This window comes from Veillonella sp. (genome assembly GCF_018364065.1).
Classification (GTDB): domain Bacteria; phylum Bacillota; class Negativicutes; order Veillonellales; family Veillonellaceae; genus Veillonella_A.
This window is the reverse complement of record NZ_JAGZMO010000005.1, coordinates 115,344-173,014: the sequence shown is the minus strand read 5'-3', so window position 1 is coordinate 173,014 and position 57,671 is coordinate 115,344. Positions and strand designations below refer to the sequence as shown.

Genomic DNA, 57,671 nt, shown 5'->3' with positions numbered 1-57,671 from the left:
TAGGTGACCAGACTGTTGCTACATTAAACGACGGTATGGTATATACCGGTGATTCGGGCTCTGCAGCTGTTAAGTTAAATAAAACTGTAAACATTGTGGGCGGTCAAACAGATGCCTCCAAGTTATCTACAGATGCTAATATCGGTGTTGTAGCTTCTCAAGATGGTGACAATGCTAAATTAACTGTTCAATTGGCTAAAGATATTACAGGCTTGAACACAGTTGAAGCAGGTACTGCTGTAATAGGTGATCAAGGCGTTGTGACAGCCGGTGGTGTTGGCGAAGATGGTAGCTTTGTAACCGGTTTAGACAACACTGAATGGAATGTAGCGAACCCAGATATCGTAAGCGGTCGTGCAGCAACTGAAAATCAGCTCAAAACTGTAAGTGACGCAGTTAAAGCAGTTTCTGACGGCACCAGCGAAAACGCAACCGGTGGTTTCGGCTTAACTGATGACAACGGCAATGCTGTAAAACAAGACCTCGGTAAGACGATTCAAATCGCCGGCGACGGTCAGAATATTACAACAACTGCTGATGCTGAAAACGGTAAGATTACTGTAGGCTTAAGCAATAACTTGTCCATTGGTACAAAAGGCACTGATGGTACGCCGGGGGCTAACGGATCTATCGCCGTTAACGGTAGCGATGGCAATAGCGTAGCTATCGACGGCAACGACGGTATCTCCATTAAAGACGAAAATGGTAAAGATGGCGTAAGTATTACAGGTAAAGATGGTGTTGATGGCGTTGACGGCTTAGAAGGTCACATCGGCCTCAATGGCAAAGACGGCATGACTGACATCTACACAACTCCTGGTCAAGCCGGTGTAAATGGTCAACCTGGCGATACCATGACACGTATTATTTACACTGACCCTAGTGGTCAAAATCATCAGGTAGCAACCCTTGATGATGGCATGAAATACGGCGGCGACTTCGGTACTGTATCTGCGGTAAAACTTAACAATCAAGTTAATGTAAAAGGCAATGCAACTAACGAAGCGGACTTAACTGATGGCAACATCGGTGTCGTTTCCGGCCAGGATGGCGATAACAGTCTCTTAACAGTTAAGTTGAACAAAGACCTCAACCTTGGCTCCACAGGTTCCGTAACTATGGGTGACACCGTTATCAATAACGGCGGTGTAACTATAGGTAGCGGTACAAGTGCAGTAACACTTACTAATAATGGCTTGAACAACGGTGGTAACCAGATTGTTAATGTAGCCAGCGGTATTGACGGTACTATGTATGATACCTCTGTAAAAGGTCAGGAAAACTATAACAATGCAGCTAATATCGGCGATTTGAGCAAAGCTATCAGCAATGTTACAGATGCTGAAAGTGGTGGTGGCTTCGTTTTAGGTGCTGACGACAACAGCACTGTAAAACAGAACTTAGGTGGCACGATTAACATCACCGGCGACGGCAATACGGTAACATCTGTTAAAGATGGCAAGATTGAAGTTGGCTTAAATAAGGATGTTGACCTTGGTAGAGATGGTTCTATTACAGCCGGTAATACAACAATCAATGAAGGCGGCGTTTCGACTAATAAGTTTTCGATTAAGGACTCCGGTATTTCCATCGATAAAGATGGTATCAATGCAGGCGATACGCAAATCAAAAACGTAGCTAGTGGTGTTGACGGTATTGATGCTGACGGTAATCCAACATATGATACCGATACGAATGCAGCCAACATCGGTGATATTAAGAATATTGCCAATGCAGCAGCTGACTCTGTAAAAGCTCAGTCCGGTAAGAACATTACGGTTGATCCTGATACTAACAAAGTTAACTTGAACGATAATATCACTCTTGGTGACAATAGTGATGCATCCAAACAGGTTAACATTGACGGTAACGGTGCAACGGTAACAGCCGGCAGTGGTGATAACCAAGTTAAGATGGATGGTTCCAAAGGTCAGATTTCCGCAGGCGGCGCTGTTCTTGGCAATCAAGAAAACACAGCAGGCGACAGCAATCCGGCAACAGGTACTTACCTCACTGGTTTAAGCAACACTGCTTGGGATGGTGAAAATATCCAGTCCGGTCGTGCAGCAACTGAAGATCAATTGAAGGTTGTTGATGACAAAGTGAATAAAGGCCGTGTATTCCAGGGCGATGACGGAGCCGATAACAGCGTTACTGTAGGCCTCGGTGATACCTTGAAACTCAACGGCGGTGCAAATACCGCTAGATTATCCGATGGTAACATTGGCGTTGTAAGAAACAGTAGCGGTGATGGTCTTGACATTAAACTTGCGAAAGACTTAACAAATCTTGATAGCGTAACAACAGGCAATACGACTATGAATAGTAGTGGTATCACCATTAAGACAGTAGATGCCGATCGCAATATCACACTCCAGGATAGCAATATCAACATGGGTAACAACGTGGTAAGCGGTGTGGCTGATGGTGCAGTTGCTCCGGGCTCTACTGAAGCTATTAATGGTAGCCAATTGGCTCAACGTGACCAGGCTATCAACAGCCTCGGTGGTGCGGTTAACAAATTAGATAATCGTATTAATCGTGTTGGTGCCGGTGCGGCAGCTCTTGCAGCACTTCATCCACAGGACTTCGATCCGGATGATAAATGGGATTTCGCATTCGGTTACGGTCACTATAGCGGTGCTAATGCCGGTGCGTTAGGTGCCTTCTACAAACCAAATGAAGACACTACATTCTCCGTTGGTGGTACTATCGGTGGCGGTGAAAACATGTTCAACGCCGGTGTATCCTTCAAGATTGGTCAAGGCAACAACGTATCCAACTCTCGTGTTGGCATGGCTAAGGAAATCAGAAGTCTCCGTGAAGACGTAGCTAAACTTGAAGACTTAGTAAATCGTCAAAGTCAAATGATTAATCAGTTGACCGGCCAGAACCCTGGTACGATTGAGTCTAAGGGCAGTCAACTCTTCCCAGACGTTCCTTCCAACCACTGGGCTTATGAATATGAAAATAAACTTCATGATCTCGGAATCGTTGAAGGATATCCTGATGGCAACTTCGATGGTAACCGTATGATGACACGTTATGAATTTGCAGCAGTTGTTTATCGTGCAATCATGGCAGGTGCAGCATCCAATGCAGCCCTCCAAGGTGATGATACATTAGATCGCTTGGCGAACGAATTCTCCGACGAACTCAAGTACATCCGCATTGACACTGTGAAGAAGGATAAAGATGGTAACCCAACCATCCAACGTGTTCGTATCGTTCCTGAAAACAAGGATAAAGAATAATCTTATATTGCGCATATCTTTCAGAGATAAAGCTAACGTAATGTAAGCGTTACACAGAAACCGCGACTGTCGTGAGACAGTCGCGGTTTTTGCTTTTTATTTTAAAACTGATGCCCTGACTCTCATAAAATACAGATGATATATGTACATAAAAGCATATGTAATCAAAAATATGATTAAATTCTTCTTTCAATAGAATGTTCAATAGAAGGGTATGAGAGCTGTCGTTTTTAAAAGCAGGAAAATGAGCATATAATGAAGAATAAATAAAGTATAATATATTTTAATTAAATGATAATTAATAATATTTCAAATTTAATAGGGTGTAAAAAGCCGTTAAGAAGATAACATCACTTATGAATACTGGTAAAAATTACTGAAGCGACTAAGTTTTACGGTTGTAGCTTACCATTATATATAAGATTTATTTATTTTTATATTTAGTCATTATTTTATAAAAATAATGTTGTTTGTAATCAGTTTTAATGATATCATGAAATAAAGATGAAGTTAAATTCAAGGGAAAATTTTAATCTAAGTTAATTATAGAAAAATCAAACATTACGATTGGTAAAATTTGGAGACTATGGGGTATTTGTTCGGTCGTTTTTGATACGTTTCATTGTTCAATACGATCAATTGGTTTCCAATATTTTATAGATTTAAAGGCAGTAACATATGGAGGAGTGTGAATTAGGAAAAACATTAAATAGTTCATTTAGGTATAGGGAAGTGGGGGATGATACATATGAACAGAATCTATAAAGTCATTTGGAGTAAAGTTAGTAATCAATACGTTGTAGTGTCAGAACTGGCACGCAGATACACTAAACATTCCGGTAGCGCTACAGGCGCCGTTCGTAAAGCAGGCGTCTTGCTGGCGGCCTTAGCTTTGACCGTGGGAGTAAGCGGCATGACCGTTGATGCGGCAACTAATGGGAGCTGGACAACAGCTACTGATGCTAATGGTAACTTTACTGCGCATATTGATACGGCAAATACATTTGGACAGTACGCTAAAAATAATGAAGTTGTTGGTGATGGTAATACGGTAAATACCAGTAGTAATAAAGTTACTGGTGACAATAATACCGTAGGAACGTCTACCGGAAATGATACTATCATTGGTGATAGTAATGAACTTACCGGTTTAGATTCTTCATGGCTTATCGGTAGCAAAAATAAATTGGTAGGCGGAACCGAGTCTCTTATCTTCGGCAATAAAAATACTTCAGATCGAAGAGTATATAAATCAATTCTTATTGGCCATAATAGTAAAGTGACGAATGGTATTGATAATACTGTTGGTATCGGCAATAACATGGAGTTCGGTAAGAACTCCGATGATTCCGTCGTAATCGGCTATGGCGCTAAAAATGGGCCATTCCCAACTGAGACACCTAATTACTGGCCGGGCAGTAATGGTTCGGTTGTTATTGGTAAAGGCGCAATTAATGAATCCCCTTATAGTGTCGTCATTGGTAGCGGCGCTAAGATGGGGAATACTATAAACTCAAGTGGCCGAGGTATTGTTATCGGTACGAGCGTATCTATAGGTGATCAGGCAGAGAATTCAATTGCTATAGGGACCGATGGAACCAGAGTCGATGACGAGACCGACTGGACGGTTGCTATGGGGACTAATATTAAAGTAGGTAAGAGTTCTGACCACTCCATTGCCATCGGTGGGGTTTCTGCCAGTATTGGTAATGATGCACCGCACAGTGCTGCTATAGGCTCTTTTTCAAAAGTGTATGATGGCACCTGGTTTGGATCCGCTATTGGTTATTCCGCAAAAGTTAACGGACGATCCAGTATAGCCCTCGGTCATGAGGCAAGAATTGGTACGGACGAAAAAATCAGTCGGTATGCAGTGGCTCTCGGATATCAATCTAAAGTTGGCGGAAGTGCTGAAAATGGTATAGCTATTGGTAATGGCGCAACTGTTAAAGATGGTGCACAAAGTGGTCTTGCTATCGGAGTAGGTGCCAAAGCAAACTCTATGAGCTCACTCGCCATTGGATCCGGAGCAAATGCAACTGGATCAGATAACTTTGCTATTGGCACGGGTGCTAAGGTTAGCACAAAACCAGGGAACATAAGTTGGTCTGTAGCTATGGGGTATTACACTACTGTTGAGGGGGGATATAGTGTAGCATTGGGGAGTCAAGCGGTGATTGCTTCTGGTGCTGATCGGTCTGCTGTAGTAGGTCAGAGCTCTACTGTTAATAGTGAATCCGGCACCATTATAGGTGCAAATGCAACAATTGGTACTAGCTCTAGAAATTCATTTGTTGCTGGACGAGAGGCTTCTGTTGCAGATAATGCTATGTTTGGTACAGCTGTAGGTTCAAAGGCTAAGGTTGCATCCCAATTTGGCACAGCTATTGGTGGTAGTACTGAAATAGAAGCTAATACGAAACATAGTGTAGCTCTTGGTGGATACAGTAAGGTAAAGGTTACTAATTTATTTACAAGTAACGATTTAAAAACGTTTAAGATAAATCTTGGCACTTTTTACAATGATAAGTGGAATATTTCAAGCGGCGATGGTAATTATGGAGTCGTATCGGTTGGTCAAGATAGTCAGTATTACAAACGCCGTATCATCAACGTTGCTAAAGGCCGTATCTCCTCAGATTCCTACGACGCTATCAACGGCCAACAGATTTACCACTTAACCAATGATTTAACGGATCAAATTGCTGCGGCCGGTGGCAGTGTGTTAGCCGGGACTAATATTGCGTCGGTCGATTCAGGTACTGATGCGGACGGCAAGAAACAATATACTGTTAACGCAAAAGGTGCCAGTGTAAGTGCTGACGATAATTTCGTGTTAACATCAAAAGAAGATGCCACAACAAATGTAACTGACTACAATCTTAAGTTAAATGACATCGTTACTATCGGTGCCGGCACAGATGGCAACAATCCGATTAAAATCGACGGCACGAAAGGTCATATTACGGGCTTAACCAATAAGACACTTGATCTTGATGATTTTGCCAAAGTTGGTCGTGCCGCAACGGAAGAACAGCTAAGTGCGGCTATGTCGGATATTGAACAAAAATCTTACAAAGGTTGGAAAGTATCTGCCAATGGCAAAGATGGCGTTGCTGTAGCCAGCAATGATACAGTCGATTTTTCCGGTAAAGAGGTTGATGGTCATAAGAATATCGTAGTAGCTCAAGATGCAACGAATTTAACCTTTGACCTCAATACGAGTATTAATGTAGGTACCGGTGACAATAAGGTAACTATTGATGGTGATAACGCCAAGATTGCAGTAGGTACAGGCGATAATAAGGTCGCCATTGACGGTACCAAGGCAACTGTGAATGTAGGTGCTAACGTATCTATCGATGGACAGGCAGGTACTGCCAATATCGGTAAAGTTAATGTGGATGGTGCTACCGGTGAAATTAAGGGGTTAACGAATATAAAACTTGATGGTAAAGACTTTGCAACGGTAGGCCGTGCAGCTACGGAAGAACAGTTAAACGCAGCCATTACAGATATTAAAAACAGTGCTTATACGGGCTGGAACATATCTGCCAACGAAGAAAATGAGTCAAAAGTAGATAAGGATACTACGATCGACTTCGGCGGTCATATGGATGCGGAAGGCAACCAGAACGTTTTCGTAAGAAAAGACAATGCAAAATTAAAATTCGGCCTTAACAATAAGATTACGATTGGTGAAGGCAGTACGAAAGCTGTGATTAACGGTGAAGCAGGTACCTTCAATTTAGGCACTGAAGAAGGCAAGGCAGTCTCCCTTAACGGTACAACCGGTATGGGCGAAGTTGGTGTCATTGCTTTAAATGGTGCTGACGGTGAGGTTACGGGCTTAACGAATACTACTCTTGTAGCGGAAGATTTTGCAACTGTAGGCCGTGCGGCTACGGAAGAACAACTTCAAGGCGTTAATCAGCAGGTTGTAAATAACACCAATGCGATTATTAACGTAGGCAACAAAGTGAACGAACTAGACAACCGCATCGACAAAGTCGGGGCCGGTGCCGCCGCTTTGGCAGCCCTTCATCCGTTAGACTTTGATCCGGATGACAAATGGGATATTACAGCCGGTTACGGTAATTATCGTGGTGAAAACGCCATGGCCTTAGGTGCGTTCTATCGTCCGAACGAAGACACTATGTTCAGCGTAGGCAGCACAATGGGCAACGGCAACACTATGTTTAACGCCGGCGTATCCATTAAAGTGGGACAGGGCAACCATATTTCCACATCCCGCGTTGCTATGGCCAAAGAAATTAAAGATTTACGGACAGAGTTGGAAGCATTAAAATCGGCTATGTTGGACTCTAATGCAGGTCGCAAGGTTGATACCTCCAAACTTCAATTATTCCCTGATGTACCGCAAAATCATTGGGCCTATGAATACGTTTCCGTATTGGCCGGCAATGGTATGATTAAAGGCAATCCGGATGGTAACTTTGACGGAAATCGTCCGCTCACACGTTATGAATTTGCTCAAATGCTCTATGAAGCAATGGTCAACGGTGCCACCTTGTCGGATAAGATTCTTACAGAATTTGCGCCTGAATTGGAGCGCTTCACAGTAGATACAATTCGTACAGACAAGAACGGTAACCCTACGATTGAACGTGTACGCGTTAAAAAGCAGTAATATCTCCATGTAGTTGCAGCCTATTGTTACATAGGAATGTAGCTATGTGTTGATTTAGTTGCGGCAGAGAGAACAATAACATAGAGGAAAAGCCTGTATTGAAGGAGTATGCCTTTGGTACAGGCTTTTCCTTGTTTATGACTAATGTTCCCGTTTATAACTAAAGTTCCTGTTTATGACTAATGTTTCTTGTTTATGGCTAACTATATGTGCCTATATGCGTTATTCACTAACCACATTTAGTGACCATACAATCGATAAAATTATTTTATTAATAATTAAGCCTTTCGATTAGAAAATTTTTATAAAAGCAGGTATACTTAAATCATCGAAGAGATACAAAAATGAAAACTTTAAGAGTGTTAGATAGTGAAAACGTTGAAAGGAGACAAATTATGTCATTAGAAATTTTAGAAGCAAAAGAAGCGATTCGCGAGGTTATTGATGTATTTTCCAATTTAGAAATTGATGTGCCTGCACAAATGCAGCTTTTTACAGAGGATGCTCGTGTAAAGGTGTATATGGGCGGTAATTTGGCAATGGATATTACAGGCCGTGCTGAGTTGGAAAAACAGTTCGGCGCATTTACCGGCGGCATTAAAGCGGCTCATCATATGAACGGTCAGCAGGTTATTACTGTTGATGGCGATACAGCTGTAGATGTGCATTACTGCCGCGCTGCATTGGTTACCGAAGAAGACGGTCACGACGTAGTAACTGATCATTATATCCGTTACATCGACAAACTCGTTCGTCAAAATGGAGAATGGAAAATTTCCGAACGCGAACAGCACTTCGTTATTTCGAAGAAACAAACATTATAATCGTTGAGTAATATAACTCAATCTATTTAAAAGAAAAAATCAAGGGGAAAATAGCTCCGGGGACATCGTAGAGATGTGGGCTAAATGTAACTGACATATAAATATATAATTAATCAATTAACATAGATACAATTTAATAGAGAACACATACGAATGAGGTGATAGATTGAATCGTCACCTCATTTTTTATTGCCATTACGACTAATGAGCGACAGGTCAAAGTGGATGAAAGAGACATTTGGAAACAATGAAACAAATGCATACGTATCTTGTTTATTAGATATAACTGATGCCTTAAAAGCGAAATGAAAAACAATCTCATTAACTGAAGATAAATGTTTACCTAAAATCACACAGATAATAGCAGAACAGGACTTCTTTTTATACTATTTATTCGAGATATGTTTTTGAGAAATAAACTCAAATAAAAATGTATTATAATTTAATGCAAATTGATTGTACACACCGGATAGACAATATCCTATTGACAATGTATGAATTAAAAAGTAAAATTACAGACAACTTTACATTTCATGCACGTGGTGCGCCTTAAATACCTGTCAAAATTATAGGAATTACAAGCCTATTGTATGCAGGTTGGATTTGGGAAAAAGTAAAGGGGCGCAATCGAGTGGCGACAAAGAGAGAGTTTAACATAATAGAGAGAATTAAAAAGAAGGTTATATCTATGAAGCGAAAAGGTTGGTACACACTTCTTTCAATTGGCATAGTGGGGGCTATGCTATGGGGAGCGGGTCATTCATTTTCTGCGGAGAACGGCGCGCAAGTGACGACGTTGACGAACGTGTCGTATGATCCGACCCGAGAGTTTTACGAGGCATATAATGCCGATTTTTCAAAATATTATAAGGAACGAACCGGCAAAGACGTGGAAATCCATCAGTCTCACGGCGGCTCCGGTAACCAGGCACGAGCCGTGGTAGAAGGCTTTGATGCGGATGTGGTTACATTGGCCTTGGCACAGGATGTGAATTTGCTGAACAAGGTTCGTTTATTGGATCCCAACTGGGAAGCGGCATTGCCGAATTATTCCGCACCATATACATCGACGGTGGTGTTCTTAGTGCGCAAGGGGAATCCGCTGCAAGTTAAAGACTGGGCGGATTTAGTGAAGCCGGGAGTTCGTTTGATTGCACCGGATCCGAAGAGCAGCGGCGGTGCGTGCTGGATTTTCCTGGCAGCCTATGCGTACGGCGAAGGTCCGGAGCACGATACGGCGAAAGGCAACGAGTTTGTTAAAAAGCTGTATAACAATGTGACTGTTATGGATGCGGGAGCACGTGCGTCTACGACGACCTTTGTGGAAAACAAGCAGGGCGATGTGTTGCTGGCCTGGGAAAATGAAGCGAAGCAGATTATGGAGCATTATCCCGGCGAATATGAAATCATTACACCGTCTGTTTCCATCGTAGCGGAGCCGAGTGTGGCCGTTGTGGCTGAGATTGCGAAAAAACATGGCACTTATGAGGTGGCACATGAGTATTTGTCGCATCTTTATGAACCGGACAGTCAACGACTCATTGCCAAATATGGTTTTAGACCGACCAATCCGGACGTTATGAAGGAAGTGGCGGCGGAGTATCCTACACCGGCGCGCATGGTAACGATTCGTGACTTCGGCGGCTGGTCGGCCGCGTATGAGCGCTTTTTTGTAGATGGCGCCCTATTCGATACAATTCGAGATGAGTAGGGGGTGTCTATAAGAATGCAGAATCAAACAGTAAAAGTTGAAACAGCTGAAATATCTAAATCAGAAAACGCATCTAATTCGGTTAACGTATCTAGTTCAGTTAACGTATCTAATTCAGCTAATGTATCTAACTCAGCTAACATATCTAAGTCAGCTAACGTATCTAAATCGGCTAACGTATCTAAGTCAAATAAAAAAGTTAAAGCACCACGGTTGCTACCGGGTTTCGGTTTAACCATGGGCGTTACATTGACTATTTTATCGATCATCGTGATTTTGTCAATCGGCACGGTGTTGGGATTCGCGTTGCAGATTCCGCCGGCTGAGTTTTGGCAGGCCATTTCCAAACCCGTTGTGTGGCATGCATTTGCAACGAGCATTATGACCGCTTTTGCCGCAGCCTCTATCAATTTAGTGTTCGGCACGTTGCTGGCGTGGATTTTGGTTCGTTATACCTTTCCGGGGCGCCGCATCATTGACAGCCTCATTGAATTGCCCTTTGCATTGCCAACGGCGGTGGCAGGGATTACCTTGTCCAAGCTGTATTCGGAAACGGGGTTGTTGGGCAGTGAGCTGGTTAAGTTGGGCATATCCATTGTTTACACGAAAATCGGTATTATTATAGCCTTGGTTTTTGTGGGCATTCCTTTCGTAGTTCGCTCCGTGGAGCCTGTATTGGCAAAATTAGACGGGGCTTACGAAGAAGCGGGTGCCGTTTTGGGGGCCTCTAATTTTACGATTTTCAGACGTATTATTTTACCGGAAATTTTACCTGCCGGTCTGGCCGGTTTTGCCTTGGCTTTTGCCAGAGGGCTCGGTGAATACGGCAGCGTCATTTACATATCCGGAAACAGTGCGAAAGCGCAGACGCAGGTCGTATCCTACGTGATCATGCAAAAGCTCAATTATGTAGATTACGAAGGGGCTACGGCCATGGCGCTGGTACTGCTCGTGTTGGCTTTCTTAATTTTACTTACCGTGAATCTGATGCAGCTTCGTCAGGCGCGGCGGTTAGGAGGTCGATAGGATGAAGCAGTCTAACTGGGTAAAAAATACATTAATAGCCATTGGCTTTCTGTTCGTCATTTTGATGCTCGTATTTCCGTTGGTTACGGTCGTTATCAGCTCATTGGCGCAGGGCTGGGGCTTTTACTTCAAAGCAATTACGACGCCCTATGTGTTGTCGGCGCTGGGTTTAACACTGGTGGCAGCCTTGGTGGCAGTACTGGTAAGCGGTATTTTTGGCCTCTGTGCAGCCTATTGCATCGGTAAATTCGACTTTAAAGGGAAGCAGTTCCTCATGACCTTAATCGATGTACCGTTCTCCATTTCTCCGGTTATTGCCGGTCTTGCCTTCATAATGGTATTTGGCCGCATCGGCTGGGGCTATGGAATCCTGGACACAATCAACCAATGGCTGGGCACGAATTGGCGCGTTGTCTTTGCCTTGCCGGGCGTATTTTTGGCTACGATCTTCGTGACTTTGCCCTTTGTATTTCGCGAAGTAATCGCCATCATGCACACGAACGGACGGGAAGAAGAGGAAGCGGCGGTACTGATGGGGGCTTCGGGGCTGACCGTTTTTTGGAAAGTTACTTTCCCGCAAATAAAATGGGCCTTTTTATACGGCGTGTTACTGTGTGCGGCGCGAGCTCTTGGCGAATTCGGTGCCGTAGCGGCGTTGTCAAAATCCCGTGGCAGTACGTTTACATTACCCCTCGAAATTGACGCCTTGTACATGTCGGGCTCTGCCACCGGTGTGACGGCAGCCTTCGCGGCTTCGTCCTTATTGGTGCTCCTGTCCGTAGTTCTTCTTTTATTGCGGGCCTATGTGGAGCACCGTGTGGGTCATGGGAAATAAATTATAGGGAATATATAAAAAATTTGAGAAAACTTGAGAGAGAATTTGAGGTGATGAGATGGGTCTATTACCTTCAGAAATAGTGGCTGAACAGGCCGCCGATTATGTGGCTATGAACAGCATTTTTAAACAATATGGTAATTATGAAGCGTCGAAAGACGTGAATTTTCAGATTAAGGAAGGCAGTATTGTAGCGTTGCTTGGTCCCAGCGGGAGCGGCAAAACGACGATACTACGCATGTTGGCGGGCCTTGAGCATCCTGATAGGGGCGATATTTATATTGCAGGGCAGCGAGTGAATGAAATTGTACCGGCCAAGCGGGGCATCGGCTTTGTATTTCAGAATTACGCCTTGTTTCGTCATATGACGGTGTTTGATAATATTGCGTTTGGTTTGACGGTGCTAAATGAAGACAAGGGCAAAATTGAACGACGGGTCACTGAGCTGCTGGAGTTGGTTGGTCTCAGTAATTTGCGAAATCGCTATCCCGGCGAGTTGTCCGGCGGTCAGCGGCAACGTGTGGCCTTTGCCCGTGCGTTGGCACCGAGACCGCATGTACTGCTCTTGGATGAACCGTTTGCAGCCATTGATGCGAAGGTTAAGCATGAGTTGCGTCAATGGTTGAAAACGACCATTAAAAAATCCGGTATTACCAGCATTTTCGTGACTCATGATCAGGAAGAAGCGGTTGAACTGGCGGATGAAATCATTGTAACGAACAACGGCCGCATCGAGCAGATGGGCACACCGGAAGATGTATACGGTACGCCGGCAACGCCGTTTGTGGCGGGGTTCATGGGAAAAGCGAAAGGTATTGTGAACTATGAAACACTGACCGGATTTAAGAAAAAAGAGAGTTTCGATTGGGCCATTGTGAGACCGGAGTTTGTGGCGGTTTTCAAAAGAGACGCGGATCACGGTAATAAGAGTGCGGTGGAACAGGGCGTGGTTGAATCAGTTACCTTCCAGGGCACAAGGCTGAGCATGCAGATTCGCATTGGGGAGCATATCCTTGAAGCGGAGCAGCCTATCGAGGCGAATACGTTTACCGTGGGCGAAGAAGTGGATGTGCTGATTTATCGGCTATTTCTGTGCAGTAATACGGACGTTCACATTGCGAAGAATAAAGCGTTGGAAATCGGACCGATTTTCTATATTTAGAGTGATTTTGTGCATTCGGCAGTTAAGAATTAGGTGGGATAGATTTATGAAATTTGAGAAACGAGAGCGAATCGACACGGATGTTCTCATTATCGGGGGCGGCACGGCCGGCTGTTATGCGGCGCTGACCTTGCAAAAAGAGGGTAGTCCGAAAGTTCTTATTGTAGAGAAAGCGGCGATTCAGCGCAGCGGCTGTTTGGCGGCAGGCGTGAATGCGTTGAACGCATATATTGTAAAAGGTCGCAAACCGCAGGATTATGTGGATTATGCTACGAAGGACGCGGCCGGCATTGTACGTCATGACTTGCTGCTCACCATGAGTGAGCGTCTTAACGGCGTAACCAAGGTGTTGGAAGATTTGGGGCTTGTCATTTTAAAAGACGAATATGGCGAGTATATGGCGCGCGGTAATCGCAACATTAAGATTAACGGCGAAAACATTAAGCCTATCTTGGCTGATGCAGTGCGAGCTTTGCCGAACACGACGGTGTTGGAGCATGTAATCATGACCGACTATTTGGTGGAAAACGGCGAAATCAAGGGAGCCGTAGGTTTTTCATTGCGCAACAATGTGGCCTATGAAATCTATGCACCCTATGTGATTTGTGCCACCGGTGGCGCAGCGGGCCTTTATCGCCCGAACAATCCGGGATTTTCCCGTCATAAAATGTGGTATTCACCATTTAACACGGGCGCCGGCTATGCTATGGGGATTAAAGCGGGCGCTGAAATGACCACCTTTGAAATGCGTTTTATCGCTCTTCGCTGCAAAGATACGATTGCCCCGACCGGCACAATCGCCCAGGGCGTGGGCGCTAAGCAGGTCAATGCGGACGGCGAGGTGTATGAAACGAAATACGGTCTTACTACTTCGCAACGCGTATACGGCACGGTGAAGGAAACGTTGGACGGGCACGGCCCATGTTACCTGGCTACGGAAGGGATTACGAGCGAGCAGAATATGGATCTGTTGAAGGCGTATCTTAATATGGCACCCGGTCAGACATTGAAATGGCTTGAATCCGGTGTGGGTCCGGCGCAGCAGAATGTGGAAATTGAAGGGACTGAGCCATATATCGTGGGCGGCCATACAGCCAGCGGTTATTGGGTGGATACGAACCGTGAAACGACGATTCGCAATCTCTTTGCAGCAGGCGATGTGGCCGGCGGATGTCCGCAAAAATACGTAACCGGTGCGTTGGCGGAAGGTGAAATTGCAGCCCTTGCCATTGCGGAGCGTTGGCAAAAAGAAACGGCTCAAAGAGCTCATGAAGTCAATTCAGATGCTGTTTCCTCCACTGTAGCGGCCCAAGCGAAAGCGTATCTGGATGCTTACGATGCATTCCTTACAGGTGAAGCGCCGCTCTACACGACGGAGCAACTGGAAGAAGCGATGCAGCGTGCCATGGACAGCTATGCCGGAGGTATCGGCTCGTATTACCGTTTTAACAGCAAGCAGCTGGCGAAGGCGAAAGCGCGCATTGAAGAGTTAATCGGTATGGCGGAACAGTTAAAAGCGGACAATCTTCACGACTTACTGTTCATTTTCGAATTGAAGGAACGACTGGTTGTCTGCCTCACCTTGATCGCTCATTTGGGGGCGCGCAAAGAAACGCGTTGGCACAGTTTTGCGGAAAATTTGGATTATCCGGAAACGAGTGATGAATGGCTCTGCTATGTAAATTCCGTGGCTACGGAGAAGGGTATTGAGATTCGTCAGCGTCCGTTAGTAACGACGACTCATTATAAGCATCAAGACGGTACAGTTCTCAGCAAAGGAGGCGCATTATGAGCATCAAAATCGATCAGCAGACTTGTGTAGGTTGTCAGCGGTGCGTTAATGTTTGCCCCGGCAGCTTACCGGCTATGAGTGAACAGGGAAAAGCCTTCATGGCTTATCCGAAGGATTGTTGGGGGTGTATGGCCTGCATTAAAGAATGTCCGGTAGGAGCCATTGCCTATTTCTTGGGACCTGATATGGGCGGTCTGGGCGGCACTATGAAAGCCCGCCGCGACGGACAATACTGGAACTGGGAATACACGTCGCCAACCGGCGAAAGCCAAACCATTGTGGTAAATGCCCAGGAGTCAAATAAATACTAAGCTATACATAGTAAACATAATGCAGAGCAATGAGTAGAAAGCATATGACTAAGCAATAAAAGCTAAGTAATAAGCTAAGAAATAAACTGGAGAATGTTTTTACATCAAAAAGCATTTCAATGAATTAATAGATAAAGAGAGAGGGTTTAGCGAATGAGTGAATACAGCCATTTAGACGAATTGGAAGCGGAGGCCATATATATTATCCGCGAGGTTGCGGCGCAGTGTGAAAAGCCGGTTATGTTGTACTCCATCGGGAAGGACAGCTCGGTTATGCTTCACTTGGCGCGCAAGGCGTTTTATCCTGAAAAACCGCCATTTCCATTTTTACATGTAAATACGACGTGGAAATTTAAGGAAATGATCAAGTTCCGTGACGAAACAGCGAAGAAATTCGGTCTAGACATGATTGAGTACATCAATCAGGACGGCGTGGATCAGGGGATTAATCCATTTGACCACGGTTCGGCGTACACGGATATTATGAAAACACAGGCCTTAAAGCAGGCGCTTAACAAATACGGTTTCACGGCAGCGTTTGGGGGCGGTCGCCGTGACGAAGAAAAATCTCGTGCGAAGGAACGTATTTTCTCCTTCCGTAACGCATCCCACGGCTGGGATCCTAAGAATCAGCGTCCGGAAATGTGGAAATTGTATAACGCCAAAATCAATAAGGGCGAAAGCATCCGCGTGTTCCCTTTATCGAACTGGACTGAAAAAGATATTTGGCAATATATTAAACGTGAAAATATCGACATTGTGTCCTTGTACTTTGCGGCGGAACGTCCGGTTGTGTACCGCGACGGCAACATTATCATGGTAGATGATGAACGCTTTAAATTGCGTCCCGGCGAAAAAATCGAACAGAAAAAAGTTCGTTTCCGTACATTAGGTTGCTATCCGCTCACCGGCGGCAACGAATCTGATGCGACTACGCTTGATGAAATCATTGAAGAAACCTTATCGGCTGTATCGTCCGAACGTACGACCCGCGTGATTGACAGTGAAGCGGCAGGCAGTATGGAACGCCGCAAACGGGAAGGTTATTTCTAAAGAGATTAGAGAACAGAGAGGATACAACGATGAAGGGACTTTTGAAATTTATTACTTGTGGCAGTGTGGATGACGGTAAATCCACCTTGATTGGCCACATTTTATATGACGCAAAATTATTATATGCAGACCAGGCGAAAGCGCTGGAATTGGAAAGTAAGGTGGGCAGCCGCGGCGGCGCTATCGACTACTCCTTATTATTGGACGGACTCATGGCGGAACGGGAACAGGGGATTACTATTGACGTGGCGTACCGCTATTTTACGACCGATAACCGCAGCTTTATTGTGGCGGATACACCGGGCCATGAAGAATATACCCGTAACATGGCCGTTGGCGCTTCCTTTGCGGATTTGGCGATTATCCTCGTGGACGCGTCTCAGGGCATTTTAGTGCAGACTCGCCGTCACGCCCGCATTTGTGCGTTGATGGGGATTGAATCGTTCGTGTTTGCCGTGAATAAAATGGACCTTGTAGGCTATAAGGAAGATGTATTCCGGAACATCGAAGCGGACATTGCGGCTCTTGCAAAAGAAGTGGGCCTTAAACAGGTTCAGGTTATTCCTGTGTCGGCGACGGAAGGGGATAATATTACTGTAAAAGCTACCACTATGCCTTGGTATGAAGGACCGGCTTTGCTTCCATATTTAGAAACAGTGGACGCATCCGGTGCGCCGGAAGACGGCTTCTATATGCCGGTACAACGCGTTTGCCGTCCGAATCATACATTCCGCGGTTTCCAAGGCCAGGTGGAAGCAGGCTCTGTTGCATTGGGCGATACATTGACCGTCTTACCAAGTGGCGAATCGGCTAAGGTTAAGTCCTTAATGGTCGGTTTCAGCGAAGTGACGGAAGCGCACAACGGCCAGCCGTTAACGGTAGAATTGGACCGCGAAATCGACGTGTCCCGCGGCAGTGTGCTTGTAAAACAGACGGGCATTGAAATCGCACAGATTGCCAGCGTGAAACTGCTTTGGATGGACGACGAACCGCTTGAAGTGGGTAATGAATATTTGGTAAGTCTCGGCACAAAGCAGGTGGCTGCTACGGTGACAGACATTCAGTACCAGATCGACGTGAACTCCGGTGAACATTTACCGGCTGCAACGCTTGGTAAAAACAGCATTGCCCTTTGCACGCTTCATTTCCAAACGCCGGTGGTTATGGATGAGTTCCGCCATCACAAGACGTTGGGCGAGCTTATTTTAATCAACCGCGTAAGCAACATGACATCTGCTTGCGGCGTTGTGGAAGCCGTAGGTACCGTAGCTGAACAGCACAGCTTTGAACATAACGGCCTGACAGCGCGCGGCGACGTTTTTGACGAATTCTACTACAATGTGGAAGGCTTAAAAGTAGATAGAATCCGTCCTAACCGTGAAACCTATACAGTGGGGGATAACTTGCCGCTTGCCGGTGACAGCTATAACTATCCGGCCAACTTCGACATTTTAGTTGTTCGCGATAAAGTGGCTATTGAAGTACGAGGCGGTAAATTGGCGGCTATGGTGCCATTGGATGAGTATGTGTACAACGATGTGGCCGTGGTGAACGGTCGCGGTTTCGCTGTGCAGGTAAAATCCGCTGACGATGTAAAACAATTCATCGCCGAATCCTTTGACGATACCTTGCAACATGACGGCGCATGGCATGACAAATGGCTCCGCTTTGAAACATATCGTAAGATTATATTCCACGACTCTTTTTGGGCGATTTAAAAGATTTTATTTTACGTAATAGTTTTATCATGTAATATGATTTATAATAGACATTAAATAAGGGCTTAATGTGACTTATTTAATGTCTATTTTTTATTTTGCTTTGAAGTAGAATAGGGCATAGCTAAAGTAGGGGAGGTACTTTATGAAACAACTAATTCGAAGTATGGTGTTTTTCACGCTGTTGGTGATTTTTGGGATACCACAAATATTTGCAGCTGCGTACAGTTTGACCGATATTGATGCGGCAAAACAAAGCCGATTGTCATTCCTTATGCATAGTACTGATGGTAACGCATATAATGTGTATATAATCGGGGATGGTGAATCTTATGCAGGCCGTTCGGCCCCTTGGAGTTACAGTTCCAATGATATGATTTATAAGGCCAAAGCTTACTATGTATATATTTCTTCAGTAAAAGAAGACATAGTAGAGATGCAAGGTATTGAGTTGTTTGGAGATAATCCGACAGGTCATGCTGAATATATTAATATTATAAGACCATCATATACAGGTGGAGTTTACTTGATTAAGGGGGTAAACGGTCAGCCGGATATTTTAGTGTCAGCAAAGCAGATGACTGGAGGCGGGTTCGTTGATTACAGATATTTTGCGATTAAAGAGGGCCGGCTACAACAGATGAAACTGATGTCCTCGGATCAATCAACTAGACTGGTGTCTAAGGGAAGAATAAACTCTATGCCATATGCTGTTGCCGATGGAACTATCGCGGTACCTTGGTTCCGACAAAGACAGGGCGGGATTAAAGACTTCGGTAACTTTACATCCGTATATATGCCGGACTATCAGAATTTAATTCTCATTTTTGCTTATTCTTATAAAGAGTAATTCTCTTTAGAGATTTAGAAGTATAACATAATGTGTTATATAATTAAGTAAAAACTATTGACGACCTATTTGATATGTGGTAATATATCTTTGTTGCGGGAGTGGCGGAATTGGCAGACGCACCAGACTTAGGATCTGGCGCCTTACGGCGTGGGGGTTCAAGTCCCTTCTCCCGCACCAGTACAGTACATACGCACCTTGTGAGATTTCACAAGGTGCTTTTTTTATTGCCCCTCATCTCATACTGTGTTAAACTAAATAAGAACATGTATTATATGGGGCTTTGGCATAGCTAAAGCCCGTTTTGTCGTTGCAATTTTTAATGCTTAATTTTTATTTTCTGAACAGTAGGAAACGGCAATTTTAGATTTTAACGTAAAAAGAATCATGTTTTAAAGGTAAGAAGAATCATGGAAACATTGGAAGATTTACTATATAACTATCCTGCCTATAAGGAAGCGGAGGATGCGTTCAGTACGAAGGGCAAGCACATTTTGTACGGCCTGGGGAGTTCGCAGAAGGCGTTTGTTTATAGTCAGGCCATAAAGCGGAACGGTCCGAAGGCGACGATTGTGCTCGTGCACGACCGTGAGCACAAGGATCGATGGGAACGGGATTTAACGTTTTTCCTGCCCGAAATGGATGTCATACCTTTTCCAATTACTGAAAAGGTAGCCTTCATCACGGCGGCCCGCAGTTTGGAAAATCAGGCCCTGCAGATGGGTGCGTTGGGCAAGTTGTTGACCGGCAAGCCTGTCATCGTGGTGGCCACCATTGAAGAGGCGACGCAGTATATCCTGTCACCGGCCGACTTGAAAGAGCGTATCATCTCATTGAACGTGCATGAAGAAGTGGCGCGGGATCAATTATTGGAAAATTTAGTAGCTATCGGCTATGAACGAACAGACCAGGTGGAACAACGTGGTCATTTTAGTGTGCGCGGCGATATTTTAGATATATTCCCGGTGAACAGTGACAATCCGTACCGCATCGAGTTTTTCGATGATGAAATTGATACGATTCGCCTGTTCTCACGCGATACGCAGCGCTCCATTGAAACGGTGGACGACTGTACGATTATGCCGTTTAATTTGCATGGCGACAATCAGCTGCATGGGGGCGAAGTGCCGGACGAAAATGATTCCCTCCTTTCCTATGGTGGGAACGGTATTATTATTTACGATGAGCCGAACCGCTTACAGGAAACGTTACGAGGGTTCTTAAAAGAAGACGCCACGCACCGGTCACAGCACATGACCTGGTCGGAACTTCTTAATACATCGAAGGCCAAGGTGGAAATCGGATTTAACTTCATGCAGCAGCGCATCGCTTCCTTCGGCACGAGCCATACAGTGGGCCTGCAAGGGAAGTCCATGGTGTCCTTCGAGCGTCAGATTCCGCTTTTGACGGATGAAATCAAGGCTTGGCAGGAGCGAGGTCGTCAGGTTATTTTGGTTATGAACAACCGACAACGCTCGGAAGGGATTGAACGGGCTTTAGCAGAAGCTAATTTGGCTTATACCAAGGCGGATGAATTCATGGCCACTCCGGGGAAGGTGCTTATTGTTGAAGGGCTACTCACGGATGGTTTTGAATTACCACACTGTAACCTTGTTGTAGTTACGGAAGGTAATATTTACGGGCAGCAAAAGAAACGACTCCGTAAAAAAGCGGCCAAAGGGCAGGAAATTACGTATTTCTCCGATTTGACTATCGGGGACTATGTAGTTCACTCCGTTCACGGTATCGGTAAGTATGTGGGCCTGAAAACCATTGAAACGGAAGGGGTTCACAAGGACTACATTGAAATCGCCTATGCCGGTACGGACCGCCTTTATTTGCCGGCTGATAATCTGGATCAATTGCAGAAGTATATCGGCAATGAAGGCGATGTGCCGAAAATTCATAAAATGGGCGGTCGTGAATGGGGCAAGGTGCGTGAAAAGGCGCAGAAGTCCATTGATGACTTAGCGGAAAAGCTGGTTCAGCTCTACGCGGAACGAGAAGTGGTGGAAGGGTACGCCTTCTTACCGGATCAACCATGGCAGCAGGAGTTTGAAGAAGCCTTCCCGTATGAAGAAACGGAAGATCAGATTCAGGCGACGAAAGAGATTAAGGAGTCCATGGAAAAGCCTGTTCCTATGGATCGCCTCCTTTGCGGCGACGTAGGTTTCGGCAAGACGGAAGTGGCCATGCGCGCTATTTTCAAGGCCGTAATGAGCGGCAAGCAGGTAGCGGTGCTGGTGCCTACGACTGTGTTGGCGCAGCAGCATTACCAGACTTTCTTAGACCGTATTGGCTCCTTCGGCGTGCGCGTAGACGTGTTAAATCGTTTCCGCAGTGTGAAGGAGAAAAAAGATATTATTCAGCGTGCGTCCAATGGTGAATTGGATGTACTCATCGGTACGCATGCTTTGCTTAACAAGAAGGTTAAGTTTAGAGATTTAGGCCTTCTGGTTGTGGATGAAGAGCAGCGTTTCGGCGTGGCGCAGAAGGAAAAATGGAAGAGCTGGGCCAATAACATTGACGTACTTACATTGAGTGCCACTCCGATTCCGCGAACCTTGCACATGTCCTTGGTAGGGGTTCGTGAAATGAGTGTAATCAACACGCCGCCGGAAGATCGTTTACCGGTACAGACCTATGTGGTGGAATACGATATGAAGCTCATTGTGGACGCTATACGCCGTGAAATTCAGCGCGGCGGCCAGGTATACTTCGTGTATAACCGCGTAGCCTCTATCGAGCATATGGGCGAATTGTTGGAACAGGCTATGCCTGACTTGCGCTTCGCCATCGCACATGGTCAAATGACGGGCACGCAGATGGAATCCATCATGGTGGACTTCTATGAAGGACAGTACGACTTGCTCCTTTGTACCAGCATTATTGAAACGGGGCTGGATATTCCGAATGCAAACACCATCATCATTTATGATGCGGATCATTTGGGCTTGTCCCAGCTCTATCAGATGCGCGGCCGCGTAGGTCGTTCCCGTCGTCGTGCTTATGCGTATTTCATGTACCGTCCTGATAAAATGCTCAGTGAAACGGCGGAAAAACGCTTGAAAGCGATTGAAGAGTTTACTGAACTGGGGGCCGGTTTTAAACTGGCTATGCGCGACTTGGAAATTCGCGGTGCCGGCAACTTGCTGGGTTCTCAGCAACACGGCAACATTGCATCAGTCGGTTTTGCCCTGTACTGTTCCATGCTGGAAGAAGCCATCGCCAAAGCGCAGCATCGCACGGTGCGTCCGAAAGAATTGGCCGCGCCGACCCTCGACTTGGGTGTGGATGCGTTCATTGACGATGCTTATATTAAAGACAGCGCTCGTAAAATTCAGATTTACCAGCGCTTGTTACAGATTCACAATCTTACAGAATTACGTGATTTTACAGATGAATTGATTGACCGATTCGGTACACCTACGGAGCCGGTGAATCGTTTGCTGCAAATGGCCATGTTGAAGGAAAAAGCCCGTGCTATCGGCATTAAGAGCATCGTTAGACGCAATGATGTGTTGTCCGTTGTCTGGGCCGATGACAGTAAAATGGCCAACTGGGATATGGCATCCGTGCCGGCCAAAGAGTGGGATCGTATGAAAGTGTTAAATACGAAGCCGACCAGTCTTACGTATCGCTTAGAAGGGCTTACTATGCCGATTTCAGTGATTTGCGATACTTTGTTGAATGAGCTGAGTAAGCAGAACGAAGCGGTATCTAAGTAAGGGAGGAACCGATGAATCGATTTTTAAAAGGAGCCATGATTTTAACCATAGCCGGGGTTATCGTTAAAATCATCGGCGCTTTCAGTAAAGTCCTGATTGCCCGTATCTTGGGCGGCGAAGGGATTGGCCTGTATCAGATGGCCTACCTGCTGTACCAGATTATTGTCAGTTTGGCGACAGCAGGCCTTCCTGTGGCCATCTCCATCATGGTGGCCGATAAACTGGCACACAAAGACATGCGGGGCGCTCATAAAATTTTCAAAGTGTCAGGCCTCGTGCTTTTCTTGCTGGGTACATTCTTCAGTTTAGCCCTATTCTTAAGTACGCCTTGGCTCATTGAAGAAGGATGGCTGGCGGATCCTCGCAGCCGTTACGCTTTGATGACGTTGACGCCGGCTATTATTATCGTAACCTTGTTGGGCGCGTTCCGCGGTTATTTCCAAGGTTTCCAGGACATGTTGCCTACGGGGGCATCTCAAGTGGTGGAACAGACCTTGCGCGTTACCTGTATGGTAGGCTTCGCCTTGTTCCTCTTGCCTTATGGACTGCCTATGGCGGCGGCCGGGGCGACCTTGGCGACATTTCCGGGCGTAGTGGGCGGCCTGTTGGTACTCATTTATTTTTACTATCGTCAACGCCACGAGCGCGCTTCGCTGTTGGCGGCGCAAGATGAGCTGCAGGTGGCCGAGTCGGCTTGGCAGATTATGAAACGCCTCTTTATTTTGGCCATTCCTGTATCGATGGCGAATATTATGATGCCTATCGTGTCCGGAATCGACTTAAAGGTTGTGCCGGGACGTCTCATCGAAGTGGGCTACACCATGCGTGAGGCGACCACTTTATTCGGTTATTTGACCGGTATGGCTACGTCCTTGGTAAATTTGCCGATTATTCTGACTACATCCTTGGCGGCCAGCCTTGTGCCGGCTATTTCCGAGGCTTATGCGAAAAAGGATATGAAGGAAATTCAGGGGCGCAGCTATGTGGCCTTGAAGATTACGAGCCTCATTACGGTGCCGGCTTTCGTAGGGCTCTGTGTGTTGGCTACGCCCATTTCACAACTTTTATACGCAACGCCCAATGCGGGCGGTCCGATTGCCGTTATGAGTCTCAGTATTTTTCTCCTCGGCATGCAGCAGGTGACGACGGGGATTTTACAGGGCTTGGGACATACGTCGATACCGATGATTAACCTGTTCATCAGTACGATTATTAAAATTCCCCTCAGCTGGTATTTAACCGGTCTGCCTGAATGGGGCATCAACGGTGCGGCCTGGTCCACCAATATCGACTTTGGTCTGGCGGCCTTGTTAAACATGATCTTTGTAAATCGCTACATAAAATACCGCATCCCATGGGGCGAAACGGTGAAAATTTTCTTCTCCGCTTTGGCTATGGGCGGCGCCACTGTGGTGGTGTATTATTTCCTCAGCTCGCTCGTAGGCAACAGCATCGGCGTATTGGGGGCTATTATCGTGGCGGTCATCGTTTACAGCGCCGGCCTTCTCATTACGAAGACCATTAAGCCCGATGAATGGGCTTCCATGCCTGTTATCGGCAAGCGCATTGCGGCTTATCGGGACAGAAAAACGGCGAATGGCGATGAGCAGTAGATATAAGAGATAAGAGAAAATGAATTCGTATCGAGTACGAAGTAATAAAGGAAACTACTAATGAATGATGAATTAAAGAAAACTGACGGCTGCTCGCTGGAGCCGTTGCGCCGGGTGGTGAGCGCTCTGCGCAATCCGGAAGGGGGCTGTCCGTGGGATTTGCTTCAAACGCACAGTACACTGCGCCGCTATTTGCTGGAAGAAGTGTATGAAACGCTGGAAGCTATCGACAACCGTGACACGGCTAATTTGCGTGAAGAACTGGGCGATGTGTTATTGCAGATCGTATTTCACGCACAAATTGCGGAAGAGAACGGACTTTTTACTATCCAAGACGTGATTGACGACATTTCCCATAAAATGATTCGCCGTCATCCTCATGTGTTCAATACGAAAGACGGGGCTGACGGGGACAAAAAAGGCGAACAGCCTCGATTATCCTGGGAGGCCATGAAAGCCCAAGAACAGGGGCATCAAAGGGAAAGTATCCTCGATTCCGTGTCAAAGGGCTTACCGGCCCTTCTAGGGGCTCAGAAACTGCAGGAAAAGGCCGCGAAGGTAGGCTTTGACTGGGATTCTGTGGAGCCGATGTGGTCTAAACTCAGTGAAGAAGTGGCCGAATTTAAGGAAGCCGCCGCCCAAAAAGACGAAGAAAATATGGAATTAGAGGCGGGAGATGTACTTTTCTCCTTGATTAATCTTTTCAGATGGTATAAAATAGGCGGTGAAAATGCTCTAAACCGCACTAATAACAAGTTCAGACGGCGCTTTTCATACGTGGAGAAGTGCGTTAGGGAAAGTGGAAAATCCTGGAATGATTTTTCATTGGACGAATTGGATTGTTTTTGGACCGCGGCGAAGGTAGCAGAGAAAGAACATTCATTGTAATGGGACGGCAAGTCACATTGTAGCGAATGAAATACATTCTATTTTTTAAGGAGGTTCTGTCATGAATAAAACAGAATTAATCACAGTTGTTGCACAAAAAACTGAACTTAGCAAGAAAGAAGCTGAAAAAGCCGTTAAAGCCGTATTTGAAACTGTAGCTGACGAATTAGCAAAAGGCGAAAAAGTTCAAGTAATCGGTTTCGGTACTTTCGAAGTACGCGATCGTGCAGCACGTGAAGGCCGCAATCCTTTGACTAACGAAGTTATCAAAATTGCTGCTTCCAAATCCCCAGCTTTCAAAGCAGGCAAACAGTTAAAAGAATTAGTAAACGCTACTAAAGCAACAAAAGTTAAGCCTCGTAAAAAATAATTACGATGTGGCAATGAAAAGAGATCGTAGGCATCATCCAAACTTGCTTGCAAGTTCGCCTATTGATCTCTTTTTTTATTGCTTTTTTGAATAACCTGTGATTATTTACTATACTTTTACTTCAAGTTTACCGGAATAAAGGTATTTTATGATATAAACAAAGTAAGTTTTCAGATAAAAAAGAATCGAACATTTCCGATGAAAGAAAGACTTATTTCTCCTATGATTTATGTTATAATAAATTATAGGGAAGGAGAGCGTGAATGGAGAATAAGAAAGAACGAATACTTATTGTATCAGCTTCGATTGGTACGGGCCATACGCAGGCAGCGAAGGCCATTGAAGAGTGCTGGGCGGCGAAGTATCCGGATGCTCAGATTACTCATGTTGACTTTTTAGATACCAATACTTTTTCTTTCGACAATTTATTAAAAGAAACTTACATTAAAGTGATTGATGTGTTCCCTATGCTCTATGACGTGATTTATCGTCTGTCGCAGGGGAATCGAAAAGGCAGTGCCATGCAGACCGCATTGGCTTGGCTTTTAAAACGTCGTATGTTGAAGTTGATTAAGCGTGAAGAACCTGATGTTGTTATTTTTACGCATCCATTCCCATGCGGGGCAGCCTGTATTTTAAAACGACAAAATCTAATTGATGTGCCTTTAATTGCAGCCATCACGGATTTTGAAGCGCACCAGTTCTGGGTGTATGAACAGGTTGATGCTTACTTTGTCGGATGTGATCGCATGGTAGGCGAGCTCTATGATGCGGGGATTCCAACCAGCAAAATTACGGTGACCGGTATTCCTGTGCGCAGAAGCTTCTTTGAACCTCGTGTGACCCCGTATAAGGCGGAGGACGATGTAACGGCGCTCATCATGGGCGGCGGTCTCGGTTTAGGCTGTGTGGAAACGGCATTGCGCCGTTTGGACGAAGTGCGCGGCATTGACCAGATTGTAGTCGTTACAGGACGCAATTCCGAATTGTACGAAGGTCTGGTAGCTATGCAGAAGCGAATGCATAAGCCGACCACTGTTTACGGCTATACGCTGGATATTCCTAAGCTCATGCAGGAAGCGACCGTGCTGGTAACGAAACCGGGCGGATTGACCTGTATGGAGGCGATTACTGTAGGTTTGCCTATGGTATTTTTCAGCGCCATTCCGGGGCAGGAAGAAAGCAATGCAGCCTATCTGGAAGAGCAGGGATTTGCCTGCTGGGCCAGAGATGTTTACAGTTTGGAGGATGTGGTGACGGATTTGATTGACCATCCGGAACGCCTTCATAAAATGGCTGAATTGGAGCGTAAGTGGCACATTGACGGCGCTTCCAACATCGTAGATGCGGCACATCGGTTGTTACGTGAAAGAGAATCAGTTGAGTTTGTGGGACCGCAGGCAACTGTATCCCCAAGCGGCGGTATTGTGTAATCGTATATGTAGCAGTATAATATTTTCATTGCATTACAGTATATTTTCCTGTAAAATATACATAATTTAACGAGTTTTATGTAATGTTAGAGGAGGATTCAAATGGACAGTGACACGTTGGAGTCATTTTATGAAAATTTAGGGTTTGAGTTGGCGGAAATTGATGATCGGGACACATTGTTCTATCAAATTACCGATGATGGCGATTATGCCACAATTACCGATGAAGAAGGTGCGTTGCCTGAATCATTGGAAGAACCGATTATTTTTACCCTTTATGATGAAAATGATTCATTCCAGTGGAGTGTAACTATCGAAGACTCGCATTATTTTGGCGAATTGTTTACTCGTGTAGAAGATACAGAAGAGCTCTTGTCTCATCTGCAGGGCATTCGACAAGAAAATATTGCTCGTTACGGCGAAGAACTGTAACCTGATTCGCCTTCAGGTTGATGCACAAGGTGCGACTGACAGCGCGAATTATGATTGAAAATATAAAAGTCCACCTCTTTTAGAGGGGACTTTTTTTCGTAGAGGTGATTTTAGTTTATGAATATATTAACCTTGCAGGATGTAGGACATTCTTACGGCACGCGGCGCCTGTTTGAACATGCGGATATGACGTTTACGGACAATAAGCGCATCGGCTTAATCGGTGTTAACGGCACGGGGAAGTCTACCTTTCTGAAGATTGTAGCCGGTCTGGTGGAGCCGGATAAAGGCAACATATTGCGCAACGGCAAAGCGTCTATTTATTATTTGCCACAGGCACCGACCTTCGATGAGGAAGCGTCCATTTTGGAAAATATTTTCCTGGCTCAGCATCCGGTGCTGGCTTTAGTGCGCGAATATGAACGAATCAGTCGTGAAGCGCCGGGCGGCGAGGCTCATCTGCGCCTCTTGCAGCGCATGGATACGGATGGCGGCTGGGATGTGGAGCAGCAGGGCCGTACGATTTTGTCTAAGTTGGGCTTTGATGATGTAACGCGGCCGGTAAAACTCTTATCCGGCGGTCAGCGCCGTCGTCTTGCTTTGGGACAGGCTTTGTTATATCCGTCCGACTTACTCCTTTTGGACGAACCGACAAACCATTTAGATGAAGCCAGCATTGATTGGCTGGAAAATTATTTGCTGGCACGCAAGGGCGGTCTCCTCATCAGTACTCATGACCGCTATTTCCTTGATGCGTTAAGTGATGAAATTCTGGAGCTGTCTAATCACCAGTTCTACACCTATGAAGGGAACTATGAGACTTTTTTGGAACTAAAGGCGGATCGGGAAGAGCGTGAAGCGGCTACGGCGGAAAAGCGACGCCAATTTTTGAAGCGGGAGCTCGCCTGGGTACGTCGTGGTGCCAAAGCTCGTTCCACTAAGCAAAAGGCCCGTTTACAGCGTTATGAAGCGTTGAAGAAGCAGGACGTACAGCGACGCGCAGATACAATGGATCCGATTGCGTTGAAGAGCCGCTTAGGGAAAACGGTCTTCGATATTGAAGACTTGAGCTTTTCTTTTGATGATACGACCATTGTGAAGGATTTTACGTACCATATGGATCGTCATGACCGTATCGGCATCGTGGGACCGAACGGTATCGGTAAATCGTCGTTTATGCGCCTCCTGGACGGCACATACACACCGCAGGCAGGAACGGTAGGGCGCGGCGAAACCGTCCGTATAGCGCATTTTAAGCAAGAATTACCACCGTTCGATGAAGATCAGCGCGTGCTCGATTATATTCGTGAGGACCATCATTACATTGTGCTTGCCGATGGCAGCAGTTTAAGTGCCGGTCAGGCCTTGGAACGTTTCCTCTTCACACCGGAATTGCACGGCGTGCCGATTCGCAAGTTGTCCGGCGGTGAAAAACGTCGACTCTACCTTTTAAAATTGCTCATGAGTGCACCGAATGTGCTGCTCCTGGACGAACCGACCAATGACTTGGATATTCCTACCTTAGAAGTGCTGGAAGACTTCCTGGACACATTTGGGGGCGTCGTTATTACCGTTTGCCATGATCGTTACTTCCTGGACCGCGTAGTGGACAAATTATTCGTCTTTACCGGCGACGGTGCCATCTCCATCGTACATGGCGCTTATTCCGAATATAAAGAAGCTATGGAAGCAGATGGAGAAACCTTGAGCCTTTCCCGCGTGGGACATAAAAATGCTGAAAAAGGAAACGGCAAGAATAACCGGAATACGCAGGATGGCGAGAGTGAGGCTGTCGGAAGTGGCAGTAATCGGAACGGACAGGCAGATTCCGCTGCTACAGGTTCAGCTACTGCAGGTTCAACTACTGTAGGTTCTGCTGCAAAAGAAGCACAATCCATTAAACCACTTACTAAATCGGAATTGGCCGAGTTGGAAAAACTGGAAACGGAAATTTCTGAATTGGAAGGCCTTTTAAAGGCTTACGATGCCATGCTCAGTCAAAATACGGCGGATTATGCAGAATTGGAGAATATCATGGCGGAGCGAGCCGGTACGGATAAGAAGCTGGAAGAAAAAACGGAACGGTGGATGGCGTTGTCCGAGCGACTATAAGCCGGTCGAAACGAAATTCGCTTGATACTATATTAGATTGAAACGAATTTAGGTCAAAATGAATTAGATTGAAGCGGAATCAGGTCGAAACAAACATGAAATCTTCATGAAGATTAAATATGTTCGAAACGTTGAAAAACGTAAGTTTGTTAATAAAATTATAAGTAAATCAAACTAATTCATAAGAAATGGCTCTAAAATATACAGAATGTATAGTTTTGTAATATTAATACACTCATATCGATTTTTAGATGATTTTTCTTAAATCGTCAGATTTATGTAAAAAAATGAGTGACTTATAAGCAGTTGTTAATTGGTTGTACGATTAATTAACTTCTGCTTAATTTTTTTATTATATAATCTTCATTAATAAACTTATAATCTTGATAAATTATGTTTATTAACAAGATAATCGGCGGAAAATCTTGATAAATAAAGTAATTTTACAAAAATTTGGTCATTTGATTCATATTTATGAAATAACATATTGAATTTGGTTGTATAATTGGTATATACTGTAGTTAGACCCGAGTATGTGATTTTTGTTTTGGAACGACAGAGGTACTCATTTCCCAAACTGGAGGGATGTTATGAAGAATAACAAATGGGGTGGCAAACGCGTCGGAGCAGGCCGCAAAAAATCATTGTTCGATCGGAAGGGTCGTACGTTCCGATTAACTGATGCGGAATTTTTAGAAGTTAAACCGCTAATTGACGCTATTCGCAAAAGAACTGAAGCAGCGGCCCTGGCTGCTAAAGACAAAGTTAAGTAGTCGTTAATTTTCACATGTGGTACAATAAAGTCGGCAATCCTTTTTGGATTGCCGACTTTTCATGTTTATAGTAGATTTTATACAGTTTTATAGTAAGCAAGTACAACAAGTATATCAAGAACAAACAGTTTCAATACAGGCAAGTACAAACAGTTTCTATGCAGGTAAGTACAAACAATTTTATGCAGGAGCGTGTAAATGATTTCTTGGCGTACATAGGGGATTTTATAAAAAGGAGTTAAGCAATGAAGGACGAAATGATGAATAATGGTCGCCTCGTGTCCGAAGTGGCAGTGGAAGACAATGTAAAAGACACGATTATCGACGTATCCTAGCGTTTAAAGCAAGTTGACTATAATCCTATGATTCTTCATGGTGAAGCGGCTCATACGGCGAAATTCTTAACTGAATTGGGTGCTTATGAAGCGGAAGAGACCGCAAACTGGAATATTCGTGAAGTGACCGGCGAACAATTGGTGAAAGACTACACCGACAGCGTGACTTACGGCCATGTGGCAGACTACATGGAGTCCTTTGTAAAATTGGATCGCTTAGTGGTAACCAACTTCGACTATGTATTGGAAAAAGCCGACGTGTTGGAGCAGCGCTTTGTGGTTCGTCTCTTTGACGGTCTTATTTTCAAAATGCGTCAAGTCATCGTAACCATCGAAGACGATGTAATTGCGTACGAAGCCAATGCCATTCCGGAACTGATCGACCTCTTGTCTAAAGCGACTGAAGTAGGCGTTAAATAAGCTAGTTCGAAATAAATTGGCATAAGACAGCGAAACCGGAGCAATCATGTCGGAAGCGGAAGTAATGTAATTATACCGAAATACAACTGAAAACAGCCAGTAAAACGTTAAATACAATTTAATAAAAGGAAAAAGCAACAAGCGAATCTTCCTGATTGTCATGGAGGAGTGAAAGATTCAGCTTGTTGCTTTTTTGTACTTCGCTTGGGGATTAGTGTGTGAAGCAAAGTACCGGGTATAAAGGTGTATAGGGATCTTATGTATGGTGAGTACATAAGCGAATCACATATAACTATGTGGGTTCATACGATCTTTACACGCTATGGGGTGAGCATAGGCGGTGTAAAGCTGTATGTGGAGCTCATGCAGGGTTTAATACATGGAGCTCAGTAACGAGTCTATGCGACGCTGTAAAATGTACAGTGGAATCAGGCTTGCCAGGAACCCTGCCAATATAATGATGCCGAGTAGCGCATAGGGAATTAGGGTAATGCTGCTCGGTACGTGAATTGCTGAGGTGGAGGTCACGTAATTGGCAATGGCCGCGTAGGCGCTGAATCCGCCGATGGTGCCGATAACTACACCGAGGAGGATAATAGTCAGTGACTGACTGCACAGAATCGCGTACAGTTGTTTGGAAGAGGCACCTAAGGTTTTTAAAATCGCATAGTCTTTAATGCGTCCCATTGTGGCCAGATAAATCGTTACGATCATAACGATTAACGAAAGGGAAATTATCAGATAGCCCACAGGACGCCAGATTTGTTCGCCGCGCCCCATTAAGTTGAAAAGCTGTACAATGATTTGTGCGGGGAATACGAGTTGCACATCTTTTCGACTGCTGTAAGTGGAGGCGAGCATGTAGGCCTGGTTATAGCCCATCGGCTCTACGAGAATCGTCGTAACAGCTCCTTTTTTATCGGTATGTTCGCCCGTTTTATTAATGGAGCTGTGAAGATCCCAAATGCTTTCGATAGAGGTTAATACCGCCTGATCGTATGGTCCGTTTGTCGTATCTAAAATACCCACAACTGTAAACGGATGTTCCGCATGGGCTTTGCCCTTGCTCACATTGCCGTGCGTGGAGTTGAAAGTATCGCCTACTTTAAGACCTGTACGTTCGGCTACGGCACTGCCGATAACCGCTTCAAAAGGCTTTTTAAATTGTTCCCCTTTGTCGATGCGCAACCATTCCGGTGCATTGCGCTTAGGACGAAGGGTGAAGATTTCAGGTTCCGTCCCGATAATGCGGAAGCCCTGCACATTGTCGCCCATAGCGAGCGGTACTGCTGCCAGTACGAGCTTAGGCTGACTGCGCAATTTATCTACTTCCGCATAGGGAATATTACCTAACGGACGGTCCTGTAAGAATACAGTGTTCATTACTAACTGCTGACTGCTGCCCGTGGACCCTACCAATAAGGTGAAAGGTTCCGTAGCGGTTGTCAGGCCCTGTTGGAAACCGACGCCCAAAGTGCCTACTAATACGCTCAAGCCGATGGAGGTAGCCAGAACGAGGAGAAGCAAAAAGGTTGTAAGCGGCTTCGACCACAACTGTTTCCATGCAATTCTATAAATCATAGGACACCTGACTTTCTGCGTCCCTATGCAGGGACGCGGTTACGTTGGAATCAGCTTTGCCGGGGTGAACGGCATCAGCGGCGGACTTGGCGTGGCTGTCGCTGACGGTTATGCTTGCGGCTTTCTGATTGTCAGAGTCCCCGGTAACAGGTTGTGAAGGGGCATTCTTTTCTAAATGCAACCGATTTTCGAAGGCCTCGATAACAGTGCTGTCATGAGAGGCTACGATTAAGGTTGCCTGTTGATCTTTACAGTAATTACGCAATAAATTCAGTACAATCGTACTGTTATGCGCATCCAAATTGGCAGTCGGTTCATCTGCCAAGAGGAGTGACGGCTGTTTAATAAGCGCACGTGCAATGGCCACGCGCTGCTGCTCGCCCTTACTGAGTTGCGCCGGTTTTTTGTGCGCAATGGCGGCAATATCCATGGAGACCATGAGTTGTTCTAAATCATTGAGAAAGGTTAATTTGTCAGTTTTATGGCTGAAATAAGCTCCTGTACAAATGTTATCTTTGGCCGACAGGAAGGGGAGCAGGTTGAAGTCCTGGAAAACATAACCTACGTGATTGCTGCGCCACTTGGTAATGGCTGAGGTGTTGCCGTCGGTAATAACCATATCGTCAATGGCGACGCGCCCTTCAGAAGGAATAATCAGGCCTGACAGACAATGCAATAAGGTGGATTTGCCACTACCGCTGACGCCGGTGAGGCACCACTGACTTCCTGTTTCAGCAGTGAATTCCGGTACGGACAGAGCTTGGATATATTGATTGCCGTCCTTATAACGATGAACTAAATTTTTAATTTCAATCATAAAAGCACCTCATCAGTCAACGGTTGCGTTGCGAATTCTCACGAGGCTGACAAAACCTGTTTCTGAATCAACATAACTGCCAATTTCCAAACGACCGGTAACGGTAATGTCCTGGTCATAAGGCAAGGCGATGAACGGATCATCTAAGTACACGACAACGATGTTGCTTGGCCAATCCGCATCAGAGGAGCAGAATGGGCAAATAGACATTGGCACTTCAGTGAGCACGAAGAAATTGATGCTCGGTTTTAACGGAGGCGCCATGAAGCCTTCCATCGTTACGGTTTGACCGTTCATAGATTGGAGTGTATCGGACATGATGAGCCCCTGAGAAGAGGCGCCCGCATACATCTCATCAAAACTTAACCATTGAGCATGCACTGAAGGGGCAGTGCCGGCTGCCCCTTGCAATACAAACAGTAGTAACAAAAATCGTAATGCTGTTTTAATATACTTCATAGATAACACAATCCTTATTTGTTGTTAGGGTTTTTAGTGGCATCTACGCCTAAGGCACGCATAATACCGAAGAATACTTCAGTGTTGTCCATTACGCCATGGAAGTATTCGGAGCCAGGGCCTTGAGCCATAAGAACTACGTCGTCAGCGGAGTGAACTTCGCTAGTTTCGCCGGTAGTAGTAGGTAAGTTACCTTCTACAAGACGTGCGCCTTGAGGTGCACGGTTAGGGTTGGCGATTACATGACCGTCTTTGCCGGCAGTAGCTGGATCATGTGGAGTAGTTTGGAAACGATAGTTTTCGTAGTGATCAGGAGCGTTAGCGTATTGAACTGCTAATGTTACGTCTGCATCAGGGTTATCAGGGAAGCCGTCGTTGTTAGCGTCAACGAATGTTGGCCATTTAGCGTCGCCGTAAACGCGTACAGCTTCACGACCTACTTTGCCTTCAGCTTCGCTGTAAGTACCGGTGATACTTACGCCGTGAGCATGGTCAGCTACTACGATGATCAATGTGTTGTCGCCATGAGCTTTGGAGTATTCCTGAGCGTACTTAACAGCTTGGTCGAGTTCGATAGCATCATAAGTAGCACGCTGCCAATCCATAGCATGTAATTGTTTGTCGATGGAAGCGCCTTCGGACATTAAGAAGAAGCCGTTAGGGTTCTTTTCCAATACTTCGATGGCTTTCTTAGTCATTTCAACAAGACCAGGTTGGTCAGTGAAACCTTTTAATACTTTTTCGTTAGTAGGTAAGAATGCGCGGTCCATGTAAACGTTCATTGTGTTTAATTGGAATAAACCAAGGATTGGTTTGTCGCTGCTAAGAGCTTCCAATTCAGTTTTTGTACCGGCAAATTGGTAACCTTTGTCTTTGAATTCCTGAATAACGTTGATGTTGTCTTTACGTTTGGAACCAGGAGTGTCTAAAGGTAAGAAGAATTGAGCACCGCCGCCCATTACTACAGCCGGAGGATTTGTACGGTTGATGAAGTCGTTAGCGATGTAGTTTTGTTCAGCGCGACGACGAGTGTGAGCTGTTACAGCGGCTGGAGTAGCGTCAGTAACGGCTGCTGTAGTAACCATACCGTAGGACATGCCTTTGGAACGGGATACCATTTCAGCGATAGTTTCTACTTTTGGATCGTCCAATGGGTCCGGAGTGCTGTTTTCGTAAACGCCCATAGCGTTAACAACGGATTTGTTACCGGTGTTGTAAGCGGAAGCACTGTTTGCGGAGTCAGTTACAATGGAGTCGTAACCGGAAGTTGTGATCAATGCCATGTTAGGCATTTTTTCCATGTTGAGGACATCGTTGAATTTACCGTCGGATAAGCCTTTGGAAAGGATACGAGCCATTTCCTTAGCTTGTAAGCTCATGCCGTCACCTACGAAAAGGATAACGTTTTTAGCTTTTTTCTGAGCTACTTCATTTACTACTTCGTAGTTAACTGTACGAGTGTAAGTGTTAGTGCCGTCGGAAGCCAATACTTTTACAGCTTTAGGACCTACAGCTGTGAAAGCGGCGTCATCGATACGATAGGAAAGATGAGTGCCTTTGTCAGTTACAGTTGCTTTGTCGTTTAAAGCTTTTGCAGCATCTTCACCATTGATGGTTACAGATACTTCTTTAATGTTGGATGGTAATTCTACTTCCAAATCAAAATGTTGACCGCGCCATAATTTTGCCTGGTTAATAGGTAAAATTTTGATGTCCTGGCTCATCATAGGTAATTGATTTGCAGTTAAGGACTGAGCGGCTACCACTTTAGCCGGCGCTGCCAATGCGTCTGTTTCATTAGCTGCCTGGCTGATCATTGGTGAAGTGAAAGCCAAGGTACTTGCTAAACTTAACATAATGGTTAAACGAAGACGCTGTTTCTGATTCATTTTTATTCCTCCTAAACAATAGATACAATAGAATCTTCATTACATTTATGCTAGCATTGATAAAGTAAAAGATACAGAAAAAAGACTGTAAAGTATTTGTAATGAAACTGTAATGAAAATATAGGCTTTTTTGGTATGAAATAGGGGGAATCAAGCATTTATAGGGATTTTTACAATTTTACAAAAGATTAGAAAAAGTAAAAATGCGCTATACGAATAGTTGAATTGTAAAATAACCATGAAAGCTGTTGCCCCTTTTCAATATCGAAAAAATTCGCTATACTAATAATAATAAATAAACCAAAATGGAGTATGGGAGGCGCTCAATTCATAACACAGACGAATCGATATATAATACCTTATAAGTGATTCGACACATTATATTACTTTTAACTATTAACAGGATTAAAACTAACAGTGAAATCTGTGGAAGCAACAGATTAGAAATGGAGCTATGAACTAATGGAATATACAGGCATTTTATACAACGTAGAAAATCATGTAGCCACAATTACCTTTAATCGTCCGGAGGTACAGAACGGATTTAATGTACCGATGTGTAAGGAAATCTTGGATGCCATCGAACGCAGTGAGGCAAATCCGGATGTAAAGGTACTTCTGTTCAATGCGGTTGGTAAAGTATTCTCTGTAGGCGGCGACTTGGCGGAAATGAAGCGCGCCGTGGAAAATGACGATCAGCAGGCATTAGTAGCCATTGCGGAATTAGTCATGCAGATTTCCTTTGCCATGAAAAAAATGAGCAAACCTGTAGTAATGAGCACGGACGGTGCCGTAGCAGGTGCCGCATTCAACATGGTATTGGCAGCCGATATGTGTATCGCCTCTACCAACAGCCGTTTTATTCAGGCGTTCGTAAACGTAGGCCTCGCTCCTGATGCGGGCGGTATGTTCCTCCTCACACGTGCGGTGGGCATGAATCGGGCCATGCAGCTCGCTATGACCGGTGAAGCGGTTACAGCGGACAAGGCGAAAGAATACGGATTTGTATATAAAGTGTGTGAACCGGAACTATTAGTGAAAACAACGGACCGCATCTGCAGCCGTTTAGTGAAGGGCCCTGAATTGTCCTACAAGGCGATGAAGGAACAAATGTGGGCGGCCTTCTTCAGTAATTGGGATGAATATGCTAAACTTGAAGTGGAATTGCAGACCACATTGGGCTTTTCCGAAGACTTCAAGGAAGGTGTTCGCGCCTATGCGGAACGTCGTCGTCCGAAGTTTACCGGTCAATAAGACATATCATTGTGGCCTGGCCGATTTATCGGCTTGGCCACATTTTTACTATACGTACCATGTTATAATGTGCCTTTAATTGGCGATATTATAATGTGCTTTTAATTCACCATATTATAATGTGCCTTTAAATCACCATATTATAATGTGCTATTAATTATAGTTTTAATTTAATTATAATTAGGCAGTACCGAGCGAGTTGAAGGTATATATGACGGAATGATTGAGACCGGTTTATTATGTTGAGGTTATCTAAGAAAAAGAAGGAAGTGGGCTTATGGGTAGCTATCAAAATGAAAAAGAAGTAGTACTTAATAATGGCGTAAAAATGCCGATTCTTGCGTTTGGTGTGTATTTGATTCCGAATGAAGATACTAAACAGGCTGTACTTGATGCGTTAGAAGTAGGCTATCGCCACATCGATACGGCGCAAATGTATGGCAATGAAAAAGAAGTAGGGGAAGCAGTCAATGCCACATCCGTTCCGCGCGATGAAATTTTCGTAACAACGAAGATTTGGTTCAATCACTACGGCTATGAAAAAGCGAAAGCCGCTGTGGATGATGCGTTGAAGCGCATGAACTTGGACTACATCGACCTCATGCTGTTACATCAGCCATATAATGATTATTATGGTGCGTACCGTGCTTTGGAAGAAGCGTATAAAGAAGGCAAGGTTCGCTCTATCGGTGTAAGTAACTTCTATCCGGACCGCTTGAACGACCTTATTGAATTCAACGACATTGTGCCACAGGTAAACCAGGTGGAAACGCATCCGTACTTCCAGCAGGAAGAAGCGCAGAAAAATATGAAAGCCCATGGCGTACAGATGGAATCTTGGGCTGCTTTCGCTCGCGGATATGATAATATCTTTACCAATCCTGTATTGGAAGAAATCGGTAAAAAATATGGTAAAACAACGGCGCAGGTTATGATTCGTTGGCAATTGGAACGCGGTATTGTATGCCTTGCGAAGAGTGCCAGTGAAAAACGTATGTTGCAGAACTTCGACGTATTCGACTTTGCCCTCACTGAAGAAGATATGGCGGCAATTAAAACCATTGACCGCGACATGAGCGTATTCATGAGCCATCGCGATACACGCATGTTGGATAACTTGCTGAAAAAAAGCCGTGACTAATGCGGGATACTCATTAAATAGGCCGGCGAGATGTAATGAATAAAACCGGTGAGTTGAATAGGACCGGCGAGAGTTATTGAATTGACCAGGATCGGCAAAAAGTATGGAATGGGATTTGAGTGAGTATGCCAATCATGTGTTTATGACCTGATTTATGACCAGTATAACGAAAGTGTATACTGCTATGGAAATGTGATATTGTACTAAAACGATAAACTTCTATATACTCATACTTGTAAGTGATGAGGCTTCAGATTAGGAGCTTCAATAGCATAAGTGCTTACATAATCAACGTTACAGAATGAACGTAAAGATTTGAGTAAAAGGAGTGATTATATGTCTACATATAATAACAATTCAAAAGAAGTCGTTTTAAATAATGGTGTTAAAATGCCGATTCTCGGATTCGGTGTTTTCCAAATTCCTAATGAAAATACAAAACAGGCCGTGCTTGACGCTTTGAAGGTAGGTTACCGTCACATTGATACAGCGCAATCCTATGGCAATGAAAAAGAAGTGGGCGAAGCCATTAAGGAATCCGGTATTCCAAGAGAAGAACTCTTCATTACTACGAAGGTTTGGCTCAGCAACTATGGTTATGAAAATGCGAAAGCATCCATTGATCGTTCTTTGAAACGTATGCAGCTGGATTATTTAGATTTAGTTTTATTACATCAGCCATTCAGTGACTATTACGGTGCTTATCGTGCGTTGGAAGATGCGTACGATGAAGGCAAAGTTCGTGACATCGGCGTAAGTAACTTCTATCCTGACCGCTTGAGCGATTTGGTGGCATTTAACCGCATTACCCCTCAAGTTAACCAGGTGGAAACACATCCGTTCAACCAGCAGGTGGACGCACAGGAAAATATGGTAAAACATAATGTGCAGATTGAATCCTGGGGCAGCTTTGCTGAAGGCCGTGACAATATCTTCACTAATCCTGTTTTGACTGAAATCGGCAAACAATACGGTAAGAGTGCGGCACAAGTTATGATTCGTTGGCAAGTACAGCGCGGTATTGTATGCTTGTCCAAGAGCGTAAGAGCAGACCGCATGGCGGAAAACTTCAACGTATTCGACTTTGAACTTTCTAAAGACGATATGAATCGCATCCAGTCCTTGGATCGCAAAGAAAGCTTATTCTTCAGCCATCAAGATCCAAGCACAGTAGATTTGTTCTTGAAACTCTTAAAAGAACGCGAAGGTATGGATATCTGATTGTAGGACTGTGAGAACTGCTTAAAAGAGAAGTGCGAAAGTAAGTCTATATTGGAAAAGTAACACTATATAATACAATGAAGAAATAAAAAACTACCTCTAATAGCTCAAGTGCTGTTAGAGGTAGTTTTTATTATATATTAAGTTTTAAGTTTTTCTTACAGATTAACGGTCGCCGTTGAAAATGGAGTTTTTAACGATTACATAGTCAACTTTGCGGATTGCGTTAAGGCTGTTGCCGCCTGCATAGGAGATGGAGGACTGTAAGTCTTGTTCCATTTCAGTTAATGTATCGAACAGGCTGCCTTTGGAAGGAATGTACATTTTCTTGCCTTCCACGTTTTTACGTTCGCCTTTTTGGGATTCCGATGCACTGCCGAAGTATTCTTTGTAAGGTTTACCTTCGATTTCAACAGTTTTGCCCGGAGATTCTACGTGACCTGCAAAGAGGGAACCGATCATAACCATAGTTGCGCCGAAACGGATGGATTTTGCAATGTCGCCGTGGTCGCGAATACCGCCGTCAGCGATGATAGGCTTAGTAGCGGCTTTACTGCACCAACGAACAGCAGATAACTGCCAACCGCCTGTACCAAAACCGGTTTTTAATTTAGTAATACAAACTTTACCAGGTCCAATACCGATCTTAGTTGCATCGGCACCGGCATTTTCAAGTTCACGAACAGCTTCAGGAGTACCAACGTTACCGGCAATTACGAAGCTGGAAGGTAATTCTTTTTTAATGTGCTGAATCATTTTAATGACAGAGTTGGAATGACCGTGTGCAATGTCGATAGTAATGAATTCAGGAGCCAAGCCGGCTTCTTTAATCTGGTGAACGAAGTCGAACTCTTCTTCTTTAACACCGATACTGATGGAAGCGTAAAGTCCTTTCGCTTTCATGTCTTTGATGAAGTCCAAACGAGTGTTTGGAGTGAAGCGGTGCATAATGTAGAAATAGTTTTCGCGAGCTAATTTTTCAGCCAATTCTTCGTCGATGATTGTCTGCATGTTTGCAGGAACAACCGGCAGACGGAATGTATGGGAACCTAATTTTACTGTTGTATCACATTCGCTGCGGCTGTTTACGATACACTTATTAGGGATGAGTTGAATATCTTCATAGTCAAAAATGTTAGTTGTGTTTATCATGTAAATCCTCCTGTATAAATATCAATTACATAATAATCCATTAAATATTATACATAAAAAGTCCGAATAAAACAACCGATGTTCCGAATAACGTTCTGATTTTTTCAAAAAGATGTGGTGGCAGACTGCAAATTTGGCAAAAAATATTGCTAATTCAGCAAGGCCATGAGCCCAAATAGAAACGATAGATGTGTTATAATTAATTTGCTATTTGTAATAGTAAATTGGGTAAATATATTGCTTAAGGAGTCAAAGTGAATAGTGGAAATACGCTCTTGGCGTTTCCGTGGTAATTGTGTTTGCAGAATATGCGCCGAAGGGGCAAAGTCCGTGGATCTATTCCATGATTTACAACGCGAGCTACATGGTGCCGGAGCTTATTATTAACTTAATTGTAATATTACTGTTCTATGAGCGCATAATGAGGGGCATTTCGTCGGTGACGCGGCGACCTTAATGCGTGGAACAAAACTGTTAGCCGTCCGGTTACTCTTTGAAGGCGTACTCTTTGAAGGATTACTCTGTAGAAAGAGGGTAACAGAAACTTTGTTCCGTAGGACGATTTTTAGAAGGTGATTGAATGAAACGACTTATGCTGGAACGCACAGACGGTCATCATGCATATAAACGGGGAATTTTAATTTTAAATGGCGGGAAGAGCTCCCGCATGGGGCAAAATAAATCGAATCTGCCTTGGGGGGAAGGCACGCTGCTGACGGAATTGTTGCGGAGAGCACGGGCCGCTAAGCCGGCAGATATTATTATCTCGTCCAATGAGCCAATTAATTTGGAACAGTTGCCGGGGACGATTTATGCGTCTCATCCTATGAGCGATTATTCAGGTCATGCGGCGCTTTGTGAAGACGAATTGCGGGCTATTCAACCAGATATGAGTATTTCACTGCGCTGGGTTATTTCCGACGATGAATGTATTACTATGTGGGTTATACCCGATGAAGGAGAAAGTAAGGGGCCTCTGAGCGGGTTATTGGCTGGCTTGCGCAAAGGGAACAGCGAAGTCTATTTGGCTGTATCTGTGGATATGCCGTTCTTTGATCATTTCGACTTTGCCACTACTTGCGACATGCTCACGTCTCCGGGGCAACGAGCCGTTGATTGCGTAGTACCGATGTTGCACGGCCACGTGGAACCGATGGGGGCATTGTACAGCCGTCGTTGTGTGGATGCGATTAAGACCTTATTACAACGGGGCGAATATCGCGTGCAGGCTCTGTTTGAAACGGTAAATACAGAGTATTTCAACGTTGATGAAGAGGCGTTGCAGTACCGCAATGTAAACACGGTGCTCGATTATAAATTGGCTCGTTCGTTCAATGAAAACTTATTCCGTCAGGTACCGATTATTTCCGTGTCCGCCGAACATTCCGGCTGCGGTAAAACGACGGTAGCAACGGAACTGATTAAAGAGTTTTCTGCCCTAGGTTATGAAGTGGGCTATGTAAAAAGTGATCGTCATGGTTTCATGATGGACAAAGAGGGAAGCGACACCTGGCGTGCCTCTCAGGCGGGGGCCAAGTCCGTTGTAATTAGCGGTCCCGACAGCTATGCCATGATTTCCAAACAGGAACGAAAGATAAATCCGGCTCAATTGGCGGAGCAATTATTGGATCACAATGTGGATCTGGTGGTATTGGAAACACGAAGCCAAGGCGTTATGCCAATCGTTAAGGTGGAAAGCGTGCGTGAACATGCTGAAGAAACCGGCGAAGTTGAAAAGACTGGAAGTACCCTAGAAAATGTGGTGGATGCAAGATCTGTCATTGCCGTTGTATCGGCTGAAAAGGTATTGGAAGAATCGGTGGAAACGACCGTTGAAGATTCCGGCGCTCCTGCTGTTGTGGCTACTGATAACTTCGGTGGCACTGTGGGACGCTTCGGCCCTCAACAAATGGAAGAATTGGCGAAATGGTTGCTTGAGTGGGTTATTCCAAAGAAATAGACAGGGTAGGAAGTTTTTAGCTTATTTTTAAGCTTTAGGTTTAGTCTTGTCTTTATTTTGGGCTTAGCTTTAGGTGTAATTTTAGGTTTTTTTTGAGTTTTAGGTTTGGGTGTTATGAATTTAGGGAGTTCTTATGGCTTCGGTTACAGTGGCGGCGAGTCGTGCGTTATGGCTCGACGCATTAAAGGAACGAAATAAGCAGTCAGTGGAATATGTGGCGCTTCAAGAGGCGGCAGGTCGCGTGTTGGCGGAAGATTTAAAGGCCCGGAGCGATATACCGGCCTTTAGAAAGTCTCCGTACGATGGCTTTGTAATTTCATATGGCGCTGAGGATGAATTAAGTCGGCGTTTTCGTGTCATCGGCTGTATCGGCGCAGGCGAAGTGTTCGCCGGTCATGTAGGCTCCGGTGAAGCAGTGCGCATCATGACGGGCGCGCCCATCCCTGAAGATTGCGATACTATGATTATGCAGGAGCGCTGTCAGTTCGACGGTCAGTACATTACTGTGCAGGGCGAAATTCATCGTGGCGAAAATATTGTGCCACGTGGTGAGGAATGCCGACAGGGCGATACGATTCTCGAGGCGGGAATTTTGATGGATGGATCTGCTATCGCCGTGGCGGCCGGACTGGGCTATGACCGCGTGCCTGTGTATAAACGGTTAAACATCGTGCTACTCACATCGGGGCGCGAAGTGATATTTCCCGGTCAGCCTTTGCAGGCAGGTCAGATTTATAACTCCAATTTCTTTATGCTTTCAAACTTGCTCCGTGAACAGGGCTTTGCGGTGATGGAAACATATCACGTCAGTGATGATCCTGAAATGCTGAGCCACGAAATTGAAGTGGTGAAACGGATGGCCGTTGATGCGGATGTAATTATCAGCACCGGCGGCGTGTCTGTGGGTGAATATGATTGCATGCCGGAGATTTATCGTTCCCTTGGTGCGAAGGATTTGTACACGCGCATTCATATGCGGCCCGGTGCGGCGTCCTACGGGGGAGTTATTGTAAAAACTGCAGACCGTGATAATACAGTATCTCCAACAGAATTTAAAACAGAAACTATAGCGGAAGCTACAACTGACGATTTCTACACGCTTTGTTTCGGATTGTCAGGCAACCCGGCGGCCGCATTTAACGGATTTTATTTATTGGCATTGCCTATACTTAAGCATTGTCAGGGGTTGAAGACGATTGAAGCCATGACGATGACCTTGCCTTTGGAAACAGATATTAATAAGCATAATCCCTTTGCTCGCTATGTACAGGGGCAGATTTGTGCAGGGCCTGAAGGCCTTGTGTTCAGACCGAACAGCCTGCTCACATCGAGTGCTTTATTGGGCTTGGCTCATGTGAACGGCTTGGCGAAGCTTGAACAGGGGCAGCATTCGTATAAAGCAGGCCAAATGGTGCAGGTTATGCTGTTGAAAATGCCTAAATAAATTTTAGTGGTATTGCCTCATAATCATGATTTATGATTATGGGGCATATTTTTATGCGCAAATTATATGTTACGTCGCATTGAAATGGATGAATGTACAGTAGAGGAATATAGATAAATATAGTAAAATAGATAGAGATATGGTTTTTTAGTAGTTTACGCCGTATTACATGTAAATAAGCAATGCTTATTTATGAAACTAAATTAATAAGCGGAGATTTAAAATAAAGGTTGAAAATCTCTACTGATTGTTGTAAATTTAATATTATAGATTTATAGTAAACAGAGCCTATAGGAGGTATACTCATGTACAGTGATATTGAAATTGCACAAGCGAATCAGATGGCCCCAATTACAGAAATAGCTGATAAATGCGGGATTTTACCGGAAGAACTGGAACAATACGGACATTATAAGGCTAAAGTATCGCTGTCTACGTTGAAACGTTTGGAAAATAAACCGAACGGCAAATTAGTGTTGGTTACAGCTATCACACCTACACCGGCAGGGGAAGGTAAATCTACCACTTCTATCGGTTTGGCACAGGCCCTCAATAAAATTGGTAAAAATACGATTGTAGCTTTGCGTGAACCTTCTTTAGGTCCTGTATTCGGTATTAAAGGCGGCGCTGCCGGCGGCGGTTACGCACAAGTTGTACCAATGGATGACATCAACCTTCATTTTACAGGCGATATGCATGCCATCACTTCGGCTAACAATCTGTTATCCGCTATGATTGATAACCATGTACATCAGGGCAATGAATTGAACATTGATATTCGCCAAATCTCCTGGCGCCGCGTTATGGACATGAACGATCGTGCCCTTCGCAACGTAGTTGTAGGTTTGGGCGGCAAAGTGTGCGGCTTCCCTCGTGAAGACGGCTTTATGATCACTGTTGCCTCTGAAATTATGGCTGCTTTATGCTTGGCAACAAGTCTTGAAGACTTAAAAGCACGTTTCGGCCGCATCGTAATCGGTTCCAACATGAAGGGCGAACCTGTTTACGTACATCAGTTAGGCTGCGAAGGAGCTATGGCTCTTCTTATGAAAGATGCAATTAAACCTAACTTGGTACAAACATTGGAACATACACCGGCTCTTGTTCATGGCGGTCCTTTCGCTAATATTGCGCACGGTTGTAACTCCATCTTGGCTACTAAATTGGCTCTAAAACTTGGCGATATCGTTGTTACGGAAGCCGGTTTCGGTGCTGACTTGGGCGCTGAAAAATTCTTAGATATTAAATGTCACTATGGCGACATTTTCCCTAACGCAGTAGTTGTTGTTGCTACCATTCGTGCGTTGAAAATGCATGGTGGCGTGAAGAAACAGGACTTGAACACTGAAAACGTGGCGGCTGTAGATGCGGGCTTTGTTAACTTGGCAAAACAGATCGAAAACATGCGCGGTTTCGGTATTCCTGTACTCGTAGCAATTAATAAATTCTCTTCCGACACAGATGCGGAAATTAAGAAATTATTGGAAAAATGCGAAGCTTACGGCGTAGATGTAAGCCTTAACGAATGTTGGGAAAAAGGCGGCGAAGGCGGTATCGACATGGCTAAACAAGTAGCGGCTATTGTTGAAAAATCCAATCCGGCTCCAACCATGATGTACGACGTAAACGAAACAATTCCTGAAAAAATTACTCATATTGTTCAGAAAATTTACGGCGGTAATGGCGTAGAATTTACAGCTAATGCGAAAAAACAAATTGCACAGTTGGAAGACTGGGGCTTAGATAAATTACCAATTTGTATCGCTAAGACACAGTACTCCTTGAGCGATAATCCTGAATTATTGGGCGCACCTTCCGATTTCACTATCAACGTACAGGACGTGCGTATTGCCAATGGTGCAGGCTTCATTGTTTGCCGCACAAGCAATATCATGGTTATGCCTGGCCTTCCTAAAGCACCGGCTGCCCTTAAAATGGATATTGATGCGGACGGAAAAATTACAGGCTTGTTCTAATTGTATAGTTGAGGACATTATAGGCATTTCAGCTTAGCCTTTGTTTTATGACTGATTCATTGGTTTAAAACTTACAGCAGATTGTAACTGCTCTTAATTTTCAGCATATAGTATTGTTATTTCATGGTATAAGCATTGATTAACTTTAGCCGTTAATTGATGCTTATACGTTTATATAAGGAGATTGTATGGCTATTAAAGACTTAACATTACAGGCATTTATAGAAGAAACAGGTTCTTCCGCACCCACACCGGGTGGCGGTAGCGTGGCGGCATTAACCGCATCTTCCGGGGCGGCGCTTATCGAAATGGTGGCAAACCTGACGATCGGAAAGGAAAAGTATAAAGATGTGGGGCCGGAAATGCAGGTCATTCAGACAAAAACTGCAGCAATGAAGCGTCAATTTTTAGATATGATTGACGAAGACTGTGCAGCTTTCAATGAAATCATGGCGGCGTACAAATTGCCGAAGAATACGGACGAAGAGAAAGCCATTCGCATAGCACATATTCAGGCAGCCTCTCAAAAAGCCGCGTTAGTGCCATTTAAAATCGGCGAAACAGCTATGCATCTTTTTGCTTTGGCAGAAGCCGTTATTGAGCGTGGCAACACAAACCTCGTGACCGATGGTGCTGTGGCTGTTCATAATGCTCGTGCTGCTGTAAAGTCTGCATTCCTAAATGTGAAAATCAATTTGGGAAGCATCAAAGATCAGGCCTTTGTGGAAGACCTGCAGAAGAAAATGGCGGACATGGAAGCGATGGCGGATGAGCGTGAAAAAACTATACTCTCAAAAGTAAATTTATAAAAAATATCCTCCCTCGTAAACCCTTCGTCAAGCTCAGAAGGTATTACTCCGGGAGGATATTTTTTATTGGAAGAGTCTTATTCAGAGTATTTGGCTATAGTGTGATTTATTTGGTGCTTCGGGGGTATATTTTTTATTGGGGAAATATTTTTACACTTTTTTATGTGCATTTGAAGGTAGTTGATAAGAGTGGACAAAAAGGGCTTGACTTGGAGTCGACTTCAACTGTTACACTACATATATAGGGATGGTTCTTTTTAAAGAGGCTATCCAATGATTGAATTAAAATGTTTTCAATAAATTTTTCTATATATTACTGAAAGGTATGAAAGGTGGAGCAGAAATGTCACAGAGACCGTTTATTTTTTGTCACATGGAAACTAGTTTAGATGGTAAGATTATGGGGAAATATCTTTGGCGTCCGTCAGCAGCGGATGTAGGGGATTCGTTTGATATGGTTCAGCATCAGAAGTATTCGTATCAGGCGCTGTTGTTAGGTCGTACGACGATTGATGATAATTACACGATGTACGCAACTCCTGAGGTTAATGAAAATGCCGCTCCTGTACCGGCTGGTGATTTCCTTGCTGAAGGTGTGAGCATGGGTCAATTTATGATTGCTATCGACAGTAAGGGGAAATTGGCTTGGCAGGAAAATACGACAGAAGATGGCGATTATAAAGCTCATATTGTTTCTATTGTAACGGAACAGACTCCAAACAGTTACAAAGATTTCCTTCGTCAAAAAGGTATCAGCTATTTAGTTTGCGGTAATGACCATGTAGATTTGGCTTTGGCTTGTGAAAAGATTAAAACTGTTTTGAAGGTTGAAAAGATGATGCTTGGTGGCGGCGCTGTAATTAACTGGAGTTTCTTGCAGGCCGGTCTTGTAGATGAAGTGAGCCAGGTTATTGCACCGGCAGCTGACGGCAGCACGTCTACACAGACTCTTTTCATGGCAAAAGAAGGTATTACTAAAGACCAACCAATTTTATTTAAACCATTAAGTGTTGAAATTATGCCTGACGATGCAGTTTGGATTCGTTGGCAGGTTGGCGAAAAAGTTGACTTTGACTTCGATAATGATCCGGAATTCAAAGAAGTTATGGGCATGATTGAAGCACATAAATAGAAGTCTATTGAAGCAGATAAATAAGAAGTCTTCGCATAGAATTTAACACAACAAAAATAAAACTCCTTTCAGGGATATTCGATTTGAAAGTCTCCGAAAGGAGTTTTTTATTTTAAATGTGTTGGTCTGAAGTAGGTTTATTTTACTACAGGATGTGTTTGTTGGTATGTATCGTTTTGCGCAATAATGTCGAGGAATACTAATGGTTCGTCTTGTTCGTTGCGAAGGGCATGGCCTTGGCCCGGACGAGCGATTGTAATATCGCCGGCTCTTACGATTGTTTCAGTGCCGCTGCCGTCAGTGAAAACGCCTTCGCCGGATACGATAATGTATGTATCTTCGTTAACACCATGTGTATGAAGACCGATAGATGCACCTTTTTCCAAAGTCATCCAACCGATTTCTTTAATAGCTTGATCAGCAGTAGCCTGGTCGCGTGTAAATGAGAATTTACCGTATAAAGTGCCTACGCCTTTAGCCACATTTTGCTTGTCTAATGTAATGAGTTCTGCACGAGGGTAAACCTGAGTGTCAGGGGCAAATGGTGTAGGTGTTTTGTCAGCAGCTAATGCGGTACCGGTGGCAAGAACGCCGGCCAATGCCAATAGAGCGGTCAATCTTCTTAACTTCATAATAATCCTCCTTACAAATAGTATAAAATAATTCCCTCGCATAATTGTCTGCCTTCTATGTGTAATAGCAATGGACGATTATGCTTTTTATAGTTATAAGTATACATCTATGTATTGAAAATACGCAAGAAGTAGTTGATAAAAATGCATTTTATGTATGAGTTTAGGGCTGATAAGCAATTGCAGGTTATTTAACCTGTTTATGTTGATAGATATGAACGTAGTTTTGGATCATTTTCCCCTGACTTTTTAGAAAAATTCTATAGACTCACTCTATTGGTGTCAATTTGAAGGAGTTTTTGAAAAAGAAACGAAATTTTGCGGTAGTGGGTGTGGTGGACATTTTGTGAAATTAGAAGGAGCAAGTATGACAATTTTTCAAGTGGAAGCGGAGTTGGATCGCATTGTAAATGAGGCGATTCTGGCAAAGGCCAGTGACATACATTTTGATGCCGTGGAGAATGGCGTATTGGTTAGGCTGCGCATTCATGGGCAGCTTGTTATAAAAGAGCGAATCATAAAAGGTGGAGCGGATCAACTCATTAATCGCATAAAAATAGTAAGTGGCATGGATATAGGCGAAAAGCGGTTGCCACAGGACGGGCGTTGGAGTTGGACGCGGTCGGGCAAGAAGTTACCGGATCCTTTAAGAACCATATCGACTATATCTCAAAAAGGAAAAAATCACACTTTTTTATGGCATGAAACAGAAAGTTTAGAGTATCAGAAGGGCGGACAAAGTAAAATTCGATTAGAAGAATCGCAGCTAATCAATCAAGCGGACTCAAGGAATCAAGCAGACTCACGGAATCAAGCAGACTCACGGTACCAAGCAGATTCGTACATGTTACGCGTATCGTCATTGCCGTCAATTCATGGTGAAACAGTGGTTTGTCGCCTTGTAGGTAATGAGAATTGTTATAAAACCTTAGAAGAGCTTGGCATGGACAGGAATTTGTATGAACGAGTGTGTCACATGTTGAAACGACCGCACGGTTTGTATTTAATCAGCGGACCTACAGGGTCAGGCAAAACATCTACTTTATACGCCATGCTGCGTCTTATTAATGGTGTTGAGGAGAATGTAATTTCCTTGGAAAATCCTGTAGAAGCTGAGATCCCCGGGGCCATCCAGGTACAGATAAATCCCAAAATAGGATTTACTTTTTCAAAGGCGTTACGAGCCGTGCTTCGCCAAGATCCGGACACCATCATGATTGGCGAGATTCGCGATGTGGAAACGGCGGAGCTGGCTGTGCAGGCGGCTCTTACGGGACATCGCGTGCTGGCTACGATTCATACGAATGATGCGGTCGGCGTTCGGGAGCGCTTGTTGGATATGGGTATCCCTGATTACTTGGTCCGTGCCACTTTAGTAGGTGCTTTGGCACAACGGTTGGTGCGAATTAAGACCAAAAATGGAACTGGTCGGCGAGCTATTTATGAGTTGTTGGATGTATCGGAAAAAGACATTGACTGGAATCGCTTGGATGATTACGTGAAGCCTACATTGCATGAGTCGGGGCAGTCTCTACTTGAATCGGGACTGACTACGAAGGAAGAGTTGCTTAAGGCAGGCATATGCTAAGGAAGGGGTGATTAAAGTAGACATATGCTAAGGACGGGTTGCTTAAGGCAGGCGTATGCTAAAAAAATAGTTGTTTAAGATAGGCGTTTGTTAAAGGAGTGTCTATGTTATTTGAGTTATTGGATAAGGCCATAGTGTATGAAGCTACGGACTTGCACGTAGAAATGGGTGAACAGCCAAGAGTTCGAGGCCCTAACGGTCTGGAAATGCTTCAAGACTATGTGGTCAATAGGAACTTATTTTCAGCGATTTATGAACAGTGTGGAGGAGGGCCGGATTTAGTTGATGGAGCATTTTCATATAAGCACATACGGGTGCGTGTGCACTTGTTCAGCGCCGGTGGCAAGCAATGTGGCACCTTGCGTTTGCTCTATAGTCGTGAATTATTGTTGGGCGATGATGAAGATGGTAATGTGCTTAGACAGTTGGCATGTCTCAGTGACGGATTGGTTATTATCAGCGGACCCACGTGCTCGGGCAAATCGTATACATTGGCAGGATGCATTCAATATATTAATCAGCAGGCGCGGAAGCATATTGTAACCTTGGAAGATCCGGTGGAGTTTGTTTTTGCCAATGATAAAAGCCTTATTCATCAGAGACAATTGGGACAAGATGTTACGAGCATGGCTGAAGGCGTACGAGAGGCTCTTCGTGAGGATCCGGATGTAATTATGATTGGTGAAATGCGAGACCGTGCCACCTTGGAGGCGGCCTTGCACGCGGCGGAAACGGGGCATCTTGTATTTGCCACACTTCATACACAACGAGCTGTTATGGCTATTAACCGCATCATTTCCATGTTTCCGGCGGAGCAGCAGGATGAAGTGCGCTCTCAACTGTCGCAAGTGCTTAGGGCGGTCATTTGCCAGCGACTTGTTCGATTGGAGAAACAGTTTGTAACGGTCAGAGACATTTTATTAAATAATGCGGCCGTGTCTAATTTAATTCGTCAGCGCAAAGAGCCACAAATTGTTTCTATTCAGGAAACGCAAAGGCCTATGCGCACCTTGGAAATGGCTGTCGCCCTGGCGGAGCGGCGTTGGGGACCACGTAAAGAGTTTAAATCTCTTATAGAGGCTTAAGCAGTAATGCTTATTGATAGATTTTCAGGAAGGTGGTGTAAAAGAAGTTTATGAAATCGTTTGTATATCGTGCGTACGATGAAAAGGGGGTGGTGCAGGAAAACTCATTGTGGGCGGAGTCGCTGGAAGATGTAAAGTTGAAGCTTGCTTATCGAGGATGGAAAATCATTCAGATTGAGATAGGTAAAGGTGGAACAAAAGGTGCGAAGAAATGGGCCTATAAGGATGTTGTGCAGTTTTCCTATCGCATGCAGCTCTTATTAGATGCGGGAATTTCAATTCGGCGAATTATGCAATTTTTAAGCGCTCGAAAAAGTAAAAAGATTCCGTATGCATTGATTAATGAGTTGATACAGCAAGGACATCAAATTTCCGATGTGCTTGAAACTACACAGTTTCCACGTATCGGACAGACTTTGGTGCGCGCCGGTGAGGCGGCCGGCACATTAGGACAGAGTTTTAAACAGGTAAAAGACTATTACGAAAAGCAGCTTGCGTGGCGGCAACAAATGTTGAGTGCCTTAACATATCCTCTGTTCTTAATGGTCCTAATGCTTATCTTCATGATGATAGCTATAGGCTTTATCATTCCGGCCTTTAAAAAAGTATTTACTACGATGGATGTACCTTTGCCGTGGATCACAAAAGCTATTTTTGATATGGGTGATTATGTGACGGCACATCCCGTATTAAGTCTGATGATACCTACAACTTTCGTGGCTCTAATTATTGTACTTTGTACATATGAGCCGCTGGCAAAACAAGTAAGCGAAAAGATATGGAAAATGGGCGCCGGTCATGAATGGTTTGACTGCTTTTTCTTGGCTCGTATGACGGAAATCTGGGCCATACTTTTAGATGCCGGTGTGAGCATGACCAGCTTACTGCCCTTATCGGAACCGTTGTGGGGCAACAGTTATGCCTCTGCATTGCAGCGGCGAGTGACACAAAAAGTTCGTGAAGGAGCAGGCTTTAGCGAGGCTTTACAGGCGGAAAATTTAGGCAATGAGTTTTTATGGGAATTGGTGTTGATTGGAGAAGAATCGGGCAGCATGGTGGATATGCTGAAACATTGCAGTGTGTACTACGAACAGCTGATGAATCGATATATGAAAAAGGTGGAACAGTTAATGGAACCTTTGATGATATCGCTGATGGGGATTGGCGTGGCTGTATTGGTGATTGCTGTAATGCTTCCTATGTTTAATGCTGTTTCGGCGATTCAGAATATATAGTGCTATTTGAGACTATATATTCTGAAGAGAACAATACTTCTCAAAGGCAGGAGTAGTTGGTGAGTAATGAAAGTTTTTTAGAATTAAGAAAGGAACTTAAATGGGGTTGTGTAAAATCGGGGATACGTTACAGATTCGTCAACTTGTCGGACAATGGCGCAAGTCCGTGAATGAATGGTGTAAAATCGGCGAGCGCGAGCTGAATTGCAAGAAGCGCCGTCGGCAAGGCGGTTTTACCTTGGTAGAGTTAATGGTTGTGGTGGCCGTTATAGCCATATTGGCTTCTATAGCGATGCCGCAATTTTTATCGGCAGGGGATAAGGCGCGGGATGCTAAAATCCAGGCCGATACGCAGACTATCAGTAATGCGGCGCAACTTTACATGGTGGATAATTCCACTGATACAGTGCCATCCATGGATGAGCTCTATCGGGAAGGCTATTTGTCGGAACATGTAAAAACACCTAAGGGCGGTGAATATACAATCACTGCGGAAGATAATGACGGTGGTAAGGGACGCCATATTGTTGTAAAGGCTTCTGATGAAGCGAATTAATAGGATGTAAGGGTATAAGTTTTAAATAGCTGTAAGGGTTTATAAGGTAGTTGTATGTGGAACTTTCATACTGTTTTGACTTCAAGTACAGGATTATTATTAGGTCTGTTAAGTGCTTACTTATGTACAATTTGGCAAATAGGACGAGAACGGCGTTCGAACTGCCTCTATCTCTTTGGCGCTGTAACAGGTGTATTATTCGGTTTGAGCTGTGCCGTATTGTTTACTCGTACAGAATTGGCCGTATTAACCATTTTTTTCGGTTTTATCCTTTTTATGGGCGCTACCATCGATTTGCAGTACCTGATTCTACCGGATGAAGGTGCGCTTTTATTGTTCATATTTGGAGTCGTTAGATTATGGTTAATAAAAGAGTCAATCGTACAGGCGAGCTGTATCGGTCTCGGCATTCTTGTATTGGGAAGTCTGATTTGTAAAGTGAGTCGACACAGCATAGGTATGGGCGATATAAAATGGCTGGCTGCCGGTTCTTTGTGGTTGCCCGTCACTTCATTATGGCTCGTGATTTATCTCTCCTTTGTAGGCGGTACCGTATTCATCGTAAGTACGGTGACTGTACTTCGACTGTGCAACTGTCAGCATAGCAGTGTGCATGGCGGGTTTTCCTGGGAGAGTCTATGTAAGCGACGACTACCTTTTGCCCCTTTTTTATGCAGTGCAATGTTTGTAGTTTATCTGTGGGGTGAACAGATAAATGCGTGGTATTTCAGTCATTTCTGGTAAACTTGAAGGCCATAGACCTAAAGGTTATAGAGCTAAAGGTCATAGAGCTAAAGATTATAGACCTAAAGGACATAAACAGAATGGATTTATTTTAGCAGAGCTGTTGGTTTACGTAACTATATTCAGTCTGTTTTTAACTTTAGCCGTTGTATCCATTCATTCAGTAACAAATGAACAGCGTCAATTCGATCATACAAGCCGGTTATTTTATTATCATTTGAAACGGACGCAGCTTGCTGATTTGGCCGGGAGCACCGGTGACGATGACTCAATCTTTAATACGGTGATTGTGTATAACGAAGAATATGTGACGAATATGTATGAAGAGTTGTGGGGCAAAGATTTGGTTAAATTACCACCTACGATGACATTGAAAATTAATGTTCGACGCAGCAATAATTTGGACTTGGGGGCTTTTGAAGGGCAAAATAATGTGTCTTCTTTAGAACTGTATGATAAAGAACTTAAGAAGGGGCGAAAATATATTTTTTCTCAGCAAACAGCCCGTATCCGCTGGGAAGATGTGGCGTATTAACAGGTGTTAGAGTGAAAATGGCATTTAATCATAAAACACTTTACCTTAAAAGACGTAAAAATGAGGGTGGTTTTCTTTATGTGGAGGCTTTGTGCGGAATCACGATTATTGCTCTTATGACCGGAGCCGTTATGGCACTTTTAAGTACTCTCATGTTCCAATACAATCAGGCCTGCATTCGGCAAAAAGGATTGCAAATAGCCGTGTCGGCCATGGAAAACGGCAAATATAGGTTGCAGAAAGAGGGCGATGTGGGACTTGGCGTGGAAAATACTGATGATTTATACAAAGTTGAGCAAGTTGTGCAAGAAAAGAGTGTACATGCCATTCCGGTTAAAGAGTTGCAGGTCCGTGTGTACTACAAAGAGGAACTTATTATTTCGCTGGCTACCAATGTGTGGGAAGGATTTAAGTAAGGCTGAATACGATAACCTCAGTTGTAGAGGCGGGCTGTTAATCGAGCTTCTGCTGGGAATCACCTTGATCATGATAGGTCTCAGTGCGTTTATGATGTTTCTGGGCGAAAGTTTACATTGGGCACAGCGATTTCATATACGCAATGAGATTCTTTTCGAAAATATGACGGGACGGCAGGTACTAACGTATGCGTTATTGAATACGAATAAGCCGATTTCAGTATTTTACAACGGGAACTATATAATGTGGGACGATGCTCGTCGCTATGGCGTGGAGTATGGTGAGATTCGCCGGGTTCTCGACAATGGGCAAAAGCAGGCCTTAACGGCCACGACTGTAAGCCCGGACTGGGGCAGTCTGATTGTGAAGTCTGACGGGTACGGTCCCATATTTCACCAGACTGAAAAGGACGGACCGATTCACATGAAGTGGCAAATGTACGTTAAAGGCAGGGCGACTAAAGGCGGTGATTCATATGTGGAACGTACGGAACTTACTATATATCCATTATTTACTTATTTCACGTATCCACAGAATCACGAGGCCGATGAGGGCGACCAGGTTTTCGAATGAGTATTTTAAGAAATTACAATTACTTGGGCGAAGAGAGCTAAGACGAAAAATTCTTTGCCTAAAACAATCAAATTGGAACCGGAAATGGAATCGGAATGTCTCGCAAGGCGGTTTCTTTACATATATTGTCCTTTTATTAGGAACCGTATTTGTTCTGTTCTGGGCGCAAATTGCGGCTGAAATGAATGTGGTGATTCATACGATGCAGGATGAGGTGAAGTTGTGGGAAGTAAATTATGATGCGGAAGGCATGCTTACAGTGCTGTTACAGGAATATAAGCAAAATCCGGATGCTATGATAGAGGAGGTAAAGACTGTTTATGAGACTGACGGGAAACGGGAGGTGTCCTATCGGCTCCATAGGCCGAAGCGCTCCGGTGATGAAGGACGTCTGCAGGTTAGCGTAGCTCATGTTCAGACCGGGTTGCGCGCGCAATATATTGCCATGTTTACGGATGAAGGGGATGATTCGGAGCGGCAGGTTTTAATAACAAGTGTGAGACGGGTAAATTAATTTATTAACAAGTGTACGAAGTGAACGTTAATCGCTTTAAATATTTAACTAAGTAGTGTTTAGATTCATATGAAGTACCATTCAGATACATATTATTGAATGATAAGAATTCAGATGGATATATTGAGTAATAAGACTGGAATTACATGATAGGAGTTACTTTATGAAACATGAATATACAGGAATTACGGTAGGTCATAAATTTATGCTGGGCGCCACGATGGAGTATCGCGATGGCGAGTTTATGTTGGTTGATGCGTTTAAATTGGCACGCCAAGGAACACTTCGTGAGGATTGTAAGCGTTTTATTACTCATTTTTCATTGGAAGGTGCTAATCTTGCGGTTACGGCTGTTTCGGATCGGCGCGATCAACTGATGGTCACACCGGAGCTGAGTCGTTTTGAAACGGCCGATTTATTGAAATGGCAGATAACGGATTGTGTGGAGTGGCCGGAAGACTACTATTTTTATGATTTTGTCATTGAAGATATGCCGGAAGACATGAAGCGTGACGGCGATGCTGAGCAGCAGCTTGTGTATGTAGTGGCATTGCCGAAACAAATTGTCACTGAAATGGCTACCGGATTTTTGGAAGGACATGGAAATTTGGAAGTGATTGATTTCTTCCCCGGCGCGTTGATGCGGCGCTATGTGGAACATAAGGGATGCGTACTGGCTTTAGTGGGGGAACATAATATTGAACTCACCGCCTGGTATCGTCATATGTGCGTGTGTAAAAAAGTAGTTCCTATTGAAGCAGGGGCTTTCCAGGCCGCATTGGAACATATTGAAACAGAGTTGTTCGAATATGGAGTTCCGGGGATTTGTGGGATTGCAATGTTTAAAACCGATACAGTGGATATGTTTTATACGTCTGATGATTCGGGCAATATTATGGCAAAAGAAGCGGCGTATATATATGACCATAAAGGAGGTTCGACGCATAATGAAGGAGACTCGAATCACAATGAAGGACATTCGAATCTTAATGCTGAAGAAGTGGCGACATTTGATAATGCGACGGAACCAACTAATATAGATAATTCCGTACAGTTGGAGTCTGTTCAGTTGGAGCGAATTAATGAGATTATGAACATTTATGATCCGTTGACACCAATCCCATACACAGTGGACTTTAAACAACGGAGTAATATGTTTGACGGACGAAAGCATCAAGAGTTATCTCAAAAGACAGTGGATGAAATGGCTGCAACGGATCCGTTAACGTGGGATATGGCCATGGGGCTGGCGATTCGAGGTTTATACAGACCGTCATATTAATTGACAGTTAATATGAGATGAAAGATGCGCATAAGATTTAAGTTGAGTATAAAGTGTAAGTTTCGTATAAAATGTCGGCTATACGTTAAAAAGCAAGTGATGTATGAAATGAGGCGAAGAAATTTTGAACTTTATGACGCCGGGGATGAAATTACGCCGCATTTATCAGAGACATAAACTATGGCTTATTTTAGTGCTGCTAGTAGGCATTCTTTGGCCGCCGATTATACTTTTTCAATCTTACAGAACGTATGAGGCGGCTGAAGAAATGCAGAATCGCACGAATCAGATTAAACAGGAAACAAGGTATACGCATGAGTTGGTGACTGCATATGATGAGACGAAGCAGTTGCTGTTGCAACGGACCAATCGGTCTCTTCACAC

General features: G+C 44.3%; 47 protein-coding genes and 1 tRNA gene (2 of these 48 cut by a window edge). 42 read left to right on the top strand and 6 right to left on the bottom strand.

The genetic code is table 11. From position 1 onward, the window contains the following. From KHZ77_RS07150 to KHZ77_RS07045, 22 genes are all read left to right on the top strand, one after another. Positions 1 to 3,254 carry the 3' portion of an ESPR-type extended signal peptide-containing protein gene (locus tag KHZ77_RS07150; protein WP_295197264.1) on the top strand. The gene continues 13,030 nt to the left of window position 1, outside the view, so only the last 3,254 of its 16,284 coding nucleotides appear in the window; its start codon lies beyond the left edge, outside the window; the stop codon is at positions 3,252 to 3,254. A 748-nt stretch (positions 3,255 to 4,002) separates the two neighbouring features. Further along, complete coding sequence (locus KHZ77_RS07145; protein WP_295197261.1) at positions 4,003 to 7,905, top strand: ESPR-type extended signal peptide-containing protein; 3,903 nt, start codon at positions 4,003 to 4,005, stop codon at positions 7,903 to 7,905. Positions 7,906 to 8,300: 395 nt separating this feature from the next. Further along, a complete protein-coding gene (locus KHZ77_RS07140) occupies positions 8,301 to 8,729 on the top strand; it encodes a nuclear transport factor 2 family protein (protein WP_295197258.1) in 429 nt (142 codons plus the stop codon). A 688-nt stretch (positions 8,730 to 9,417) separates the two neighbouring features. Next, positions 9,418 to 10,440: a sulfate ABC transporter substrate-binding protein gene (locus tag KHZ77_RS07135; RefSeq protein WP_295197256.1), complete on the top strand. Its 1,023-nt coding sequence runs from the start codon at positions 9,418 to 9,420 to the stop codon at positions 10,438 to 10,440. Between the two features lie 15 nt (positions 10,441 to 10,455). Further along, on the top strand, positions 10,456 to 11,466 hold the full coding sequence (cysT, locus tag KHZ77_RS07130; protein WP_295197252.1) for a sulfate ABC transporter permease subunit CysT: 1,011 nt from the start codon (positions 10,456 to 10,458) through the stop codon (positions 11,464 to 11,466). Position 11,467: 1 nt separating this feature from the next. Next, complete coding sequence (locus tag KHZ77_RS07125) at positions 11,468 to 12,301, top strand: ABC transporter permease subunit (protein ID WP_295197249.1); 834 nt, start codon at positions 11,468 to 11,470, stop codon at positions 12,299 to 12,301. Positions 12,302 to 12,359: 58 nt separating this feature from the next. After that, entirely contained in the window at positions 12,360 to 13,463 is a 1,104-nt protein-coding gene (locus tag KHZ77_RS07120) for an ATP-binding cassette domain-containing protein (protein WP_295197246.1), read from the top strand. A 46-nt stretch (positions 13,464 to 13,509) separates the two neighbouring features. Continuing rightward, positions 13,510 to 15,255, top strand: coding sequence for an adenylyl-sulfate reductase subunit alpha (locus KHZ77_RS07115; RefSeq protein WP_295197244.1), 1,746 nt, complete (start codon positions 13,510 to 13,512; stop codon positions 15,253 to 15,255). Next, on the top strand, positions 15,252 to 15,566 hold the full coding sequence (locus KHZ77_RS07110; RefSeq protein WP_295197241.1) for a 4Fe-4S dicluster domain-containing protein: 315 nt from the start codon (positions 15,252 to 15,254) through the stop codon (positions 15,564 to 15,566). The genes KHZ77_RS07115 and KHZ77_RS07110 overlap by 4 nt, the downstream gene beginning before the upstream one ends. Before the next feature lie 153 nt (positions 15,567 to 15,719). Then, positions 15,720 to 16,619, top strand: a complete 900-nt coding sequence (gene cysD, locus KHZ77_RS07105) for a sulfate adenylyltransferase subunit CysD (RefSeq protein ID WP_295197239.1) — start codon at positions 15,720 to 15,722, stop codon at positions 16,617 to 16,619. Between the two features lie 29 nt (positions 16,620 to 16,648). After that, the gene (locus KHZ77_RS07100) at positions 16,649 to 18,337 is read left to right on the top strand and encodes a GTP-binding protein (protein WP_295197236.1); all 1,689 of its coding nucleotides are present in this window, start codon (positions 16,649 to 16,651) and stop codon (positions 18,335 to 18,337) included. A gap of 145 nt (positions 18,338 to 18,482) precedes the next feature. Beyond that, positions 18,483 to 19,187, top strand: coding sequence for a hypothetical protein (locus tag KHZ77_RS07095; RefSeq protein ID WP_295197233.1), 705 nt, complete (start codon positions 18,483 to 18,485; stop codon positions 19,185 to 19,187). A 95-nt stretch (positions 19,188 to 19,282) separates the two neighbouring features. Continuing rightward, positions 19,283 to 19,367 (top strand) — tRNA-Leu (locus tag KHZ77_RS07090). Positions 19,368 to 19,597: 230 nt separating this feature from the next. Next, the gene (gene mfd, locus KHZ77_RS07085; RefSeq protein WP_295197230.1) at positions 19,598 to 22,915 is read left to right on the top strand and encodes a transcription-repair coupling factor; all 3,318 of its coding nucleotides are present in this window, start codon (positions 19,598 to 19,600) and stop codon (positions 22,913 to 22,915) included. Between the two features lie 11 nt (positions 22,916 to 22,926). Then, positions 22,927 to 24,528, top strand: a complete 1,602-nt coding sequence (locus KHZ77_RS07080) for a polysaccharide biosynthesis protein (protein ID WP_295197227.1) — start codon at positions 22,927 to 22,929, stop codon at positions 24,526 to 24,528. Positions 24,529 to 24,588: 60 nt separating this feature from the next. Beyond that, complete coding sequence (gene mazG, locus KHZ77_RS07075) at positions 24,589 to 25,416, top strand: nucleoside triphosphate pyrophosphohydrolase (RefSeq protein WP_295197225.1); 828 nt, start codon at positions 24,589 to 24,591, stop codon at positions 25,414 to 25,416. 61 nt (positions 25,417 to 25,477) lie between these two features. Further along, positions 25,478 to 25,786: an HU family DNA-binding protein gene (locus tag KHZ77_RS07070; RefSeq protein ID WP_295197222.1), complete on the top strand. Its 309-nt coding sequence runs from the start codon at positions 25,478 to 25,480 to the stop codon at positions 25,784 to 25,786. Between the two features lie 263 nt (positions 25,787 to 26,049). Beyond that, positions 26,050 to 27,219 carry a glycosyltransferase gene (locus tag KHZ77_RS07065; RefSeq protein WP_295197219.1) on the top strand — a complete coding sequence of 390 codons (1,170 nt, stop codon included), beginning with the start codon at positions 26,050 to 26,052 and terminating at the stop codon, positions 27,217 to 27,219. A gap of 102 nt (positions 27,220 to 27,321) precedes the next feature. Further along, positions 27,322 to 27,651, top strand: coding sequence for a hypothetical protein (locus KHZ77_RS07060; protein ID WP_295197216.1), 330 nt, complete (start codon positions 27,322 to 27,324; stop codon positions 27,649 to 27,651). 117 nt (positions 27,652 to 27,768) lie between these two features. Beyond that, on the top strand, positions 27,769 to 29,763 hold the full coding sequence (locus KHZ77_RS07055) for an ABC-F family ATP-binding cassette domain-containing protein (RefSeq protein WP_295197213.1): 1,995 nt from the start codon (positions 27,769 to 27,771) through the stop codon (positions 29,761 to 29,763). Between the two features lie 590 nt (positions 29,764 to 30,353). Continuing rightward, positions 30,354 to 30,536, top strand: a complete 183-nt coding sequence (locus KHZ77_RS07050) for a hypothetical protein (protein WP_295197211.1) — start codon at positions 30,354 to 30,356, stop codon at positions 30,534 to 30,536. A 362-nt stretch (positions 30,537 to 30,898) separates the two neighbouring features. Next, entirely contained in the window at positions 30,899 to 31,291 is a 393-nt protein-coding gene (locus tag KHZ77_RS07045; RefSeq protein ID WP_295197208.1) for a DnaA/Hda family protein, read from the top strand. 372 nt (positions 31,292 to 31,663) lie between these two features. Here the strand turns inward: KHZ77_RS07045 and KHZ77_RS07040 are convergent, their stop codons facing one another. The 4 genes from KHZ77_RS07040 to KHZ77_RS07025 are packed head-to-tail and all read right to left on the bottom strand — an operon-like array spanning position 31,664 to position 36,037. After that, positions 31,664 to 32,872: an ABC transporter permease gene (locus KHZ77_RS07040; RefSeq protein WP_295197205.1), complete on the bottom strand. Its 1,209-nt coding sequence runs from the start codon at positions 32,870 to 32,872 to the stop codon at positions 31,664 to 31,666. Beyond that, positions 32,862 to 33,689: an ABC transporter ATP-binding protein gene (locus KHZ77_RS07035; protein ID WP_295197203.1), complete on the bottom strand. Its 828-nt coding sequence runs from the start codon at positions 33,687 to 33,689 to the stop codon at positions 32,862 to 32,864. The genes KHZ77_RS07040 and KHZ77_RS07035 overlap by 11 nt, the downstream gene beginning before the upstream one ends. Positions 33,690 to 33,701: 12 nt before the next feature. Further along, the gene (locus KHZ77_RS07030; protein ID WP_295197200.1) at positions 33,702 to 34,148 is read right to left on the bottom strand and encodes a hypothetical protein; all 447 of its coding nucleotides are present in this window, start codon (positions 34,146 to 34,148) and stop codon (positions 33,702 to 33,704) included. Between the two features lie 14 nt (positions 34,149 to 34,162). Beyond that, a complete protein-coding gene (locus KHZ77_RS07025; RefSeq protein ID WP_295197198.1) occupies positions 34,163 to 36,037 on the bottom strand; it encodes an alkaline phosphatase in 1,875 nt (624 codons plus the stop codon). A 462-nt stretch (positions 36,038 to 36,499) separates the two neighbouring features. On the opposite strand from KHZ77_RS07025, the gene KHZ77_RS07020 reads away from it, so the two are divergent. From KHZ77_RS07020 to KHZ77_RS07010, 3 genes are all read left to right on the top strand, one after another. Then, positions 36,500 to 37,291: an enoyl-CoA hydratase gene (locus tag KHZ77_RS07020; protein ID WP_295197196.1), complete on the top strand. Its 792-nt coding sequence runs from the start codon at positions 36,500 to 36,502 to the stop codon at positions 37,289 to 37,291. Between the two features lie 277 nt (positions 37,292 to 37,568). Continuing rightward, on the top strand, positions 37,569 to 38,432 hold the full coding sequence (locus KHZ77_RS07015; protein WP_295197195.1) for an aldo/keto reductase: 864 nt from the start codon (positions 37,569 to 37,571) through the stop codon (positions 38,430 to 38,432). 336 nt (positions 38,433 to 38,768) lie between these two features. Beyond that, complete coding sequence (locus KHZ77_RS07010) at positions 38,769 to 39,653, top strand: aldo/keto reductase (protein WP_295197192.1); 885 nt, start codon at positions 38,769 to 38,771, stop codon at positions 39,651 to 39,653. Positions 39,654 to 39,818: 165 nt separating this feature from the next. Here KHZ77_RS07010 and guaC read toward each other — a convergent pair whose 3' ends face one another. Further along, positions 39,819 to 40,805, bottom strand: coding sequence for a GMP reductase (gene guaC / locus KHZ77_RS07005; protein WP_295197189.1), 987 nt, complete (start codon positions 40,803 to 40,805; stop codon positions 39,819 to 39,821). Between the two features lie 286 nt (positions 40,806 to 41,091). Between guaC and KHZ77_RS07000 the strand changes: the two genes are divergently transcribed. The 6 genes from KHZ77_RS07000 to KHZ77_RS06975 all read left to right on the top strand — a co-directional run bounded on the left by KHZ77_RS07000 (position 41,092) and on the right by KHZ77_RS06975 (position 48,126). After that, on the top strand, positions 41,092 to 41,262 hold the full coding sequence (locus KHZ77_RS07000; RefSeq protein WP_366664932.1) for an energy-coupled thiamine transporter ThiT: 171 nt from the start codon (positions 41,092 to 41,094) through the stop codon (positions 41,260 to 41,262). 123 nt (positions 41,263 to 41,385) lie between these two features. Further along, complete coding sequence (locus KHZ77_RS06995; RefSeq protein WP_295197184.1) at positions 41,386 to 42,765, top strand: molybdopterin-guanine dinucleotide biosynthesis protein MobB; 1,380 nt, start codon at positions 41,386 to 41,388, stop codon at positions 42,763 to 42,765. A gap of 133 nt (positions 42,766 to 42,898) precedes the next feature. Next, entirely contained in the window at positions 42,899 to 44,209 is a 1,311-nt protein-coding gene (locus KHZ77_RS06990; RefSeq protein WP_295197183.1) for a molybdopterin molybdotransferase MoeA, read from the top strand. Positions 44,210 to 44,514: 305 nt separating this feature from the next. Next, positions 44,515 to 46,185, top strand: coding sequence for a formate--tetrahydrofolate ligase (locus tag KHZ77_RS06985; RefSeq protein ID WP_295197181.1), 1,671 nt, complete (start codon positions 44,515 to 44,517; stop codon positions 46,183 to 46,185). Positions 46,186 to 46,373: 188 nt separating this feature from the next. After that, complete coding sequence (locus KHZ77_RS06980; RefSeq protein ID WP_295197178.1) at positions 46,374 to 46,994, top strand: cyclodeaminase/cyclohydrolase family protein; 621 nt, start codon at positions 46,374 to 46,376, stop codon at positions 46,992 to 46,994. 325 nt (positions 46,995 to 47,319) lie between these two features. After that, complete coding sequence (locus tag KHZ77_RS06975; protein ID WP_366664931.1) at positions 47,320 to 48,126, top strand: RibD family protein; 807 nt, start codon at positions 47,320 to 47,322, stop codon at positions 48,124 to 48,126. Between the two features lie 137 nt (positions 48,127 to 48,263). Here KHZ77_RS06975 and KHZ77_RS06970 read toward each other — a convergent pair whose 3' ends face one another. Further along, complete coding sequence (locus tag KHZ77_RS06970) at positions 48,264 to 48,758, bottom strand: cupin domain-containing protein (RefSeq protein ID WP_295197172.1); 495 nt, start codon at positions 48,756 to 48,758, stop codon at positions 48,264 to 48,266. Positions 48,759 to 49,125: 367 nt separating this feature from the next. Between KHZ77_RS06970 and KHZ77_RS06965 the strand changes: the two genes are divergently transcribed. From KHZ77_RS06965 to KHZ77_RS06915, 11 genes are all read left to right on the top strand, one after another. After that, entirely contained in the window at positions 49,126 to 50,346 is a 1,221-nt protein-coding gene (locus tag KHZ77_RS06965; protein ID WP_295197171.1) for a GspE/PulE family protein, read from the top strand. A gap of 104 nt (positions 50,347 to 50,450) precedes the next feature. After that, positions 50,451 to 51,431, top strand: coding sequence for an ATPase, T2SS/T4P/T4SS family (locus KHZ77_RS06960; RefSeq protein WP_295197169.1), 981 nt, complete (start codon positions 50,451 to 50,453; stop codon positions 51,429 to 51,431). 50 nt (positions 51,432 to 51,481) lie between these two features. Next, positions 51,482 to 52,666 carry a type II secretion system F family protein gene (locus KHZ77_RS06955; protein ID WP_295197167.1) on the top strand — a complete coding sequence of 395 codons (1,185 nt, stop codon included), beginning with the start codon at positions 51,482 to 51,484 and terminating at the stop codon, positions 52,664 to 52,666. Positions 52,667 to 52,766: 100 nt separating this feature from the next. Beyond that, entirely contained in the window at positions 52,767 to 53,222 is a 456-nt protein-coding gene (locus KHZ77_RS06950; protein ID WP_295197165.1) for a type II secretion system protein, read from the top strand. Positions 53,223 to 53,276: 54 nt separating this feature from the next. Next, the gene (locus KHZ77_RS06945; RefSeq protein ID WP_295197164.1) at positions 53,277 to 53,966 is read left to right on the top strand and encodes an A24 family peptidase; all 690 of its coding nucleotides are present in this window, start codon (positions 53,277 to 53,279) and stop codon (positions 53,964 to 53,966) included. Beyond that, positions 53,938 to 54,501 (top strand): type II secretion system protein, encoded by a 564-nt coding sequence (locus KHZ77_RS06940; protein ID WP_295197162.1) that lies wholly within the window; start codon positions 53,938 to 53,940, stop codon positions 54,499 to 54,501. The genes KHZ77_RS06945 and KHZ77_RS06940 overlap by 29 nt, the downstream gene beginning before the upstream one ends. Positions 54,502 to 54,590: 89 nt before the next feature. After that, on the top strand, positions 54,591 to 54,917 hold the full coding sequence (locus KHZ77_RS06935) for a hypothetical protein (RefSeq protein ID WP_295197160.1): 327 nt from the start codon (positions 54,591 to 54,593) through the stop codon (positions 54,915 to 54,917). Continuing rightward, positions 54,895 to 55,491 carry a hypothetical protein gene (locus tag KHZ77_RS06930; protein ID WP_295197157.1) on the top strand — a complete coding sequence of 199 codons (597 nt, stop codon included), beginning with the start codon at positions 54,895 to 54,897 and terminating at the stop codon, positions 55,489 to 55,491. Before KHZ77_RS06935 ends, KHZ77_RS06930 begins: the two co-directional genes overlap by 23 nt. Positions 55,492 to 55,672: 181 nt before the next feature. Beyond that, positions 55,673 to 56,005: a hypothetical protein gene (locus KHZ77_RS06925; RefSeq protein ID WP_295197154.1), complete on the top strand. Its 333-nt coding sequence runs from the start codon at positions 55,673 to 55,675 to the stop codon at positions 56,003 to 56,005. A 163-nt stretch (positions 56,006 to 56,168) separates the two neighbouring features. After that, positions 56,169 to 57,287 carry a hypothetical protein gene (locus tag KHZ77_RS06920; RefSeq protein WP_295197153.1) on the top strand — a complete coding sequence of 373 codons (1,119 nt, stop codon included), beginning with the start codon at positions 56,169 to 56,171 and terminating at the stop codon, positions 57,285 to 57,287. Positions 57,288 to 57,420: 133 nt separating this feature from the next. After that, positions 57,421 to 57,671, top strand: partial view of a hypothetical protein gene (locus KHZ77_RS06915; RefSeq protein ID WP_295197151.1) — the start only. 268 nt of this gene lie beyond the right edge of the window; 251 of the gene's 519 nt are visible here — the first part of the coding sequence; it begins with the start codon at positions 57,421 to 57,423; its stop codon lies beyond the right edge, outside the window.

Coding starts and splice junctions, on each gene's coding strand:
- KHZ77_RS07145 (WP_295197261.1), top strand. CDS start 4,003: ATGAACAGAATCTATAAAGTCATTTGGAGTAAAGTTAGTAATCAATAC.
- KHZ77_RS07140 (WP_295197258.1), top strand. CDS start 8,301: ATGTCATTAGAAATTTTAGAAGCAAAAGAAGCGATTCGCGAGGTTATT.
- KHZ77_RS07135 (WP_295197256.1), top strand. CDS start 9,418: ATGAAGCGAAAAGGTTGGTACACACTTCTTTCAATTGGCATAGTGGGG.
- cysT (WP_295197252.1), top strand. CDS start 10,456: ATGCAGAATCAAACAGTAAAAGTTGAAACAGCTGAAATATCTAAATCA.
- KHZ77_RS07125 (WP_295197249.1), top strand. CDS start 11,468: ATGAAGCAGTCTAACTGGGTAAAAAATACATTAATAGCCATTGGCTTT.
- KHZ77_RS07120 (WP_295197246.1), top strand. CDS start 12,360: ATGGGTCTATTACCTTCAGAAATAGTGGCTGAACAGGCCGCCGATTAT.
- KHZ77_RS07115 (WP_295197244.1), top strand. CDS start 13,510: ATGAAATTTGAGAAACGAGAGCGAATCGACACGGATGTTCTCATTATC.
- KHZ77_RS07110 (WP_295197241.1), top strand. CDS start 15,252: ATGAGCATCAAAATCGATCAGCAGACTTGTGTAGGTTGTCAGCGGTGC.
- cysD (WP_295197239.1), top strand. CDS start 15,720: ATGAGTGAATACAGCCATTTAGACGAATTGGAAGCGGAGGCCATATAT.
- KHZ77_RS07100 (WP_295197236.1), top strand. CDS start 16,649: ATGAAGGGACTTTTGAAATTTATTACTTGTGGCAGTGTGGATGACGGT.
- KHZ77_RS07095 (WP_295197233.1), top strand. CDS start 18,483: ATGAAACAACTAATTCGAAGTATGGTGTTTTTCACGCTGTTGGTGATT.
- mfd (WP_295197230.1), top strand. CDS start 19,598: ATGGAAACATTGGAAGATTTACTATATAACTATCCTGCCTATAAGGAA.
- KHZ77_RS07080 (WP_295197227.1), top strand. CDS start 22,927: ATGAATCGATTTTTAAAAGGAGCCATGATTTTAACCATAGCCGGGGTT.
- mazG (WP_295197225.1), top strand. CDS start 24,589: ATGAATGATGAATTAAAGAAAACTGACGGCTGCTCGCTGGAGCCGTTG.
- KHZ77_RS07070 (WP_295197222.1), top strand. CDS start 25,478: ATGAATAAAACAGAATTAATCACAGTTGTTGCACAAAAAACTGAACTT.
- KHZ77_RS07065 (WP_295197219.1), top strand. CDS start 26,050: ATGGAGAATAAGAAAGAACGAATACTTATTGTATCAGCTTCGATTGGT.
- KHZ77_RS07060 (WP_295197216.1), top strand. CDS start 27,322: ATGGACAGTGACACGTTGGAGTCATTTTATGAAAATTTAGGGTTTGAG.
- KHZ77_RS07055 (WP_295197213.1), top strand. CDS start 27,769: ATGAATATATTAACCTTGCAGGATGTAGGACATTCTTACGGCACGCGG.
- KHZ77_RS07050 (WP_295197211.1), top strand. CDS start 30,354: ATGAAGAATAACAAATGGGGTGGCAAACGCGTCGGAGCAGGCCGCAAA.
- KHZ77_RS07045 (WP_295197208.1), top strand. CDS start 30,899: ATGATTCTTCATGGTGAAGCGGCTCATACGGCGAAATTCTTAACTGAA.
- KHZ77_RS07040 (WP_295197205.1), bottom strand. CDS start 32,872: ATGATTTATAGAATTGCATGGAAACAGTTGTGGTCGAAGCCGCTTACA.
- KHZ77_RS07035 (WP_295197203.1), bottom strand. CDS start 33,689: ATGATTGAAATTAAAAATTTAGTTCATCGTTATAAGGACGGCAATCAA.
- KHZ77_RS07030 (WP_295197200.1), bottom strand. CDS start 34,148: ATGAAGTATATTAAAACAGCATTACGATTTTTGTTACTACTGTTTGTA.
- KHZ77_RS07025 (WP_295197198.1), bottom strand. CDS start 36,037: ATGAATCAGAAACAGCGTCTTCGTTTAACCATTATGTTAAGTTTAGCA.
- KHZ77_RS07020 (WP_295197196.1), top strand. CDS start 36,500: ATGGAATATACAGGCATTTTATACAACGTAGAAAATCATGTAGCCACA.
- KHZ77_RS07015 (WP_295197195.1), top strand. CDS start 37,569: ATGGGTAGCTATCAAAATGAAAAAGAAGTAGTACTTAATAATGGCGTA.
- KHZ77_RS07010 (WP_295197192.1), top strand. CDS start 38,769: ATGTCTACATATAATAACAATTCAAAAGAAGTCGTTTTAAATAATGGT.
- guaC (WP_295197189.1), bottom strand. CDS start 40,805: ATGATAAACACAACTAACATTTTTGACTATGAAGATATTCAACTCATC.
- KHZ77_RS06995 (WP_295197184.1), top strand. CDS start 41,386: ATGAAACGACTTATGCTGGAACGCACAGACGGTCATCATGCATATAAA.
- KHZ77_RS06990 (WP_295197183.1), top strand. CDS start 42,899: ATGGCTTCGGTTACAGTGGCGGCGAGTCGTGCGTTATGGCTCGACGCA.
- KHZ77_RS06985 (WP_295197181.1), top strand. CDS start 44,515: ATGTACAGTGATATTGAAATTGCACAAGCGAATCAGATGGCCCCAATT.
- KHZ77_RS06980 (WP_295197178.1), top strand. CDS start 46,374: ATGGCTATTAAAGACTTAACATTACAGGCATTTATAGAAGAAACAGGT.
- KHZ77_RS06975 (WP_366664931.1), top strand. CDS start 47,320: ATGAAAGGTGGAGCAGAAATGTCACAGAGACCGTTTATTTTTTGTCAC.
- KHZ77_RS06970 (WP_295197172.1), bottom strand. CDS start 48,758: ATGAAGTTAAGAAGATTGACCGCTCTATTGGCATTGGCCGGCGTTCTT.
- KHZ77_RS06965 (WP_295197171.1), top strand. CDS start 49,126: ATGACAATTTTTCAAGTGGAAGCGGAGTTGGATCGCATTGTAAATGAG.
- KHZ77_RS06960 (WP_295197169.1), top strand. CDS start 50,451: ATGTTATTTGAGTTATTGGATAAGGCCATAGTGTATGAAGCTACGGAC.
- KHZ77_RS06955 (WP_295197167.1), top strand. CDS start 51,482: ATGAAATCGTTTGTATATCGTGCGTACGATGAAAAGGGGGTGGTGCAG.
- KHZ77_RS06950 (WP_295197165.1), top strand. CDS start 52,767: ATGGGGTTGTGTAAAATCGGGGATACGTTACAGATTCGTCAACTTGTC.
- KHZ77_RS06945 (WP_295197164.1), top strand. CDS start 53,277: ATGTGGAACTTTCATACTGTTTTGACTTCAAGTACAGGATTATTATTA.
- KHZ77_RS06940 (WP_295197162.1), top strand. CDS start 53,938: ATGCGTGGTATTTCAGTCATTTCTGGTAAACTTGAAGGCCATAGACCT.
- KHZ77_RS06930 (WP_295197157.1), top strand. CDS start 54,895: ATGTGTGGGAAGGATTTAAGTAAGGCTGAATACGATAACCTCAGTTGT.
- KHZ77_RS06925 (WP_295197154.1), top strand. CDS start 55,673: ATGAATGTGGTGATTCATACGATGCAGGATGAGGTGAAGTTGTGGGAA.
- KHZ77_RS06920 (WP_295197153.1), top strand. CDS start 56,169: ATGAAACATGAATATACAGGAATTACGGTAGGTCATAAATTTATGCTG.